The following is a 55,296-nucleotide window of genomic DNA, read 5'->3' as shown; positions in this document are numbered from 1 at the left end:
CGCCGTTACCGCGCTCAGCTCCAACCCAGATGCCCGTGCCCGGTGTTGTAAAACACACTTGGCAAACGTCCACGTCCGACTTTTGGCATCATGTTTGGCATCATCGGCCGCAGGCCAGCCCAGGGTACTACGCTGCTGGTACTGACATCTGGGAAACATTGATTGACCCAGTCAACCAGCGGTTTGATACGGTCTGCGCGGATATCCTTGTTGTAGCCATTAAACTCCGCAGTACCAGCCACTCGCAGACGATCTTCTCCAAGCCGACTGGTCACCAGTTTGGTTTCATCATCCAGCAGACTGATCTGGGGTGCAGCGTCCTGACTGACCTTATCTTTCAGATTAACGGTAATAGAGTAGCCTTTGACCGGATAGATGTTAACCCGGTCACCCAGTGCGGCCGCAATTTTACGGCTGGCCACACCCGCAGACACCACCAGCGCATCAAACTGATGGCGCTGGATCTGCCCCGCTTCATTAACCATCACAGTCACACCCTGGGCATCGGCCTTAACGTCACACACATCCTGATTGTAGCGACACACCACACCCATACGCTCACAGGCCAGGGCCAGCCCCTGAGTGTACTTATGGATATCACCGGTAAAGTCACTCGGGGTGACAAAACCACCGTAGTAATTCCCTTTCAGGGTAGGCTCTAAAGCCTGAATTTCACGGGATGACAGCGGCTCACGAACAAGACCACCCTGAGCCAGCAACTTAGATACCTTCAGTGCATGTTCATAGCCACCTTTATCACGATAAATATGCAGTATGCCTTTTTGCTGCAGATCAAAATCAATATTTTCATCCGCTGCCCAGCTGAGTAACAATTCACGCGCCGCTATAGCCAATCGAGCAGTCTCTGTGGTGTTGCGTTCGTATTCGGGAATGGCGGCCATAAATTCGGCAAACCAGGAGAATTTGTGCCAGGAGGGCTTGGGGTTGACCAGCAGGGGGGCATCTTTTTTCAGCATCCACTTCATGCCTTTGAAAATGGTTGCCCAGTAGGTCCAGACCTCGGCATTGGAGGCGGACAGCTGCCCGCCATTGGCAAAGGAGGTTTCCATAGCGGCATAGCGCTGTTTTTCGAACAGGGTAACCTGATAGCCACGTTTGGCCAGGGCATAAGCTGAGGTGACGCCGGTAATACCGCCGCCTATGACTGCAATTGATTTCATCGCGAACAACTCCGAAGCAGAATAGGGTTAGACAGGTGCACTATGCATCTGCCACCCCCTCCGTCGCTGTACCTGAGAGATTCACGCCAGAATAGCGCTTGCTCCTTCGGTGTGCCGCTGCAAGCGACAACTCTTCGGAGTTTATTGATCGATACCGGTCCATTTGCCTGAGAGTTTCCGGGGCGGTTGCTCCTTCGGCGTCGCTGCACCTATCAACAAGGCCAGCGATCTCTCCCGATATCGTTCTTAAACGTGTCGTCAGTTTAACACCACTGCGGCGGCGCATCCATGCGCCTTCGGTATAAAATCAGCCCAGCCAGATCTGCTGTGCATTGACGAACTCACGAATCCCCTGGGGACCCAGCTCACGACCCAATCCTGAAGCTTTAATCCCGCCACTGGGTAAGCGTGGATCGGTTTTGACTATGCCATTCACAGCCACTTGCCCTACTTCCAATCGCCGTGCCAGTTGTTCACCACGGCTACGCTCCGTCCAGATACCTGCCGCCAGACCATAACGACTGTCGTTGGCGATGGCAATGGCTTCGTCGGCATCAGCCGCTTTCATCACCACTGCAACCGGACCGAAAGTTTCTTCTACAGCAGCGGTCATGCCGGGCTTAACATCAGCCAAGAGGGTAACCGGATAGAAATAGCCGGCTCCTTCAGGCACTTCGCCACCCAGCAGACAACGGGCTCCAGCGGCCAGGGTTTCAGCCACCTGACGGTGCAGGTTCTGGCGCAGATCATCGCGTGCCATAGGACCTACATCGGTGCTTTCTTCAGCCGGATCACCCAGTTTCAAGCGTGCAAGACGCTCCTCCAGCATCGCCAGCAGTTGATCATGGACAGAGGCTTCGACGATGATCCGTTTGGCCGCGATACAGGATTGACCCGCATTGATGATCCGCGACAATGTAATGGTATCAGCAGCTTTTTCCAGATCGGCATCAGCCAGCACGATACAGGCATCAGAACCACCCAGCTCCAATACCACCGGCTTGATTTCTGAACCGGTGATAGCAGCAACAGCACTACCGGCTTTTTCAGACCCGGTCAGGGATACAGCCTGCACACGTGGATCACGGATCACCCGCTCTATCGCGGCATTATCCATAGGCATATTCTGCATAATTCCAGCCGGCGCACCCACCTGGTCAAACAGGTCGGCAATCGCCTGAGCACTGGCCGGTACATGCAAGTCATGCTTCATCAGGCAGGTGTTACCGGCCATCAGCGCTGGGGCACAGAAACGAAATGCCAGCCAGAAAGGTGCATTCCAGGGCAAAATACCCAGCACGGTCCCCAACGGCAGATACTGCACATAGCTGTGACTGGCATCAGATTCCAGCGTTAGGCTACTCAGATAGGCTTCAGCCTGCTCAGCATAGTGTTCAGCACACCAGGCCGCCTTGAGCACCTCTCCCCGAGCTTCCTTGATCGGCTTACCCATTTCCAGCGTCATTAGTGGTGCCAGCGTTTCCACTTCCTCGCGCATTTTTGCCGCTACGGCTTTAAGTACCTCGGCACGCTGGGCATAAGAAGTGTGTTTCCAGCTGTTATAGGCTTCTCTGGCACGTACCAGAGCCGCTTCTTGTGCCGCCGTATCCAGCACAGGTGAGTCCTGCAGTTTTTCGCCGGTTGCAGGATTAATTACGGGCACTGTCATCAAGCACTCTCCTTTTTCGAATTACTGAGTTTTTCAGCTGTTTTTATATTGGCCTGAGCCGAGGCTACCTGCATATCAGTGGGAGCAGACAAGTCTTTCTCTTCTTTCTGGGTATCTTTGTCAGGCTTGGCTTTGCTTGCGCCTTTCGCTGCATATTCAGGCTTGACAACGAAGTCTTCCGGCAGGGTAAAAAAGGATTCGCAACCATTGGCAGTGATATGCAAGGTATCGGAAATACCTACGGTTTTATCGCCATCTACACCCCACATCCAGGGGATAATATGGAAAGTCATACCCTCGCGCAGCACACTGGAATCACCCTGCTTGAGACTGATGATATAACCTTCATCCCAACTTGGTGGGAAGGCAATACCGATAGAATAGCCGGAGCGGGTAATCAAGCGGCCACCGACATCATTGCTGGTAATGATGGCACGCACCAGATTATCTGCATCAGATACGGTCAAACCGGGACGCAAAACTTCCTTCAGTTTATGCAGTGCCAGTTTCATGGTTTCCTGGGCTTTGTAAAATGAATCACTCATCTCACCCAGCACCACCGTGCGCATCATCGCGGTGTGGTAACGACGGTAGCAGCCACCCACTTCAAGAAACACATGCTCGCCTGCTTCGATCTTGCGCCCTTCCCAGGTAGCATGACCAATCATACTGCGCGGTCCGGAGGTCACATAGGGCATGACCGCCGGAAACTCACCACCAGCACAAAACATCGCATGGCTGATCGCCGCCGCCACTTCATTTTCGGTCACGCCGGTGGCACAAGCCTCATAACCCGCCTGCATCCCTGCTTCAGTAGCCAGCGCCGCCTTGCGCATCACCTTTATCTCATGCTTGGATTTGGTGATACGCCCTTCCTCAACAATACCGAAGCAGTCCAGCAGGCGCCCGTTGGTGAAGGTGGTATGAATGGCATCCTGATGGTAGGCCGGGAAGAAATAACTGTTACGTTCATAACCGATATTCTTGCCGCTCAAACCAAATTCCTTGAGTGCCTCAACCAACATCTGGATCGCATCCCCGGTATCTGGGTAGGGGCGGGTAACCTCCACCCAGGTGCGGGCGTGGATATTAGATTCCTCCAGCACCCGGGTAATCATGAAGGGGTCGCCTTCCAGCGGCACTACCAGTGCCTGAAAGAAGGAGTAACCGGTGGTCTGATAGTCTGTCAGATACATGATATTTTCGGGATCACTGATCACCACAGCATCCAACAAACGCCCCTGCATCCGCTGTCTTAGCTCGTTGATACGCCGTTCGTACTCTTCGAACGGAAAGGTCATATCATCGCGTTTTTTCATTAAGCCCCCTTGGCTGCCTCGACGGCTGCAGCAAAGATTTCCAGCCCCTGAGTCAGATCTTCATCCGGTATGGTCAGCGGTGGAATCATTTTGATCACCATGCCACCCGTACCACAACCACCGAGCAGCAGCCCACGGTTAAAGCACTCGCTGACGATCGCTTTAGACAGCGCACTGTCGCCTATATCGATAGCTTGCATCATGCCTTTACCACGCACCTGCCAGGCACCCTGACTGGTTGCGGCAATAGCATTCAGAGCGGCGGCCATCTGCTCACCCTTGCGCTTAACCTCAGTCATGAGCTTGTCGTCATGGAAATAGGACATGGCCACTTTACCTGCCACGAAAGAGAAACCCTGACCACGGAAGGTGCCGGTGTGCTCACCTGGAGACCAGTGTTTGTCATGCTCAGGCTTGACCAGATTCATCGCCAGCGGCGTACCAAAACCACCGATGCCTTTTGCCAGGGTAACGATATCCGGGTCCAGCCCCATGCCATCAAAGCTGAAGTAACTACCGGTACGGCCACAGCCCGCCTGAATATCATCCAACACAAACAGTGCACCCAGATCGTGAGCCAGCTTCTGTACCGCCAGCAACCACTCTTTACTGGCCACATGCACACCACCCTCAGCCTGAATCGGCTCAATCACGAAGGCCGCGGGCGGCTCTAAACCACTGGAACTGTCGGCATACTGCGCACGAAGGCGATCCACAGAAGCCGTACCACAGCCCATTTCACAGCCACGACAAGGGGTTTCACAACCAAACGGCATACGTACTACATGTTCTAAAGGCACGCCAGCCGCATTACGGAAGTAACTGTTCGCCGTCAGCGCCAGCGACCCCAGAGTCATACCGTGGAAACCATGCGTACAGGCAACAACGGTTTTACGCCCGGTAACCCGGCGAGCCAGTTTCAGCGCCGCTTCAACCGCGTTGGTACCGGTAGGTCCCATAAACTGCATTTTGTGGTTCATCCCGCGCGGGATCAGTACGGTTTCAGCAAAGGCGGTGAGAAAATCACGCTTGACCGTCGTGCTGGTATCCAGACTGTGCGCGACCCCATCAGCCTCAATAAACTCAATCAGCGCTTTTTTCATCAAGGGGTTGTTATGCCCGAAATTAAGCACCCCGGCACCGGCGAAAAAATCAATATAGGATTTACCTGCTTCGTCGACCTGTCGGGCGTTTGAAGCAGATTTGAACACAGTTGGATAAATACGGCTGTAGCCGCGGATCTCTGATTCCCATTTCTCGAATACCTGCATGGAAATCCTCCTTCATCATGACAAGGGTTTGAACCCGTTATAGATTCTGCCTGGTATTAATTATTGCTCTAACCAGACAGCATTTTGGTTAGGCCACTGACAATTCAGCAGCCCGGACTAGCAGCAACCGGGACGAATCCTGGGGTTGCTATCAGGATCAGGTCTGCTCCGGAACCGGAGCGCCTGCAAGTCTTGCAAATACCCTTGTAACTCTGGATATCAACGCATCATTGAAGTCATATTGCGCATTATGGCAAGGTCGCCCATGCTGCAACTGACCATCATCACTACCAATGAGTGCAAAAGCACCGGGTATTTCCTTAAGGTAATAACTAAAATCTTCTGACGCCATAATCGGCAACGGAGTCGTCTGGCTCAACACCTGCTCACCAAACTCTGACTGTAATTGCTGGCGAAAGTTTTCAGCCGGTTCCGAATGATTGATAGTGGCATCGTAGCGCGGAAAAATTTCCACCTGACATTGAGTGCCGTAAGCTCTGGCTGTGGCCGTGGCTATTTCTTCAATTAATGTCGACAGTACCTTGCGGGTGGCCGGTTGTGCAATACGAAAACCGCCTTCAATCACGGCCGTATCTGGTATTACCGTGGGTGAGCTGCGTGCGTCCAGTGACGTAACACTCAACACGGTCGCATCCTGCGGTGGCAAGCGGCGACTGACAATCTGCTGCAGCGCCACCACTATGGCAGAAGCCGCCAATACGGGGTCATGACAAGCCTCTGGCTGACTGGCGTGGCCGCCTTGCCCGGTCACGGTAAGACGAAAAGTACCATTACCCGCCATCACCGGACCATCCGGACAAACCGCCTGTCCGAAGGAAATAGCTGGCCAATTATGCCATCCATAGATCACATCTATACCCTTCAGAGCGCCTTCCTCGATCATCCGTAGCGCACCATGACCGCCCTCTTCGGCTGGCTGAAACAATAGCGTCACCGGACCAGGCAACTGGTCCTCATGAGCCTTGAGCCAGTAAGCGGCGGCCATCAGGGTAGCGGTATGACCATCATGGCCACAGGCATGCATACAGCCAGGGCTTTGAGAACTCCAGGGCATACCACTTTTTTCATCTATGGGTAAGGCATCCATATCGCCGCGCAAAGCAATGTGAGGGCCGGCTTTACTGCTGGCCAACCGACCCAACGTACCGTGTTTGGCACAGGCTTCCCAAGGGATACCCAGCGTGGTCAATTCCTGACGTATACGCTTGGCCGTCGCCACTTCCTGCCAGGTCAATTCGGGCTGTTTATGCAGCTCACGCCGTAGTGAAATGGCTTGTTGAATGTGCTGATCCCAAAGTGCGGTCAAATCTGTAACTCCTAACGGTTTCCCACCAACTACACCAGGCCGAATAAAAACAGCAGCCTGTGAAAATTTATTTCTTAGCACTAAAGATAGCAGAGGATGATGCAGATGCCACTGATTTTCCTAAAAAGTTGTATTCAATTGCCCCCTATAACAATAGCCATAATTTTCATGCCGATTTAAATAACCTTATGATAGTATTTAGCTAATATTAATGATAATAAGCCCAGCTGGTTCACTCTACCGGCACCTAGCAGGTTTTAGCCTTTAGTTTATGGATTTACTCATCAGCTTTGCCAGACAAGCCAGGGACAGTTTCAGAGATCTGATTCCGGTAATCCTGGTTATGGCTTTTTTCCAGCTTGTGGTGATACGTCAACCCCTACCGCAAGGCATCAGTTATGCAGACCTGATCATAGGGCTGCTTTGTGTACTGGCAGGTCTGACGCTGTTTATTAAAGGACTGCAGCTTGGACTCTTCCCTATCGGCGAAAGCCTGGCCCATGCATTTGCAAAAAAATCCTCGGTCTTTTGGCTGCTGCTGTTCGCCTTTGCACTGGGTTTCGGAACGACCATTGCCGAGCCCGCACTGATTGCTGTCGCGGGTAAAGCGGCAGAAATTATTGCCATTAGCGGGCTGATTGACGCAAGTCAGCAGGCACAAAACAGCTTTGCCATGCAGCTGCGTCTGGTCGTAGCCATTTCCGTCGGCAGTGCCGTCATGCTGGGGGTATTACGTATTCTTAAGGGTTGGCCGCTACACTACATCATCATTGCAGGCTATGTGCTGGTCATGCTGCTCACCTTGATCACGCCGGACGCCATCGTTGGTATTGCCTATGATTCAGGTGGGGTCACCACCTCAACCATTACCGTGCCTCTGGTAACAGCCCTGGGTGTCGGACTGGCCTCTTCAATCAAGGGGCGCAACCCCATGCTGGATGGCTTTGGACTGATTGCTCTGGCTTCAGTCATGCCGATCATTTTTGTGCTGGCCTATGGACGACTGATTTTATGAGACGGGCAAACTGATGGAATTTTTAACTATTTTTTTCAACACTGCCCTCGATATTGCCCCTATCGCAGTCATCATCTTCGGATTCCAGTATCTGGTCATACGCAAAAAAGTACATCGACTGGCATCCGTATTGACCGGTTTTGCTCTGGTACTGGTAGGGCTAAGCCTGTTTCTGCTGGGGCTGGAAAAAGCCCTCTTTCCCATGGGCAGCATGATGGCTGAACAGCTGACATCTCAATCCTTTTTACCCGCACTGGCTGACGGCGCTCAGCGTCACTGGAGTGACTATTATTGGGTGTATATTTTTGCTTTCACCATTGGTGCCAGCACAACAATTGCAGAACCTTCCCTGATTGCCGTGTCCATCAAGGCAGGAGAGATTTCCGGCGGCACCATAAACCCGCTGATGCTACGCATCGCTGTGGCAATCGGTATGGCGACAGGCATTACCTTAGGAAGCTGGCGAATCGTGACGGGAATGTCTCTGCAGTGGTTTATTCTGGCAGCCTATATACTGGTGATCATTCAAACCCTGCGCTCACCTCGCAGCATTATTCCGTTGGCATTTGATTCCGGCGGGGTGACCACCTCCACCATCACAGTACCCATTATTGCCGCGCTGGGCCTGGGGCTGGCAAGTTCCATACCTGGGCGCGATCCGCTGCTGGATGGCTTTGGCATGATCGCACTGGCCTGCCTGTTTCCAATTATTAGCGTCATGGGCTATGCACAGCTTGCGGCATGGCTGGAAAAACGTAATCGTAACCCTAGAGAGCGGGACGCCCAATCCAAGGAGACCACTGATGCGCTTTAAACTCATTCTGGTATTTGTCGACGATGACAAAACCGATGCTCTACTGGATGCAGCCCGAGATGCGGGTGCCACTGGAGCGACGATTATCAATAATGCACGCGGCGAAGGGTTAAATAAAACCCGCGGAATATTTGGACTTGAGCTTACCAGCAGTCGGGACGTGTTGTTATTCCTGGTAGAAGAACACCGTTGTCGAAAAATTCTGGAAAAAATTGCTGAAGTCGGTGAGTTTGATGACTCATCAGGGACTGGAATCGCCCTGCAGATCGATGTTGAAGATGCGTTGGGTGTTAAACACCAGATTAAAAAGCTGGCCATGCAGTTTGATGCTAAAGAGGATTAAGCTATGTCTAAAGGCACAATCAAAACCGTAAAGGATGTGATGAATCAAAATTTCTGCAGGGTTGACGGCTTACTTACGGTTGAAGATGCCGTCACGCTGATGCAGCGTAGTAACGCACGCGTATTAATTGTAAATAAACGTGACGAGCAGGATGAGTACGGCATTTTACTACTCTCTGATATAGCCAAAAAAGTACTGGCAAAAAATCTGTCGCCAGAGCGGGTCAATATCTATGAAATCATGTCAAAGCCCGCGTTGTGTATACGCAGCCAGATGCAGATACGCTTCTGCGCGCGTTTATTCAACAAGTTTGGACTGGCGGTCGCTCCAGTGGTCGATAAAGAAGATGATATTATCGGAGTGATTAACTATGATGACCTGGTTCTGAGCGGGCTACCCAACCTGTGAAATGACTCAACCAGAAACAAGCCAGATACCCACTACCCTGTTTGAGAGGCTGACTTGCTGTACCTAAATAGTTTTGCGCATGCATTCTTACACGCCTTAAAGAACCTGTTACCGATCCTCGTGGTCGTACTGTTCTTTCAACTGGCTATTTTGCAACAAGTACCAGAAAACAGCCTGAGCATGGCCTTCGGCCTATTAATCGTGGCGGTTGGCGTCGCGCTCTTTCTACAGGGCCTGGAACTGAGCATTTTCCCCGTCGGCAAAAGCCTCTCCAACCAGTTCGCCAAAAAGGGGTCAGTACCCATTTTGCTGTGTTTTGGTTTTGCTTTGGGATTTTCAGCCGTAGTGGCCGAACCGGCCTTAATTGCCGTAGCGGAACAGGCTCAGGAGATTAGCAAGGGTCGTATCGATGCCTTAACCCTGCGCCTGCTGGTTGCCCTGTCTGTCGGCATGGTAATTGCGTTGGGGGTATTCAGGATTATTTTTGGCCATCCGATTCACTGGTACATGATTATTGGCTATATCACCGTAGTCACTGTCACTTTTTTCGCGCCGGAAGAGATCGTTGGACTGGCTTACGATTCCGGTGGTGTGACTACCAACATAGTAACTGTCCCACTGATAGCCGCTTTAGGTATAGGACTGGCATCCTCAATCCGAGGACGCAACCCGTTGATAGATGGCTTTGGCCTGGTCGCACTGGCGGTTATGGTGCCGATGATCAGCGTACAGGTTTATGGCATTATCGTTTACACCGCAGACGACATAGATACAAATGCTGAACTGATACTGCAAAGTACTGAAACCCTTAAAGGCAACTCAATAATACAGGGCTTGCTGGACCTGTTGACCATGTTCAGGGATGTACTACCCATCCTGATCACCATTCTGTTTTTTCAATACATTATCTTAAAACGGCCCTTATCCAACCCACCTAAAATTGCCTTTGGTTTCTTGTTGGTCATCATCGGTCTGTATGCCTTTGTTGTTGGACTGAAGATAGGACTTTTTCCGATCGGCAGCAGCATGGCGGAGCAGCTCATCACCCTCAACAGCTATGGCTATATCTATCTGTTTGCCTTCATGATCGGCTTTGCAACCACCATGGCTGAACCCGCTTTAATTGCGGTAGGTCAACAGGCCGAAGAAGCCGCTGCAGGTAAAATTAAAGGCAATATCATACGTCTCATGGTTGCAGTCGGGGTAGCGGTTGGGATTACAATTGGAGTATTCCGACTAATCAGTGGCGGGTCGATTCACTACTTTATTATTGGCGGCTACACACTGGTTATCCTGCTGACCATGCTGTGTCCAAAATACATCGTGGCACTGGCATTTGATCTGGGGGGTGTAACCACCTCAGAGGTCACCGTTCCACTGGTAACCGCTCTGGGTATCGGACTAGCAACTCATATTGAAGGGCGAAGTGTATTGATCGATGGCTTTGGTTTGATCGCATTTGCGTCTATTTTTCCAATCGTTACAGTCATGTGCTACGCCATTGCCGTTGACTGGCTGAATAAATTCAACAGGGCTGAATCATGAAATTTTCTGTATTGGCAGCAATCGTCTCTGAAGACTACGAACAAAAAGTGATTGATGGCGCCCGCGAGCTGGGTGCCGGTGGCATTACATTGTTATCGGGCAGGGGCATCGGCAGCGATGCGAAAAAAACCTTCTTTGGCATGACTTATGAAGGCAGTCAATCGATCATTATTATGGTATTGGAAAAGGGCTTGTCGCTGGAGATTCTGAAATCTATCCAGACACTCATTGTTGATAAGAAAAACAATGACTCCCACGGCGTGGTGTTTACCCTGCCATTGGAGCACCTTGGCGGAATCGATCTGTCACAACTGGCTAAATTTGAACAACACCTGAAAGAAAACCTCTAAAAAGGAAGGCATTTCATGCTGGTAAAAGATGTCATGGTGAACGATGTCATATGCGTTTCACCCTTTGCAACACTGCGTGACGCACTGAGCCTGATGAAGCGGCATAAACTGAAATCACTGGTGGTGGAAAAAACCAATGACAATGATGCCTATGGTTTAATCACTTATACCAATATTGTCAAAACGGTGGTGGCGGAAAGCGGCGATATCGATTTGATCAATGTTTATGATGTATGTGCCAAGCCGGTTATTTCAGTAGGGCAGAGCCTATCGGTAAAACACGCCGCTTCACTGATGATCACAAGTCGGGTTAAGCGTATTCTGGTATTGAAGGATAACGACATGGTCGGACTGTTATGCATGAACGATATAGTGCAGACATTACTGAACGATCTTGAGTAATCGCGACCGGTATCTGATTTAGCTAACGCAGATACCGGTCGTTTTTATGGTGGTTTTAGCCGACCTTCTCACCCTTGGCCTGCAGATCAGCATGGTAAGACGAGCGCACCAGCGGGCCACTGGCGACATGACTGAAACCCAGGGATTTGGCAATACGACCAAACTCATCGAACTCATCCGGGGTAACGAAACGATCAACCGGCAGGTGATTGCGACTCGGTTGCAGATACTGGCCGATAGTGATCATATTGACATCATGTGCGCGCAGATCCCGCATCACCTCAATGATCTCTTCATTGGTTTCACCCACACCGACCATCAAACCGGACTTGGTTCTGATCTCAGGACGCAAGGCCTTATAGCGCTTTAACAGCTCCAGTGACCAGGCGTAATCAGCCCCAGGACGTACCTTTTTGTACAGGCGCGGCACAGTCTCGAGGTTGTGATTAAACACATCCGGCGGGGTTTGCTGCAAAATATCCAGGGCGATATCCATACGTCCACGGAAATCCGGCACCAGGGTTTCTATCTGAATATTCGTCGCCAGGCGCCGGGTTTCACGAATGCAATCGGCAAAGTGCTGGGCGCCACCATCACGTAGATCATCACGGTCTACTGAGGTGATCACCACATAACGCAAGCCCATATCGGCAATAGCTTCAGCCAGTTCCAGCGGCTCATTTTCCGCCAGTGCATTGGGGCGACCATGGGCGACATCACAAAAAGGACAACGCCGGGTACAGATATCGCCCATAATCATGAAAGTGGCAGTACCATGACTAAAGCACTCACCCAGATTAGGGCAGCTGGCCTCTTCACACACGGATGCCAGCTTGTGCTTGCGCAGCTTGGCCTTGATCCGCTTTACTTCTGCATTGGAACCCATTCTGACACGCAGCCAGTCAGGCTTACGTGGCATTTCATCCTTTTCAGTGGGAATGACCTTAATCGGAATACGGGCCATCTTTTCAGCGCCACGGAGCTTAACACCTTGCTCGACGCGGACGGGTTTTGCAGGAGTATCAGACATAATAGTATTCAGCTTTCCAGATGATTAGCCAACTCAACCTGCGAATAGTCGAGTCGTTTAACCAAGTAATTTAGTAGGTTTTTGGTCGCGCTGTCAATATCAGCGTCAGGACAAAGGTTTCGCAACTGGGTCATCTGCAAGCCAGCATAGCCACAGGGATTGATCCTGGTAAAGGGCTGCAGATCCATATCTACATTCAGCGCCAGACCATGAAAAGAACAACCACGCCTTACCCGCAAGCCCAACGAGGCGATTTTACAGCCATCCACATAGACACCGGGCGCATCAGCCCGTGCCACCGCTACCTGCCCATGATCGGCCAGTAACGCAATCACCGCCTCTTCCATCAGCGAAACCACATCCCTGACACCCAGCTTTTTGCGGCGCAGATCCAGCAACAAGTAGGCCATTAACTGCCCAGGACCGTGATAAGTAACTTGACCGCCACGATCAGATTTAACCACCGGAATATCACCAGGATTGAGCAGATGTTCCGGCTTACCGGCCTGACCCTGGGTAAAGACAGGGTGGTGCTGTAATAGCCAGATTTCATCCGGCGTTTCGGCCTGTCGCTGGTCGGTAAAAGCTTGCATCTGCTGCCACACTGGCTCATAAGGCTGCAGCCAAGTGATCGCACTATCAGGTCAGGCACAGCTTAAAGCACCATATGCACGCGGCCAGAGGCTTTCAAAGCGGAAAACAGCGCTTGCAACTGCTCTTCCCCCGTCGCCTTGATCTTCAGGCGCACGGAGCGAAACCGGCCATTACGGCTATCCTGCACACTGACTTTTTCCAGGTCCAGACCCGGGTCAAAGCCTTTTACGGTATCGACCACAAAACCATAAAAGTCATTGTCATTGTTGCCGACCACCTTGATCGGGTAATCGGCACAAGGAAATTCGATTTTAGGTGCTTCGGGTGCATCAGTCATAAGCTCAGACACCTCAGCTCTAGTTGAACAGATTCATGAAGAACTGCAATACACTGTGCCACAGACGCTTAAAGAAACTACCCGGTTCAACAGCATGCAGAGCGACCAGCGGAACCTCTGCAACCACTTCGCCCTCCAGTGATACAATCACCGAACCTATAGCATCCCCCATAGAGACTGGTGCCTGAATATTACGCGGCAGGTCCAGCAATACTTCCAGACTCTCCTTCTGCCCACGCGGCAGGGTCAGGGAAAGACTCTCAAGCACACCCAGATTCAGGTTATCGACCGCCCCCCCCCAAATGCGCTGCTCGCTGATCGACTGGCCAGCCGTGTAGAGCTCAGTGTTTTCAAAAAAACGGTAAGTATAAGCCAGCAGTTGTTGGGTTTCCTGAGCACGGGTTTCCTCACTGGCAGAACCCATAACCACACTGATCAGGCGCATCCCATCACGAACAGCCGAGGATACCAGACAATAACCGGCTTCATCCGTATGCCCTGTTTTAATACCGTCTACCGAGTCATCACGCCACAGCAGGCGATTGCGATTAGGCTGACGTATATCATTGAAATTGAAATGTTTTTCGGCGTAGATAGGGTAATACTGCTGGGAGTCTGTGATCAGTGCACGGGCCAGCAATGCCAGGTCGTGAGCCGAAGAATACTGGTTATCAGAGGGTAGGCCGGTTGCATTTTCATAGTTAGTATTGGTCATACCCAGACGTTGCGCATGCTGATTCATCAGATCAGCAAAGGCCATTTCACTACCGGCAATATGTTCAGCCATGGCAACAGACGCATCATTACCGGAGGAGATGATAATGCCCCGTAACAGGTCCAGCAATTTCACCTGAGTGCCTTCCTGAATAAACATGCGCGAACCACCGGTACGCCAGGCTTTTTCACTGACATTAACCATTTCGTCTTCAGACAAGTTGCCATTGATCAGCTCCAGCTCAGCGATGTAGCTGGTCATGATTTTCACCAGACTCGCAGGCGGATAGCGTTCATGCTCATCTTTAGACAGGATCACCTGCCCTGTAGCAGCGTCCATAACAACATAAGAACGTGCCGCTATCTGAGGTGCTGCCGGAATCATTGATGCCTGCACCTGGACTGAAACCAGCAGACTCAACAACAGGGCAAGAAGAGTAGGACGCAAAAATCTTGTAATCATTGGTTTTAATATCCGTTTCGGTTAACTCATCGAAGGCCAGCAAATAGACTTCCAAAAAAAAGCATGGTTCAACATCTTGTCAGTATTAAGGTTCTGCAACCAGATGGGGAGAATGAAAGCCCGCACCAGCCAGACTGGCTATCAGATTGTCTAGCGACTCACCCACGTTCAGCGGCCCTATCTTAACACGATATATCGGCGAACCAGAGGGGTAGGCTGTGTAAATTCCAACGCCAAAGCCAGTCGCAAAAGGCATAACCTGCTGTTGCACATTACGAGCGGCGGCCTCACTGGCAAAAGCACCTATTTGCAGGTAACGGCGGTCATGCGAAGCTCTTAATGAGGTTGAAGCGGCGGGTGTACGGCTGTTTACCGCTGTTGCTGAAGCCAGCATCTGTCCGGATGGACTCGGCGTGATGGCCTCAACATGAACCCGCCCGGTGCCTCGCTGAAGGATATCCAGACGGTAAGCCGCCGCATAGGACAGGTCAATCAAACGGTCGTGATGGAACGGCCCTCGGTCATTGACTCTGACAACGACACTTTGTCCGTTATCCAGATTTGTGACCCGAACATAACTGGGAATTGGCAAGCTTTTGTGAGCGGCCGTCATTTCATACATATCGTAGACTTCACCATTAGAGGTCAAGTGGCCATGAAACTTCATTCCATACCAAGACGCGGTACCACTTTCCCGATAGCCATCAGCACTTGGCATCACCGTATAGGTCTGACCAAACACTTCATACGGGCTGCGGTTGCCACCACGACTTAACGGCTCATAGCGAGGCACGGCATCCGGCACTTTACTCACATCCGGGGGGCTCACCGGAGCTTTGTCATGTGTCATGCTGTAGCGTCCAGACGGACTTGTTGGCTGAGTAGAAGGGGCTTGAGGACTTGGTTTGGAAGAACAACCCACCAAGGTCATAACCAGCAACAAACTTATAAACCCTGTACGCATCGGCAACCTCAATAAGCGATTGGCACGCTGAATCAGGACCTCCTGGCTCAGCAAATACACAGCCATACCCTACATACAGCTGCGGTTATATGGACAAACTTATTCTCCAGCATTAATGCCTATGCACTTTTGAATGCGCACTGACAGACATAAGAATGCCAAAACCCGCCATGAGTGTCACGATTGATGTACCCCCGTAGCTAATCATCGGCAAAGGCACCCCCACAACAGGCAACAAACCAGTAACCATGCCGATATTTACCATGACATACACAAAAAATGTCAAGGTCACACTACCTGCCAACAACCTGGAAAAGCTGTCAGCGCCTCGTGCGGCAATGATAAGACCGCGTGCAATAATCAGCAGATAGAGCAGTATCAGAAAAATAATGCCATAAATGCCTAACTCTTCACCGATTACAGCGATAATAAAATCAGTATGCGACTCAGGTAAGAAGTTTAACTGTGACTGCGTCCCTTGTAACCAGCCCTTGCCTGAAACGCCACCCGAACCTATCGCTGTTTTAGATTGGATAATATTCCAACCCGATCCCAGTGGATCACTTTCAGGGTTTAAGAAGGTCAATACACGCTGCTGTTGATAGGGCTTCATAAAGCTCCAAAACACAGGCAGTGCAGCTCCAATCAACCCCAACGCCACGATTACATAGCGCCAATAAATACCCGAGAGCAAAATTACAAAAACACCTGAGCAGGCAATCAGCAAACTGGTACCAAGATCCGGCTGCTTCATGATCAAGGCGGCCGGTATGGCCAAAATGACCACAGCAACCATCAAGCGTTTTAAGCTAGGCGGCAGATGATCCCGCACCAAGAAGGCAGCCATCGCCATCGGAATTACCAGCTTCATTAACTCAGACGGTTGAAACCGAAATCCTGGCAAAGCGATCCAACGCTGCGCACCTTTCGCCGATACACCAAACAACATCACAGCGACCAAAAAACCCACGCCGAGCAGATAAAGCCAGGGTGCCAGCAACATAAAAGATCGCGGTCTGATTTGTGCCAAAAAAATTAACACCGCAAAACCAGCCGCCATACGAATCATCTGACGCTGCACATAGAGCATATCCTGGCTGGATGCACTGTAGAGCACATACAGGCCAAAACTGCACAAAGCCAACAACAGCAATAACAGCCAGGCATCCAAGTGGGTATAACTCCACCAGCCCGGGGATCGCCGAAAGTGAGTACTTGCTCCCGGCATAGTCCTCTGAAAATCACGACTACTCATCCTCAGCCTCCAGCTCATAGCGATCCAGCAGCCAGGCGTCCATTACTTTACGCGCAATCGGTGCCGCCACGCTGGACCCTCCTCCACCATTTTCGACCACGACAGCAAGGGCAATCTGCGGATCATCAGCCGGTGCAAAGGCAATAAATAAAGCATGATCATGATGACGCTCACTCAACTCTTCGGGTTTATAGCGTCCATCATCCGGTATAGCGACCACTTGCGCGGTACCGGTTTTACCCGCCATCTTATACTCCATCCCCTGACCAACGCGCCTGGCGGTACCGGTTGGCCCATGCATGACATCTACCATACCCTGAATAATCTGATCCCAGAACTCCGGATTCTTAACCTTGATGTCGTCCGGCACCGGGTGCTCATTAACCAAGTCCGGCAAGGTCAGTACCTCACCTGCATCAGTTTCTTCAACAGTCCCCATAAGCAAGCGCGGCTGCTGCCACTTGCCTCGGTTAGCCAGCACATTGGCGGCTACAGCCAACTGCAAGGGGGTAGCTACGACAAACCCCTGGCCTATACTCATATTCACTGAATCCCCCGGGTACCAGGGCTCTCCCAGACTGCCACGCTTCCAGTCCGCCGTAGGCAAGACCCCGCGTATTGCTTCAGGTGTATCCAGGGTAGTGATTTCACCAAATCCGAACATACGCATGTAGCGTGCCATGGGCTCATTCCCCATGCGGTGGCCCACATCATAAAACCAGGTGTCGACTGACTGAGCGATGGCCAGGTTCATGTTTACGCGTCCATGCCCGCCGCGACGCCAGTCACGATAGCGCCGCCCACCGGGTGTAATCTGATAATAGCCAGGGTCCCAGATGGTATAATCTGGACTGACGCTTCCCGAATCGATTGCTGCCAGCGCCATAATGGGTTTAATCGTTGAGCCCGGCGGATAACCACCCCGCACTGCACGGTTGAACAACGGCAGGTCAACATCATCACGCAAGGCATCGTAATCTGTATTCGATATACCCATAACAAACAGATTTGGGTCGTAGGCCGGTGTACTGACCAGGGCCAGAATGCCGCCGGTTTTTGGATCCAGAGCGACGACGGATGCCCGTCTCCCTTCGAGTAACTTTTCAGTGAACTGCTGCAGGCGCAGATCCAGGCTAAGTTTAATATCCGCCCCCGGCGCCGGATCATTTTGCTCCAGAATACGCAACACCCGACCACGGGCATTGGTTTCAACCTTCCGCGAGCCAACATTACCGTGCAAGATAGGCTCATAGAAACGCTCAACTCCCAGTTTACCCAGGTAATTAGTGCCGGCGTATTTCACCGGATCGAGCGTTTGCAGATCACGCTCGTTAATCCGCCCCACATAACCAACCACATGCGCAAGTGATTCACCATAAGGATAATAACGGATCAGATCCGCCTCAACCTGCACGCCGGGTAACATATGATAATTTACTGAAATTTTTGCAATTTCTTCTTCCGTCAGCCGAAAACGCAAGGGAACCGACTCGTAAGGACGCCGGCGTTGCTGTAAGCGCACGCGGAAACGCTCGACATCACGCTCACTGATTTCAATCAGCTCAGCCAGCGCTGCCAGCGTTTCATCCATATCACGGATTTCTTCACGCAACAGCGTGACACTAAACGTTGGTTGGTTGTCAGCCAGCAAAACACCCTGCCGGTCATAAATCAGCCCGCGCCGTGGAGCCACAGGCTGCAGCTGTATGCGGTTACGGTCTGAGATCGCAGCGTAGCGCTCATACTCAATCACTTGTAGAAAGTAGACGCGGCCAATCAGTAGCATAAACGCCAGGACTACTATGACGAAGGCCAACAAAGCACGACGCTTGAATGTTTGCGCCTCTCGACTGTAATCCTTGAGTGTTTCCGCCTGCTGCATAATAACCCGTTATTTGTGGTAGGGATGACCCTGAAGCAGAGTCCAAGCACGGTAGAGCTGTTCAGCAAGCAACACCCGCACCAACGGATGCGGCAGCGTCAAGGCTGACAACGACCATTTCTGATCAGCCACTTGCAGGCAACGTGGATCCAGACCATCAGGTCCACCCACCAACAAACTGACATTGCGCCCCGACATGCGCCAGTTTTCTGCCTGGCTGGCAAGGCTCTCTGTCGACCAGTGCTTGCCTTGGACATCTAACGCAATGACATGTTCATTTTTGCCCAGAGCCGCCAGCATGGCATCGCCTTCGGCACGCATTGCGCGCGCCGGATCAGCTCCCTTCCCTCTGTATCCAAGAGGTAGTTCTACCAGCTCCAGCTGAAAATCGGCTGGTAAGCGCTTACTGTATTCCTGATAACCCGCACCAACCCAGCTGGGCATTTTCTGACCCACTGCCAGCAAACGTATGTGCATAATCAGGAAAGCGCTTCAGCATCTTCCGGGGAGTGCCGCCACAGGCGCTCCAGGTCATAAAAGCTGCGTGCATCCGGCATCATCAGGTGCACCACCAGATCACCTAAATCCACCAGAATCCAGTCACCACTTTCCTGGCCTTCGCTACCGATAGGCTGTACGCCTTCAGCTTTCACCTTTTCCAGGACCTCACCCGCCATGGAAACCACATGACGGCGAGATGTTCCACTGGCGATCAACATGAAGTCTGTGACGCTGGATTTTCCAGTGACATCCAGGATAACCAGATCCTTCGCCTTCATATCGTCCAATATGCTCTGCACTTTTTTGATCAGTTGCTCAGTTTGCATCACTAATCTATTTACCTCGTTTATAGCTGTAAAGCTGATGTTGTTTAATATATTCCCACACCTGATCAGGCAACAGATAGCGCGGCGAATGGCCTTGCCCAATCAGTTCACGTATCTGTGTTGCCGAGATTCCCAGCGGGGTCAATTCATGAATTAGCACACTGCCACAGGGTTTTTCTGTCAGCACAAGTGGCGATTCAGCGGCATGTAGCCGGGTAAATTCATCCATCTGTGCGACCGGCTGATACTGATAGCCAGGACGTGCGACCGCAATGATATGACAGAGTGATAAAAAAGTATGCCAGTCTTTCCATTGCGGCAGGGTTAAATAGGCATCCATACCCATGACCATACAAATCGGACGCTGTGGCCCTAATTCATTGCGCAGCGAAGTCAGCGTAAGTGCAGAGAATGAAGGCTCCGAAGAGCTCACCTCCCGTTCATCCACATGCAGGCTGGCAGCATCGGCTACTGCCAGTGTCACCATGGCCAAACGGTGCTCAGCTGAACACCCAGGCTGCTCACGATGCACAGGTTCACCAGATGGAATCAGGGATACCTGACTAACCTGTAACCACTGCTGGATTTCCAACGCCGTTCTCAAATGACCATGATGAACAGGATCAAAGGTGCCGCCCATAAACACATAGGGTTCGTTTATCTGCATTGACTACTGCCGCACATGACCATCACCCAGAACTACATATTTTTCTGAGGTCAGCCCTTCCAGCCCAACCGGACCACGTGCATGAATCTTGTCAGTGGAAATACCAATCTCCGCACCCAGACCATATTCGAAACCATCAGCAAAACGCGTGGATGCATTCACCATCACCGAACTGGAGTCTACCGCACGCAAAAACATCCGCGCATCGGTATAGTTTTCCGTAACGATTGCATCGGTATGGTGTGAGCCGTAACGGTTGATATGCTGGATCGCTTCATCAAGATCGCTGACAACCTTAATGGCCAATACCGGTGCCAAATACTCCGTAGACCAGTCACTCTCTTCAGCAGCTTTAATCAGCGGCAGCAGCTTCAGTGTTTCAGCACAGCCGCGCAACTCTACTCCAGAGGCTTGATAACGCTCGGCCAGATCCGGTAATACAGCCGCTGCCTGTTTGCTATGCACCAACAACGTTTCCATAGTATTGCAGGTGCCATAGCGGTGGGTTTTCGCATTCAGAGCAATATTGATGGCTTTGACCTTATCAGCATCCTTATCGATGTATACATGGCAGACACCATCCAGATGCTTAATCACCGGCACACGCGCATCCCGGGCAATACGTTCAATTAATCCCTTACCACCGCGCGGTACAATCACATCAACATAGTCAGGCATGGTAATTAACTGACCCACGGCATCACGGTCCGTGGTAGCAACAACCTGCACAGCCGTTTCCGGCAAACCGGCTTCGCGCAACCCACTGATAATGCAGGTAGCGATGGCCTGATTGGATTTCAGCGCTTCAGAGCCACCACGCAGGATAGTCGCATTACCGGATTTGATACACAGACTGGCGGCTTCGGCGGTAACGTTTGGACGTGATTCATAAATAATGCCGATAACGCCCAAAGGCACGCGCATTTTACCCACCTGAATACCGGAGGGTCGGTAATTCATCGCAGTGATGCCGCCAACCGGATCAGCCAGAGCTGCCACCTGATGCAAGCCTTCAATCATGCTATCGATACGCGCTGGCGTCAGTTCCAGTCGATCCAGCATGGCTGCATCCAGACCTTTGGCCCGCCCGGCCTGCATATCCTCAGCATTGGCTTGCACCAGCTGCGCTCGTGCCGCATCCAAAGCACGCGCCATTGCCAGCAACGCCCGGTTTTTTTGCCCTGTGTCAGCACTGGCCATCTGACGAGCGGCCTGACGAGCCTGCTGGCCCAACTCACGCATATACTCTTGTGTATTCATCAAGCTGTTCCGTAACGCATAAAAGATACATTATAGCCTGCCAGGAAGCGGGGGTCATTCGCATTTCAGTCAATCATCAAAGTATCCATTCCTCAGTGTGACTACTGGCCACGAACTGGTATGATTCACAGCTCATTATGAGGTCTTTCCGGAAGCCATTCTGCTATGCAAACAGTGCCACTCAATACCGACAAGACTCCACGCCGATTGCGTCCCATGCTGGCCGTTCTTCTGGCATTTTTGCTTGGGCTAATTACCACCCTGCTGTTAATTCAGATGGATAACCAGCGCATCTCTGAAGAGGAAGCTCTACTAAGTAGTGGCGCTTTAGCTGAAAGTGCTGCACTACTGCTCAAGCCATTGGTCATGAGCGAAGACAGAATCAGTCTGAATTACCTGCTGAGTGAGTTGGCCAACCAGCCTATGATCCGTGGCATGCGCCTGACTGACAATCAGGTACAGTCCTTGGCATCAGCGGCCAACACCAAGGCCGCTCACTGACAGTTCCGCTGCTACGTAATGAGGAGCCATTGGGTGAACTGACGGTATGGGCTGACCCCACGCCCTTGCTGGCATTACTGCAACGACAGCAGTTAATTATCCTGATGACAGCCACGGCTACCCTGGTACTGATGCTGTTCGGTGTCTGGCTAGCCTTACGCCCACCCAATACAACAACAGCCGACGATACAGCGCAGGCACCCGCCCCTGACGAGCAGCGCTTTGACGATGTGATGCAGACAATCCAGGAAGCAGACGAGGCTCAGACAGTCTGCCTGTTCTTGACCCGGATGAAATCGATGATCTGGAGCTGCCTGCAGTCGTAAAATCCGAGACGCCTCAAGCTCAACCCGCTCAAGCCAAACCCGTTACGCAAGATACCTTTATAGCCGAGCGCGACAAACCCAGCACGGCAGACAATATTTTTCTCAGCCTCAGCGCGCGTGAGGAAGAGCTTAATGATCAGGAACTGGTGTCACTACTCAAGCCCGAACGCGAGCGTGGCTCTATGCCCCGCTTCACACCAGCAGCAGCTGGGCAGATGCGCGACGTTGATGATCGGGATGACACAGACTATGTTGAGCTGGAGGAGCAAGAACCTGCGCCGGCTGCTGAAGAACCCCGTCTGCGTAATAACCCGCTACTGAGTGCACTGGATGATGAGGAGGAACAACTAAACCTGTATGCGTTTGAACAGGATTTGGAACTCATGTTACCCGCTGAAGACGCGGGCTATCTGTTACTGATCGATGCCACCAGTGCCCACTCTGAACTGGTAGAGGAAGAGGAACATCAAGCTCTGCTGAAAACTTACCGCACGCTGGCTAACTCGGTTGCTGTGATTTATAACGGCCGCGTGACCAAAGCGAGTAACGCGGACCTGCAGATGATTTTTGATCAGCCCCAGGCAGACGACACCCACGGTGTGAATGCCATGTGCGCAGCCATGCTGTTCACCCACCTATATAAACAGTATAACCAGTCACGCATCCGCCAATTCCGTCCAGTGATGAACCTGCACATGGCTCTGGTACGCGGTAAGGCTGATAAGCTGGAGCGACTGCTGGAAGAGGCGCGTTTCCTGACACGCTCCACCCAGAGTAACGAGCTGATCAGCCACACTGCTCTGACCGAAGCACCGGACCTGAAACGCACGCTACTCGAGGGCGCCAGCATCCGCCGCGAAGATGAGGACAAAGTGCTGGTACTGCAGATCAGTAAATCCTATCAGGATCTGTTGGAAAAACAGTCACGCCACCTGATGATCAAACTCAGCCAGCGTGAATCCTCTTGAGCATTTATGATCAAAGGGCTAGCTGGCGCTGGCATCATCTCCAGTGGCTTTAATCACCTGCAAACCATCCACACGCTGATAACCACGCGGTAGCTTGTTACCCCGACGTCCGCGCTCACCCCGGTAGTGCTCCAGATCAGCGGCTTTAAGTTTCAGGTGCTGACGTCCCGAGTTAATCTGCAACAGATCACCCGGTGACAGGATGGCTACCGCAACCAACAACTCTTCATGAGCCGCGGCACGTACGGAGGGAATATTCAGGATTTTATTGCCCTTGCCTTTGCCAAGTTCAGGTAGCTCACTGACAGGGAACACCAGCATCCGCCCGTCACTGGTCACTGCCGCAAGTATATCCTGCTGCAGGTCACTGACTTTCACCGGACTGAGAACCCGCGCATTTTTCGGCAGACTCAACGCGGCTTTACCGTTTTTAGTTTTACTGCTCAAATCGGCGATAGAGGTAATAAAACCATAACCCGCATCAGACGCCAGCAATACACGCTCACGCTCAGCCGCACAGATCATGCCATCAATACTGGCCCCTTTTTGGCAGCGACAGCTTACCGGTCACCGGCTCACCCTGTCCCCGGGCAGAAGGCAGGGTATGGGTATCCAGGGTATAACTGCGTCCGGTGGAATCCAGCAAAATGGTCGGTTGATTCATACGCCCGGGACACGCCAGCTTAAACGCATCTCCCGACTTGTAGCTCAGACCAGTTGCATCGATATCATGCCCTCTGGCCGCTCTGATCCAGCCCTGCTTGGACAGCACCACCGTGACCGGATCGGCCGACAGCAGGTCTTTTTCACTGAATGCCTGAGCCTCTTCACGCTGCACCAGCGGTGAGCGGCGCGCATCACCAAACTCTTCCGCGGTTTCTTCAATCTCCTGGCGAATCAATTTGCGCATCAGATCGGCTGATCCCAGTGTTTCTTCCAGATACTTACGCTCCTCATCCAGTTCATTCTGCTCGGTGCGTATTTTGAACTCTTCAAGTTTGGCCAGATGGCGCAGCTTCAGATCCAGAATCGCATCGGCCTGAATCGCCGTGATGCCAAAGCGCGCGATCATCTCTTGCTTGGGATTATCTTCTTCGCGAATAATCCGGATCACCTCATCAATATTGAGGTAAGCGATCATCAAGCCTTCAAGAATATGCAGACGATCCATGACCTTCTGCAACCGGTGCGTCAGTCGGCGACGTACCACTTCGGTGCGCCAGCTGAGCCATTCGGTGAGTATCTGGCGCAGATCCTTCACTTGAGGACGCCCATCAATACCGATCATATTCATATTGACGCGGTAGCTGCGCTCCAGGTCCGTTGAGGCAAACAGGTGCGCCATAAGCTGTTCGGCGTCGATACGGTTGGAGCGCGGCACGATAACCAGACGCGTTGGGTTTTCGTGATCCGACTCATCCCGCAGATCACTGACCATCGGCAGTTTTTTCTGCTGCATCTGTGCGGCTATCTGCTCCAGCACTTTGTTACCCGACACCTGATAGGGCAGTGCCGTAATGACAATATCACCGTCTTCACGGGTGTAAACAGCACGCATTTTCAGCGAACCACGCCCGCTGCAGTATAGCTTTTCCAGATCAGCTTTCGGGGTAACAATTTCGGCCTCAGTAGGCATATCCGGGCCCGGAATAATATCGCAGAGCTGATCAACGCTCGCTTGCGGGTGATCCAGCAGGTACACACACGCCGCCGCCACTTCACGCAGATTATGCGGCGGAATATCGGTTGCCATGCCCACAGCGATACCTGTACCGCCATTTAACAATACATTCGGCAGTCGAGCCGGGAGGAATTCAGGCTCATCCAGCGTACCGTCAAAGTTAGGCTGCCAGGTTACCGTACCCTGCCCCAGCTCTTTCAGCAGCACTTCAGCATAGGGAGACAGGCGTGACTCAGTGTAACGCATTGCGGCAAACGACTTGGGATCATCCGGCGACCCCCAGTTACCCTGCCCATCCACCAGCGGGTAACGGTAGCTGAAGGGCTGTGCCATCAACACCATCGCTTCATAACAGGCCGAGTCACCATGCGGATGGAACTTACCCAATACGTCACCGACGGTACGCGCCGACTTTTTGTGTTTGGCAGTTGCTTTCAACCCCAGCTCTGACATCGCATAGATGATGCGTCGCTGCACCGGTTTCATACCATCGCCTATATGCGGCAGGGCACGATCCAGAATGACATACATGGAATAATCCAGATAAGCTTTCTCACTGAAAGTGCGCAGGGGTAAACTTTCGGTTTCACCGTTAAATGTGGTTTCTATTGGCATTAGATTTCCGCTAAGAGTCGGTTTTTTCCGTAAATATCAACAAACAGGCTTCACAATTGCAACCCTGTTACCATAATAAGGCTATCACTACCCTGGAGGAAAGTCCGATGACTGTCACAAATAACCGCCTGATGCTGGAACTGGAAAAATTTCGCCGTGAAATCAATCGCGAAATCATCAACCCGATGATTCCGGAACTCAGTCTGGAAGACTTGAAACCACTCTTGTCCATGGTGGCGCACACTCGGGGAACCTACATCGCTGAGCTACTGGAAATTGCTAAACTCTCCCCTGATTCGGTCCCTTCCACGGATCAGATCAAACAACTCAAGCAGTGCAGAGAAACCTTCGATGAGTTGGTAATGGCCGTGAATGCACTGGAAACCGTTATTCTGCGCGATTATCTGGATGTTAAGCCCAAAGGAAAACTTTAATGCACAGACCAGGGCAAAGACTGTTATTCGGGTTGGCTCTGCTATTTTCCACCGCAGCGCTGGCTGACATTCGTTGGCTGGCACCTGATCAGGTTAGTCACCCGTTGGCGGGGAAACTCTGGCATAGCGAACCACAGGTGTTTATTGATCTGGATAACTTCCTGAGCAGTCTGCCAGAGGGCAGTTGGCTACTACTGGGAGAACAGCATGACCATCCTGATCATCATCAACTACAGCTGCAAATTTTAACCCACCTGGCTGAGCATAACCGCCTTGGTAGCGTGGCCTTTGAAATGGCCAACGCAGATCAGCAACCCTTGATTGATGAATGGAGCGGCCGCGGAGACAGCGTGACAGCCGAAGCACTCAACTGGTCTGCTGGCTGGCCCTGGGAGCGCTATGCGGCACAACTGCGGTTTGCACTGGATCAGGCTGACCGAGTAGTTGCCGCTGATCTGCCGCGAACAGCACAGATGCAGGCTTACCAGCAAGGTGCCAGTGAGGGTTACCTGGACACAGCGCACACCCGCTATATGATGGAGCTGATCTATACCAGCCATTGTGAGCAATTACCGCGCACCAACCTGATACAGATGCTGCAAGTACAACTGGCACGGGATCAGCAAATGGCCCACCGCATGCGGGTCAACACACAGGCAGACAAAATCAATGTATTGATTGCAGGGGCTCAGCATACCCGCAAAGACACCGGCGTTGTGCGCTGGTTGCCGGAGACACTCCAATCAACCAGCTTGATTATGGTTCCGCTGGAGGCGCAAGCTGAACCTTACCACTACCTGCCTGACATCTATCCAGGCTACACAACTGGGGAATTCAGCGCAGATTTGCTACTCTTTACTCCTGCAATGCCTGATCAAGATCACTGTGCAGCATTTCGGTAACTCGTCAGGATGAACCCACTATGGCAAAGGTGATACTCAACATCCGCAATAACCCTATGGCACTCTTCTGGCGCTTGATTCTGGCTGGCGGGTTCTGGTGGGCACTGACGGAGGGAGACCCAAGTAGCTGGATGATCGGACTTCCGGCCGTTGTCCTGGGTGTCTCTGTTAGCTTTTGTCTGAGTACGCCTGGAAATCATCGGTTCTGGCTACCGGCCTTACCCAGATTTCTGCTGTACTTTCTCACTACCTCGTTGATTGCGGGAATCGACATCGCCAGACGCACCCTGTCACCTCGCCTGCCACTGGTTTCTATTATGCTGCCATTTGAAACCTCACTGGAGGGTTTGCCGCGTTGGCTCTTGATGAGTAGCCTGAGCCTGATGCCCGGCACACTGAGTGTACGCTCCGGATCTGACGGACTACTGATTCACTCTCTGGATGCAGCCGACATCACACACAAGAGCTTACGCCAACTGGAAAGTCATATAGCCCGCCTGTTACCTGCAAGGGAGTCAGAATGACCAGTATTTATCTGATTACTCTCATTCTGCTTATGATCTCGCTGCTGATCGGTTCAATACGCATCCTCAAGGGACCACGACTGGCTGACCGACTGCTAGCCGCCCAGTTGTTCGGCACCACAGGTGTGGCCATACTGCTGGTACTGGCCGAACTTCAACAACTGAATGCCGCACGAGATACCGCACTGATTCTGGCCTTACTGGCCATGCTGGCGGCGGTAGCCTTTGTCAGCCGAGTCTGGAAAGCGTCATCCTCTCAGGAAAAGTCAGAATGAGCATCACTACACTGCTACAGGCTCTATTACTGATCAGTGGCGCCCTGATGTTTATTGTTGGCTCCATCGGGCTGGTACGTTTTCCTGACACCTACACGCGCATCCACGCATTGACCAAAGCAGATAACCTTGGCCTGGGGTTAATCATACTGGGACTGATACCAAGCACGTTTTCCTTGGCCCTGACACTTAAGCTTCTTTTTATATGGCTATTGATCATGCTGGCAGGTGCTCTCAGTGGCCACTTGGTGGCTTGGGAAGCACAGGCTCAAGGAGTTGCCACCCGGCAGCCGGGAGAAGCTGATAAACAGACCAGTCAGGGCTGTACCGATGAATGAGTTGATCGACTGGACACTGGTGCTGAGTTTTTGGTCGGTAGCACTGATCAGTCTTATGAGCCGAAGTCTATTTCGGGCAGTGGTATTTTTTATTTTATTGGGCCTATTACTGTCACTAGCCTGGATCAGGCTCAATGCCCCGGATATTGCTCTGGCCGAAGCCGCGATTGGTGCTGGTATCACCGGCGTACTGTTGCTCGATACGCTGGGACACCTGAAAAAAACCGGCAACCTTCACCCTGGCCACATCCACTTGAATCATCCTCGATTCTGGCTAGCCATGAGTGCAGCGCTGGCATTGGTGGGTGTACTTGTCTGGGCTGTCTGGCAACAACCCGGCATGCAGGTAGCACTGCATACACAAGTCGCCCAGGCCATGCCTGATAGTGGTGTAGACCACCCTATCACAGCCATACTACTCAATTTCCGCAGTTACGATACGCTATTGGAAATCGGCGTGCTGGTGTTGGCAATACTGGTCGGACTGACATTAAAGTCACGCCACTCGGAACCCGATAGTCTGCCCGGCTTACCCAACCCACTATTGCATGCCAGCTTAGCCCTGCTCATTCCCGCCATGCTGATGACCTCGGCTTATTTGCTTTGGGCCGGTGCTGACCGTCCTGGCGGTGCATTTCAAGCGGGCGCTATACTGGCCGCTGCCTTTATTCTGCTGCACCTCGCTGGCATTCGTTTGTCCGCACACCTTAGCCACCAGCTGATGAGACTTGGGCTGGTACTGGGATTCAGTGTATTTCTTGCAGTTGCCACCAGTTCCATGATCGGTGGCCGCCCCTTCTTGACCTACCCGGAATCAGCGGCCGGATTGCTGATTCTGATTATCGAGTTAACCCTCACCCTGTCTATCGGACTGATCCTGTTAAGCCTGTTTACTCTGGCCAATGCGCCAGCCAATCCAAGTGATCGGGAGAAGACCCATGAGCAGTGACCTGATCTTTACCTTGGGGGGAATCGGCCTGTGTGGTTTGGGCTTATTCGGTTTTATCTATCACCGCCACCTGTTACGACGACTGATCGCATTCAATCAGTTAGGCAGTGGCACCTTTCTCGTACTGGTAGGCTTTGCTCAACAGGGTCGGGGCGAAGCTGACCCGGTGCCGCAGGCGCTGGTCCTGACCGGCATCGTTGTTGCGGTAGCGGCAACGGCACTGGCGCTGGTCCTGATCCGGCGCTGGTTTCAACTAAAAAACACCACGCAGTTACCCGAGGATGACAGGCTATGAGTCTGATGCATTCCCCGATTCCCTGGTTACTGATTATACCGCTGGCCGGTGCGGTCCTGACGATGCTGTTACCTGAACGACTGCGTTCAGCCGCGTCACTGCTGGGTATCTTGTCGCAACTGACGGCGGCAGTATCATTGTTACTACTGGTTCAAAATGCCGGCCCAGTGACTTATGCCATGGGAGACTGGCAAGCCCCGCTGGGTATTGCCTTACGTGCCGATGGCCTTGCCACCCTGTTTGTACTCATGAGCACGCTGGTCGGCATGCTGTGCGCCCTGTATGCCCAGCAATACCTGACGCTTGAGAAACTGGCTAACTTCTGGCCACTTTTCTGGTTTCTCTGGGCGTCACTCAATGGTATCTGGCTGGCAGCGGATAGTTTCAACTTGTATGTTGGCCTGGAATTGCTGACCTTATCTGCTGTCGGGTTAGTAGCCTTTGCCGCCGATGATAAATCCCTGGAAGCCGCCATCCGCTATCTTTATGCCGCACTGCTTGGCTCTATGGGCTATCTATTGGGTGTCGCCCTGCTCTATGGCTCACATGGCACGCTGGCACTGGATGGATTAGCGGCTCACTGGCAGGCAGGTGCAACGTCTCAGGTGGCCATAGCGTTAATCCTGGCGGGATTGATGCTCAAGACGGCCGTCTTTCCCTTGCACACCTGGTTACCTCCGGCACATGGCGGTGCGCTGACACCGGTGAGTGCGCTTTTATCTGCTCTGGTTATCAAAGCATCCTTGTATATCCTGTTGCGCTTATGGATAGAGCTGGATATCTATCGCCAGATGCCTGCTCTATCACAACTACTGGGTGTATTTGGCAGTGGTGCGATTCTATGGGGTGGCTGGATGGCTTTGCGCCAACAGCAACTGAAGCTGGTTATTGCCTACTCTACACTGGCACAGATAGGTTATATGCTGCTGATGTTTCCACTGCTAACGGCCAACTACCCGCAAGCTACGTTGATGGCTTATCAAGGGGCATACTCATGCTGCTGGCGCATGCACTGGCCAAGGCGGGTATGTTTCTGGCGGCTGGCAATCTGATTTTTTGTACCGGCAAACCGGAACTGAGCGCGCTGGCGGGTATGAGTCGCTATCGCCCGTTGAATATTTTTGCTTTCGGTCTGGCTGGCGTCAGCATCATGGGGCTGCCGCCCAGCGGTGGGTTCAGTGCCAAATGGCTGCTGTTGCAAAGCAGTCTGATGTCACAGCAATGGTGGTGGGTTGCAGTGATGCTACTCGGCAGCTTACTCTCTGCAGCGTATATTTTTCGTGTGTTCGCCTACACTTACCGGGAAACAGGTGAAGGTGATACCTTTGCCAGACCCGCTTTATCACTTGAGCTGATTGCATTAGCTTTATCCGTCAGCAGTATTCTGCTGGGCTTTGTGGCAGTACTCCCTCTGGAATTGATCAGTCTGCCCGGCCCCCTCCGGGAGGCACTGCCATGAACTGGATCAATATCCTGCCACTGGCGGTGCTGATGACATCATTTATAGCGGCTATGGCCATCTTCATTCTGCCGGAGCAGCAACATCGAACACGTAGCATTCTTAACCTGGCTGCCGCCATTCTAAAGCTGGGGTTAATCTCGCTGCTGATTTACTTTGTCTTACAACAGCACACCCCAGAGATCAGCCTGGAGGTGTTGCCTGGGCTATCCATGGTATTGCGTGCGGATGCACTGGCGATGCTGTTTGCTGGCTTGTCTTCAGTGCTGTGGTTATTTACCACCATCTACGCCATAGGCTATCTGGAAAACTCACCGAATCGCAGCCGCTTTTTCGGCTACTTCAGTCTCTGCGTTGCCAGTACCATGGGTATATCACTGGCAGGCAACCTGTTCACCTTTCTGATATTTTATGAACTTCTGACACTGTCCACCTACCCGCTGGTGGTTCACCGGGGTACCACAGCCGCCTTAGCCGCCGGGCGCACCTATCTGATTTACACTCTCAGTGGTGGTGTTGTGTTACTGATCGGTGTGGCTGCTCTTTATGCGCTCGGTGGCGATATTCCTTTCGGTGAGACCGAAAAAACCGCCGCCTTAATGGCTACCTGGCCAGGCTGGACGACACTGATTTTTGCTCTGTTGATTGCCGGGCTGAGCGTCAAGGCAGCCCTGTTTCCTTTCCATGGCTGGCTCCCTACGGCCATGGTCGCACCCGCACCGGTTAGTGCGCTGCTGCATGCGGTCGCTGTGGTAAAAGCCGGTGCGTTTGGCATTATCCGGGTGGTCTATGATATTTACGGGATAGAGTTGTCCTGGCAACAAGGCTTGCTCTGGCCACTGACGCTGCTGGCCGCCTTTACCATTCTTTACGGCTCCTGGCGGGCCCTGCAGCAGATCGATATCAAAAAACGTCTGGCCTTTTCCACTGTCAGCCAGGTGGCTTATATCATCCTGGGTATTAGCCTGTTCGGCCCACTGGGCACTATCGGAGGGCTGGTGCATCTACTGCATCAGGGGCTAATGAAAGTCACGCTGTTTTTCTGTGCCGGCAACTATGCCGAGACGCTGGGGATTCATAAAATCCATGAGTTGGATGGCGTCGGTAAACGCATGCCAATGACCAGTGCAGCCTTTACCATCGGTGCGCTGGGTATGATCGGCATCCCGCCGGTAGCCGGCTTTGTCAGCAAGTGGTATCTGGGTACCGGGGCGTTAAATGCGGGCATGCCGTGGATTATTTTTGTCCTGGTCGGGAGCAGCTTACTCAATGCTGCCTATTTCCTGCCGGTACTTAAACGTATCTGGTTCAGCCCACAGCAGGGCGACTGGCCCGATGAAATGATCGTCGGCTGGCGTGACACCACCCCCTGGTTGCTGATTCCCACACTGGTGACAGCCGGGCTAAGTCTGTCGGCGGGGTTATTTGCAGGGTCTTCTCTCAGCCCTCTCAGTTGGGCCGAGTTGATCACGCTACGGGAGTATTTACCATGACCCTGCCTCAGTGGCTCGTTGTGTTAACGCCCCTGTTTCCGCTGCTGCTGGCACTGAGCTGGTGCCTGCCGAAGTGGCGGCCGCTGGCTGGCTATGCGGCCTGCATAGCCCCCTTACCAGCGCTGTTGCTCAGTTTTATGCCTGTAACCCAACTGGATATATCAGCCTGTTACTTGGCAGTGTCTGGCATACTTTACCTATCAGTAATACTTTTTTAACCTTTACCAGCCTGCTATGGCTGTTGAGTGCAGTGTATGGATTGGGCTATCTGCGCAAAGACCCAGCCGCCGGACGTTTTTGGTTACTCTGGCTGTTAACGTTAACGGGCAATCTGGGTCTGCTGATCAGTGCAGATATCATTAGCTTCTATACCTTTTTCGCGCTGATGACCTTTGCCGCTTACGGGCTGGTGATTCATCAACAGGACCGCAGCGCCCTGCGCGCAGGCAGAATCTACCTGATTATGGCGCTAATGGGAGAAATGCTGATTCTTACTGGTTTATTCCTGGGCAGTGCCGCAACGGGACACACCTCACTGTTATCGGCTGATATAGCCGCAGCGATTGCCGAATCAGCCAATGCCGGGCTGATTGTTTTCTGCCTGTTCTGTGGATTCGGGGTTAAAGCTGGCATTCCCTTGCTGCATTTCTGGCTGCCGCTGGCTCACCCGGTTGCCCCCACCCCCGCCAGTGCCGTACTCAGTGGCGCCATGATTAAAGCCGGACTGTTTGCCTGGCTCAGTTTGTTGCCGCTAGGTTATATGCAGGAACCCACCTGGGGGTTGATAATCATTTTTGTCGGTTTGCTTGCAGCGTTTGGCGGTGGACTGATGGGTGTGATGCAAGCGGCACCCAAAGCCGTTCTGGCCTACTCCAGTATCAGTCAGATGGGCATCATGATCCTGTCGCTGGGTTGCCTGTTTATTCTCCCCGACCTGACAACCATGCTGCTGCCGGTACTGGCGTTCTATGCCCTGCACCATGCCTTGACCAAAGGTGCGTTGTTTTTATCGGTCAGCTTTAAGGATGCATACCAAGGCATCCCGGTGTTCTTGCTGGGCCTGGGAATGCTACTGCCAGCCCTGTCACTGATCGGGGTCTTTAGTAGCGGTGCGCAAGTCAAGTTACTGCTGAAAGCGCAACTTTATCAAGACGGGCTACCTGGCTGGTTGATCACTAGCCTGACCCTCAGCGCTTTGGCTACCACGGCGCTGATGCTGCGTTTTCTGTGGCTACTCTGGCAACAACGCAGCCATCAGCCTGAGCAGGCTGATAAACGCATGCAACTGGGGTTTGCAGCTACTGTGTTAGCCAGCGCCCTGACACCGCAAATTCTGGCGGGTACCCTGCAGATGACACCACTCTACCAACAACCTCTGGCTTATACTGCGCTGCTTTGGGTACCGGCAATCACACTGGCTATTGGCTGGCTGATCAGTCACAAGGGACCCGCCTGGCGATTGCCACAGGGTGATTTAGTGGTGCTTCTGGAGCGTGGAATAACGCTGCTGTGGCAAAGATTTAAGCAACTGAGTCCAGTACCGGTGTTACCCACCTGGCTAGCTGGTTTGGACGCATTGAAAACCCTCTACAATCAGCCTCTGCCCGAACAACTGGCAAAAAGTCAGATCACCTGGTTATTCGCTGCTGTAGTCATACTGGCAACACTGATCATGGTAGTGACAGCTTAGCGGCAGACTGGAAACCAGCCTGCCGCTCTGGCTTCAACTGGCCTGAATCGCTACCTTCAACACCCCATCACGCTGGTGTGAAAACAGATCATAGGCTTCAGTGATGTTTTCCAGCTTATAGCGGTGTGTCACCATCGGTCCAAGATCCACACGCCCGGAGGCAATCACATCCATCAGACGGCGCATACGCTCCTTGCCCCCCGGACAGAGAGAGGTAATGATCTTGTGATCACCCAGCCCGGCACAGAAAGCATCCAGAGGAATCGACAGATCACTGGAATACACCCCCAGGCTGGACAACGTACCGCCTGGTTTGAGCACCCGCAAAGCAGCTTCGAAGGTTGACTGCAAACCCAGCGCTTCAATGGAGGCATCCACGCCTCGACCGTTAGTTAGCTTGAGAATTTCAGACACCACATCGACTTTACGAAAATCCAGTGTGATGTCAGCGCCCATCTGCTTCGCTATTGTCAGACGCTCATCGATACCATCCACGACAATAATACGGCTGGCCCCACGCAGTTTCGCACCCGCTGTAGCACACAGCCCTATCGGCCCCTGAGCAAATATAGCCACGGTGTCACCAATACGAATATTGGCCGCTTCAGCGCCAGCAAAACCGGTTGACATGATATCCGGACACATCAGCACCTGTTCATCGGTCAGTCCATCCGGCACAGGTGACAGATTGGCCTGCGCATCCGGCACCAACAGGTATTCAGCTTGTGCACCATCAATGGTGTTACCGAAACGCCAGCCACCCATGGGTTTGTATCCATGCGAGTGACTGCCGCCATCCTGTGACGAACAACCATCCTGACAAGCATAGGAGGTAAAGCTCGGGCAGATAGCACCGGCTATGACACGCTGCCCTTCCTGGTAACCCTGTACATTCATACCCAGTTTTTCAATCACACCCACCGGTTCATGCCCGATAGTTAACCCCTTGGCAACCGGATATTCCCCTTTAAGAATATGCACATCTGTGCCACAAATGGTTGTAGTAGTCACCCGGATCAGCGCATCATTCGGGCCAATTTCCGGTACCGGTTTATCGTCTATTTCGATTCGGCCGGGTTCAACGAACACTGCCGCTTTCATCATCATCGCCATCTCTGTATCTCCTTAAATTTAGCAATCCTTTTTATAAGGTTTTTATTAATCATCTTAACTGTAGATCATGGCCCTCAACTCTGCCATTCAGCCCCAGTGAACAGTGTTTGAGCCACAGGCAGACACGCAGTACACTGACTGTTCGAGTTGATGGATCTGAATGGAAGAGACACTGATGCAATTCAAAGGTACCGAACGCTACGTCGCGACAAACGAACTGCAAATGGCGGTGAATGCCGCGCTTACCTTGCAGCGCCCCCTGCTGATCAAGGGTGAGCCGGGCACAGGCAAAACCCTGCTGGCCGAAGAAGTGGCGGCAGCGCTGGATATGCCGCTATACACCTGGCATGTTAAATCCACCACCAAAGCACAACAGGGGCTGTACGAATACGATGCGGTGTCACGCCTGCGCGATTCACAGCTGGGCCATGATAAGGTGCATGACATCAGCAACTACATAGTCCCTGGCAAACTCTGGCAAGCCTTTACCAGTGACCAGCCTGCCGTGCTGCTGATCGATGAAGTGGACAAGGCCGATATTGAATTTCCCAATGACCTGTTACTGGAACTCGACCGCATGGAGTTCTATGTTTATGAAACCCAACAACAGATCAAAGCCACGCACCGTCCACTGGTGATTATCACCTCCAATAATGAAAAAGAGCTGCCGGATGCATTTCTGCGGCGCTGCTTTTTTCACTATATTCGCTTTCCCGACCAGGACACCATGCGCCAGATTATTGAGGTGCACTTTCCTGCCATTCAGAAACAACTGGTTGAGAAAGCCCTGGAGGTATTTTATGACCTGCGGGATATTTCCGGATTAAAGAAAAAGCCCAGCACCTCGGAGCTGGTTGACTGGCTCAAATTGCTGATGGCCGACAACCTGGCTCGCGAAGTACTGCTGGAAAAAGACAGTGCATCAGCGGTTCCACCCCTTTGTGGCGCGTTGATCAAGAATGAACAGGACGCCAGTCTGCTAGAGCGCCTGGCGTTTATGATCCGGCGCCAGCAGCGCTGATCAGCCTAAGGAAATACGATGCTGATCGATTTTTTTCAAGCCGTACGTGCGGCCAAAATTCCCGTCACACCCAGAGAGCTGCTGGATCTTATCCGCGCACTGGAGGCTGATCTGGCCTTTGCCGATCTGGATGGTTTTTACTTGCTGGCACGTACCTGTCTGGTCAAGGATGAAAAATACTATGATCGCTTTGATCTGGCCTTCTCCCGTTACTTCAAGGGAATAGGCCAGTTAGACACCAGTGTGGAACAGCTGATTCCGGATGACTGGCTGCGCCAGACCTTCGAGCGATACCTGAGCGAAGCCGATAAGGCTGAACTGCAGAGCCTCGGCAGCCTGGACAAGCTGCTGGACACACTGAAGCAGCGTCTGGAAGAACAGCAGGGCCGTCATGCCGGTGGTAATAAATGGGTTGGTACCGGCGGTACCTCACCCTTTGGCCATGGCGGTTACAACCCTGAAGGGATTCGTATTGGTGGCAAATCCACACACCGCCGCGGGGTTAAGGTCTGGGAAAAACGCGAGTTCCGCAATCTGGATGATCAGCAAAATCTGGAAAACCGCAATATTCAGGTGGCGCTGAAACGCCTGCGCAAATTTGCCCGCACCGGGGCTGAAGAAGAGCTGGACCTTGAAGGCACTATTCGTGCTACCGCCAGAAATGCCGGGCATCTGGATCTGAAAATGGTGCGGCAAAAACACAATGCCGTCAAAGTCCTGCTGTTCCTCGACATCGGCGGCTCCATGGATGATCATATCAGCCTGATCGAAGCGCTGTTCAGCGCCTGTCGTACTGAGTTTAAGCATCTGGAACACTTCTATTTTCATAACTGCCTGTACGAATCTGTGTGGAAAGATAACCGGCGACGTTTCAATGAACGCACCGCCACACTGGACCTGTTGCATAAATACGCTCAGGACTACAAGGTCATTTTTGTTGGTGATGCCTCCATGTCACCCTATGAAATCGCCGTACCAGGCGGCAGTGTTGAGCATATGAACACAGAGGCAGGAAAAACCTGGATGCAACGCGTGACCGATACCTGGCCAGGTTTGGTCTGGCTCAATCCCGTGCCCCAGCAATACTGGCCCTACACCCAATCGATTGGCATGATGCAGCAACTGGTGCAACAGCGTATGTTTCCAATGACGCTGGAAGGCCTGGATGCCGCTATGCGCCATCTGAGTAAAACCTGAGCCAGAGCAAACAGTTGTTTACTCAGTCTTGCAGTTAAGCGACAAGCCTTCTAGAGTTAGGCCTTTGATAAACCTTAGGGAAGCGGTTGAGCTATGTTTGATGCATGGTTGTTCGTGGCAGTAGTGTTTTTTTTTATTAATCCTCTCCAGTATCGTATTGAGTTGGACCAACTTCTTCACCCTGAGAAAGATTCAGCGCACCTTAGCCGAGCTGGAAAACCAGCGTCCAACTGAGAATGCCACTCGGGGGCAGCCGCCAGCCAAACCACAGAACAGTCAGGCTGACACGCAAGCGGATCCAAGCCGTAATCTTAGCGCCAGGGTCATGGCAAGGCAGACAGCCACAGCTCCCCCCCCTGAAACAGCTACCGACCAGGACGCTGACTTCGATACGCTAGCTCCTGAGTCCGCAGCACAACCCACTGACCCTTGGGGGGCCGGCCTGCGAAGCCTAAACCACAGACACAGACACAGGTTAAACAAGCAGAAGACACGGTGACGGCCGTACAATCGTCGCTCAAAGCCAACTGGATGGTCTGGCTGGGAGGCTTGTGTGTGGGCTTATCTGGTATTTTCCTCGCGCGTTATTCGATTGAACAAGGCTTGCTGGGGCCGCAGGCCAGGATTCTGCTCGGTATTCTGTTAGGTCTGGGATTACTGGTCGCCGCCGAATGGCTCAGACGTAAAACGCAGACCGTCTATACCGCTGTTGCGGCACTGGCAGGGGGTGCCAGCGTGGTGCTCTACAGTGTCATCCTGTCAGCACTGCATCTGTATCAACTCTGGCCGCCGATGCTGGTATTTGCCCTGCTGGCTTTGGTCTCTCTGGGCAGCATGCTGCTGGCCGTCTGGCATGGTCCGGTTCTGGCGTTAATCGGTATTACCGGTGCCTACCTGGTACCCCTGATGCTGGGCAGCAGCGGCAGTGATCTGCTACCCGTGCTGATCTATGTGTTGATCATTACCGGATCGTCACTGGTTCTGCAGCGCTATGTTCAGAAAAGCTGGCTATTTGCACTCACACTGGCGGGAGCCTTAGCTGGTGGTGGTTAGTGCAGCTCAGTGGTCGTTCACTGGAGTGGACCGGACTCTATCTGACCTTGAGTGCCTATCTGTTTCTCAGTATTCCTGCTCTTAACGTCCGCCTGATGCACGCCATTGCAGATCAACCCAAACGCCGTTCAGTCAGAGCCTTTCTGCGCTTTGATAGCGATGCTCAGCAACGCCTGTTCATCGGCCTGGTATTGATCACCCTGGCACAGGCAATCAGTATTGCCCTGCACCCCGATTGGCAATCGGCGCTGTGGTACTGGTCACCGCTGTTGTTGCTGTTGCTGTTTGCCAGCCGTTTCAATGAAAGCCTGAAACTCCTGCCCTGGTGCACAGCCGTGTTACTCTTCTCCAGTCTGATTGCCGCGCACCTGCATTCAGGCTGGCAGATGCAATTGAGGTTCAGCTCCCTGCCGCCAGAGCAGCAACCGCTACTATTGCAGTTACTGTTATTCTGGACCCTGGCCTTTTGTGCACACGCCTTCTGGCAACTACGCAGCCACTGCCGCTACCCGGCACTGGTACTGTCCTTGGGCATACTCGCCCCGCTGATCGCACTGGCACTGGCCTGGCAACTGGCCGGTGATCTGTTACAAGACTGGTTCTGGAGCGCCGCATCTCTGTTATGTGGCCTGGCCTATATTGGCCGTGCACAACTGCGGGCGAAGCAGGATCGCAGCCGTAGCTGGCTGATCTTTGCCGGTCACCTGGCTACTCCCTTGCCGCCGTGATACTGCTGGAACCGGCCACCCTGACACTGGCACTGGCGGCTCAGGTGGTTTCACTGGCCTGGCTACACCAACAACATCCCGATCCGCTGCTAAGCGGGGTAATGAAAGCCCTGATCATGCTGATTCTGGCTCGCCTGACCCTGCAACCCTGGGTGTTGCAGCAGTATGATACATCCCTGCTCAGTTATGGCGGTTGCCTGCTACTGGTGCTGATTGCCAGCCGAATCAATCACCAGGACAAGTTAGCACGCTGGCTGGAAGGAGCCAGCCTGCATCTGCTGGTACTTTTCCTGGCGATGCTGCTGCGCTACTGGCTGCATGATGGCGCACTCTTTGTACACCACTACAGCTTCACCGAAGCGGCCTTCAACACCCTGATTTGGGGAGCGCTCGGACTGGTGTATTACTACCGCAGCGGCATGGCTGAGAATACCCGCAGGCTCTGCCTGTTCGCCTCGCGTCTGTTGTTGCTGGCCGCCGTACTTAACTATCTGCTACTACTCAGTTGGCTCAACCCGCTGTTCAATCCACAGATCAGCCTCAGCAGCACGCCCGTATTTAACGGCCTGCTGCTGGCCTATGCGGCTCCGGTACTGGTGTTTGTGCTGGCTGCTCGCTGGTATCTACAGGAATACCGCACAGTTTTCTGGGGACTGGCCGGCGTCGGCAGCTGGATTTTTGTTACCCTGGAGGTTCGTCACCTGTGGCAGGGCAGTCTGTCGACTGTTCTGCCGATGCAAAGTGGTGAGTTATACAGCTATTCCCTGGTCTGGCTACTCATGGCGGCGAGTGCCATGCTGTTGGGGTCACTACGCCAATGGATACGTCTGTATCAGACGGGCATGCTGCTGCTATTGATCACCATTGCCAAAATCTTCCTGATCGACATGTCCGACCTGACCGGCCTGCTGCGAGTGGCCTCGTTTATGGGATTGGGCCTGTGCTTACTGGGTCTGGCGTTTATGCATCAGTGGCTGGGCGTCCGCAGGGCGACTGTCAGCCAGCCTGCGGACGCATCCACACCGACAGATCCGTAAAAATAAAATCAACGCAGATTGCGCAAATTCTGACAAGAATACAGCAAGATCTGACAGCTATTTTCCAGCTGAGTGATGTAGATTATTGGAGACAATATAGAGGAATAAAACCGGTTACTGAACAATGAAGCTTCCTAGTTTCAAGAGTCTTTGGATTAGCCAGTAGGAGATAGATCATGACCCGCTTGGAGTCTTCACACGAGGCTAATCATCATTTCATTATTCAGACCCTTGTTCTATTACTGGGCGTAAGCGTCGTTGGCTCTAATGCTTTTCTAATGAGCCCAGTGATGCACGACATCAGCGCCAGTCTAAGCTCAAGCGTTGGTGAAACGGCACGCGCTGTAGCGGCTTATGGAGGGACACTGGCCTTAACCGGACTATTCCTTACCGGGTATGTGCAAAGGTTTGGGTATAAAACAGCCCTTATGCTATCTGGAGCGGTGCTCACAGGCGGCATTGCCTCTACAGGCCTGGCGTGGAACTGGCAAATGCTAGTAGTGAGTCAGGCCATTGCTGGATTGGGTGCAGGCATAATGCTACCGACGCTCTACTCTATGACCGCCGTAATCTCACCTAAAGGAAAAGAGTCTGCCACCTTAGGAAAGGTCATAACGGGTTGGTCTTTAGCCATGGTCGCTGGCGTGCCGTTGAGTGCATTTATCGCTGACTTGCTGTCATGGCGCTATGCTTATTTCTTAGTCAGTGGTTTGAGTCTGGCCGCAACCTTGGGTTTTTTGTGGCTACCCAAGCATGAGACTGGCAACAGAACAGAACCAACGTCATTACGCTCTGCATTCACGCTACCCGCTTCCCTGCCAACCTTTCTGATCTGCTTTCTTTACATGGTCAGCTTCTATGGCGTTTTTACCTTTTTGGGAAGTCATGTTCAATTGACGTTGCACTATTCCACCTTTTTTTCTGGCCTAACGGTGCTGGCTTATGGAGTAGGCTTCGGAGTGGCTGGACTGACCGGGAAGCGACTGGATGAACACACGCCGCAAAAACTCATTAAACCAACCCTGTTCAGCCTGACACTGATTTACCTGTCTTTTGTTCTTCTGGCAACGAGTTACTGGTTGTTGCTTGCCGGGTGCTTTATCTGGGGTTTTGCCAACCAGCTCGGACTTAACTGCCTGGTATCAATTCTAACCCAGCTTGATCAGAACCAGAGAGTAAGGTTGTTGGGGATATACAGCGCCGTAGCCTATAGCGGCACTATGGTAGCCGGTATAACCTTCGGGCTGATGTATGATATCGGGTCTTTTAACACCTTATTAGTGGCTGCATCAGCTTTGTGTTTCGCATCCTTTTTAATTAGCACAACGGCCTATAAACGTTGATTTTTATCATTAGTTTTTGTTGATTGGATTAACTGGCCAGTTTGTGTTTGTTCTACTTCCTGTTTATGCTCATTTGTTATTCAGTCAGCAATTAAGGCACAGCAATGGCTTCAAGCAGCACTGAGTTAGTACAGGGATGCGACTACATTCGCTCTATTCCGGGGAAGCTTCTTCTAAGCTCCAGCGGCTTCAGCCTGGATGGTTGCTTTGTTGGCTGGCATACCCAGCCTAACGCATTTATTGAAAGTAACCGACCTGCTACCACAGATCATCAATTTGTATTATATGAATCCGCACAAGAGCAGGGTGAATATCAGTATAACCAGGGTTTATGGAGAAAATACACCAAGCGAACCCATGACTGGTACATTGCTCCTGCCAATGAAAACAGTATCAGCTGGCGCTCAGTTACAAGCCACTCAACCCAGACCCCATCGATTTTCCGAATCCATATAACACCAGGAAAACTTCAATCTAAAGCCCTGGAAATGTTTTCTACCCATGCTTCTTCTCTGCAATTAGATCATAGAATGAACATTCAGGACTCATTGATGCTTGGGTTAGCCGGTGAACTTAAGCAGGAATTAAAAAGCCCCTGTAATTCATCGCTCCTGTACATTGAGCAACTAATCGACACCTTCTCTACCTACATTTTAAAACGTTATTGCCAATTAAACGCTGAGACTAGCAGTCGATTGCCGACGCTGAGCTTAACCCGCCAGCATAACCTGATTGACTATATCAATGATAATATTGGCAACGAACTTTCACTGGAGGCGCTTGCTGGCCGGGCCAGCTTGAGCAAGTATCATTTTGCCAGGGCGTTCAAGGAATCCTTCCGGACCACCCCGCATCAATATGTATTGAGATGCAGAATAGAGCACGCCATTGATCTACTGAGAAACACTGACTTTCCTATTTCCATCATTGCTGAGCAATGTGGATTTAGTAGTGCTTCTCGATTTTCAAAAGTGTTTTCTATTCTGCAGGGAATCAGCCCAAATCAATACCGTTATCGGCTAATAAATTAACGCTGACTGCGGTAAATTTTTTCAGCATTCATGCGGCTGCCCCAGGGCAGGCCGCTGTTCTGCCAGCCATTGACCACACGCATACCTGACTGTGGACCTTCTTTGGCTGAGCCGCCTGAAAGCCATTGATGACATAGTCGGTATTACTAAAGCCTTGCTCTTGCAAATAAAGTGCGCTGGGCTCACCGCGCTCACTGCCGGAACGGCACATGGTGATCACCTGCGCACTTTTATCCAGCCCACGTGCTTCCAGCAGAGCTTCAACTTCGGCCGCAAAATTCGGGTTCACCGACATGCGAAAGCGATTATTTTCTGCATCCCAGTCATAGCGATCAACCTGCATAAACGGAATATTGGCATCCACGACATCGGTTGAGCCAATAAACATGACCTCTACCGGATCGCGAACATCAATAAACAGTATTTGATCACCTTGCTCCTGCTTCAGAGCATAGGTTTCTTCAGGCGTCAGGCCCATGGCCAGCACTGGAGTGGAAAGCAACACAGACAAAGCCGCTGTAGCAAGAAGGGTTCGCATCGATATATTCCCTGGTTATAAATTAGAATATATTAATATTAGTAGATTACAGGCCTTCGGGCAATGCATGCTTTAGCCTATATGCCCGCAAGCAACCAGATAGCATCAACTCGGTGAAGTGCTGAGCAACATCTCCGCATAGCCTTCGCGAAAACTGGGGTAATGCCAGGTAAACCCGGTATCCTTTAAACGCTGATGACTAACCCGCTTACTCGGGCGTTGCATTGGCTGCTCTACTACATCATCTATTCCCATCTGCCCATGCAACCAATGCAACAGGTCATGGAGAGCGACCGGACAGGTATCTGTCAGGTTATAAGCTGCGGCTGTATCCAGGCCCTGACGGCGCCGCTGAATCAGGTGGGTTACCGCCCTGGCGGCATCATCAATATGAATGCGATTGGTGTACACCGGTTGATCAGAATCCGGCAAGATGCCGGTTCGAGCCTGTCGCAGCATGAATTCCCGTCCAGGCCCATAGAGACCCGATGGACGCAGCAAGGTCACAGGCTGCGACTGTTTAAGCCAAAAGTTTTCAGCGTCAACCAGTACTCGCGCCGTTTCCCGCTGGGGATCTATGAGCGCATCTTCATCGACCCACTCACCCTGCTGCTGCCCGTAAACACCAGTAGAGGAGATCAACCAGACATGCGCTTGCGGAGCCTCTCGGCGCAACCAGTCTGCGGCCTGCTGCGCTACTGCCAGATAAGCCCGGCGATAGGCCTCAGCACCTGATCCGGATGGCGATATGCACAACACCACATCATCCGGTATCAGGCTAGAGCCAGCCCAGGGTAATGCCGCATCCTGTTGCCAGAGTTCAATATCGGCGGGTGCCTGGTTACCACGACGCATGCCTACCACGCGGTTTCCAGCCTTGACGCCCAGTCGGGCAATACGACTGCCCAAGTCGCCCAACCCTACCATCAATAGTGTTTCAGCCATGCGTCATGCTCCTTTTGCAGACAGCCACAGAGGGTAAATTTCACTATCACCCCTTGGTGCAAGCCATGTTATTATTAAGCCAAATCATCAGATTAACATTGAATCGGAAGCCAGAACCATGACCAGAAAATACGCCCTGATGACGCTCACTTTAAGCGTGTTGCTATTCAGCAGCCTGACCCTGACTGGCTGTAATACCGTTGAAGGGCTGGGCAAAGATATCAAGCGTGGCGGTGAAAAAATTGAACGCGTCGGACGCAACTGATCAAAAAACCAATCAAGGCGTCAGTTTTAGCTGTCCAGTTTCTTCAATATTGATCATCGGCAACAGGCGTCCGGCATCCAGCCGGGCGTTAAAACTGTAATTAAGACTTTGGCGTTGAGTGTTGCTGAACAGGTCACCCAATAGCCGCGCACTGCCAAACAGATCCGGACTGGCCTGTATCACGAAATCTGCCTGGCCATAGGCCGGTACCGTCGGAATATCCGGCGTAGCGCCACTGAGAATACGATACCCTTCTATTTCAACCGCGTAGGTCATGCCACGAAAGGGCAACGCGGAACGGTTGGGGTTAATGATCTGTATGCCAATGTCGAAACGCGGTGCAACGCCTACTGTATTGGGCGCCAGCGTAAATGAGGTGATATTGACCTGGGGTTTTTCATAATTACCAGACAGTGCTGCGCAGGCATTCAGCCCCAGCAGCACAACCAACAAACCAACGAGCTGATATATTTTTCTCATCCTGCATTCCTTTGTTTACAGACAAACCTGTATTTATAAGAACATCTGACGGATGAGCCTTAGCTGAACAGAGCTACCGACTAAACCACCACCTCAGCCAGATTCCCTTTACTTTCCAACCAGGTCTTGCGATCTCCAGAGCGTTTTTTTGCCAACAGCATATCCATCAACTCCATGGTGCCGTCGGTCGAATCCAGTGTTAGCTGCACAAGTCGGCGGGTATCTGGTGACATGGTGGTTTCACGCAGTTGCAACGGGTTCATTTCACCCAAGCCTTTGAAACGCTGTACGCCGATTTTGGCATTACGGCGTTCAGCCCGAATACGGTCAATGATGGCATCACGCTCCTCTTCGTCCAGGGCGTAAAACACCTCTTTAGCAACATCGATACGGTAGAGAGGCGGCATAGCGACATAGATATGTCCGGCTTCGACCAGCGGACGGAAATGCTGTACAAACAACGCACACAGGAGTGTGGCGATGTGCAGACCGTCGGAGTCGGCATCGGCGAGAATACAGATTTTGTTATAGCGCAAGCCCTCCAGTTTGTCTGAGCCAGGATCTACGCCGATGGCGACAGAGATATCATGAATCTCTTGCGAGGCGAGCACTTCGGACGAGTCCACCTCCCAGGTATTCAGGATTTTACCGCGCAGGGGCATAATTGCCTGAAACTCACGGTTACGTGCTTGCTTGGCTGAGCCGCCAGCGGAGTCCCCTTCCACCAGAAACAGTTCGGAACGATCCGTATCCGCACCGGAGCAGTCGGCCAGCTTACCCGGCAACGCTGGCCCTTGGGTGATCTTTTTACGCACCACTTTTTTGTTGCTGCGCATGCGCTTCTGGGCATTATTGATCACCAGCTCAGCGATCTTTTCACCCTCTTCCACATGCTTGTTCAGCCACAGGGAGAAGGCATCTTTTACCGCACCGGAGATAAACGCCGCAATACCACGGGATGAAAGACGCTCTTTGGTTTGCCCGGAAAACTGCGCATCACGCATTTTCGCCGACAGTATGTAACAACACCTGTCCCAGATATCGTCAGGGGCCAGCTTGACGCCACGGGGTAACAGATTACGTATCTCACAGAACTCACGCATGGCTTCCAGCAGACCGGTACGCAAACCATTGACGTGGGTGCCGCCCTGAGCCGTCGGGATCAGGTTGACATAGCTTTCGGCGGTAATTTCCCCGCCATCCACCAGCCACTGCAACGCCCAGTCTACAGCATCTTCCTGACCGGTCAGGCTGCCGGTAAACGGCTCTTCCGGCAGAGTTTCCCATACCTGAGTGGTGCCTGTAAGATAGGATTCCAGCCCGGCTTCATAGAGCCAGACTTCCTGCTCTTTTTTGCCGCTGCTCATATCAGTGAAGCTGACTTTCAGGCCAGGACACAATACCGCTTTGGCACGCAGATTATGCTTCAGGCGCGTCAGGCTGAATTTTGGGCTGTCGAAGTATTTAGGGTCCGGGGTGAAGCGAACCGTTGTACCGGTATTGCGCTTGCCACAGCTGCCGATCACTTCCAGATCAGAGACTTTTTCACCATCAGCAAAGCCGATCCGGTGCACCTGTCCGTCACGGCGTATCTCTACATGCAGGAGTTTTGACAGGGCGTTAACCACAGACACACCCACACCATGAAGACCACCGGAAAAGCTGTAGTTGTCGTTATTGAACTTACCCCCGGCATGCAGCCGGGTGAGAATCAATTCCACCCCGCTCACGCCCTCTTCAGGGTGAATATCCACCGGCATGCCGCGACCATCATCGCTGACCGACAGTGAGCCATCTTCGTGCAGCACCACATCAATTTCTTTGGCATGGCCAGCCAAGGCCTCATCTACGGAGTATCGATAACTTCCTGAGCCAGATGGTTAGGTCTATCGGTTTCGGTGTACATCCCCGGTCGACGTTTGACCGGATCAAGACCACTGAGAACTTCAATCGCATCGGCATTATATTGTTTGGTCATGCGTTTTCCTGTTTAACCTTCGACTACTTCAGGTAAAGAGATAAGGGGCGGTAACTCGACACGCCCTTGGGCAAAAGCCACTACAGCCGGAATCAGTCTATCAAACGCCTCAAAGCCGTGACTGCCCCCTGGTTGCACATAGTGCACCGCCTGTTGGTATTTTTCTACCGCCTCACGGTAATCCAGGGTTTCATCCGCCGTTTGCACCAGCAACAGATAACGTGAAGGATCTTGCAGTTGCTCGACACGCAGCGCCTGCAATTGCTTCAGGTGCTCACGGGTCAGATGGTAGCGCTCATGGGTATAGATATTTTCATTTTCGCCCAGCCAGTCCGCCAGCAGACGATCCGGATTAACAGCTGGATTCACCAACACACTGCGTAATCGCGGGTTCTGTTCGGTCAACCAGGTGCTGTAAAAACCACCTAGCGAACTACCAATCAGGGTAATGTCACGATCCCAGGCGGCATCGATCAGCAAGCCTAACTGACGAACCGCTTCGGCTGGCCAGTGAGACAAGCTGGGTACCAGCAGATCTGCAGGCGAATCGGCGGCTGACAGCAGACTCTTGAGTTGTTGCGCTTTCCATGAGTCCGGTGAGCTGTTAAAGCCGTGCACATAGATCAGCAGCGGTTTGTGCCTGGTGTTTGTCATCAGAGAGCGTCCTTGTCTTGATTGTCCAATGTGACACTTTCACACCCTGCCTCTATTCTCCCATCTGGCCAGAGTTGATACCAGCGGTAGGCGGGTAAAGTCACCGCGGTATCCGGTTGAAACTGGGCAGCGGTTGAGGGTGATGACCACACACACACGCCCTGGCGCTGCCAGCTCAGTGCCTGATGCAGGTGACCACAGATCACTGCTTTGCACTGGGGTGCCCGTTCAATTACGGCCCAAAACGCATCCGCATTGCTGAGCATAATCTGGTCCTGCCAATCGGTGCCACTGGGTAAGGGATTGTGGTGCAGGGCAATCAGGGTAGGTGTATCCATGGTTGCTTGCAGCTGCAGCGCTAAACCTTCCAGACTTGCAGGCGATACCGCACCACTGCCACGGCCATCGGGTTCATGATTAGAATCCAGGCAGATCAACTGCCAGTCCTGCAAAGGAGTAACCTCAGCAAACAGCTGCGGTGCCGCCTGCTGCATCGCCGGGACATTGTCATGATTGCCGGCAAACCAGATGATGGGAAGCTCTAAAGGAGCCAGCAACGCGAGTAATTCCCGGTAAACCGCAGCATCAGCATGATGTACCAGATCTCCGCTGAGCAGCAACAAATCAAAATGGCGCTGTGAATGACGAAGGTGTCTGACTACAGCCTGCAGTGTGTGGCGAGGATCGACCCCGCGAAACAGTTCACCAGCCTGAGGGGTCAGGTGACAATCACTCAGTTGTAATAAAGATACCGGCTTCATGAAAGCAGCACCGGCTCCTGTTCCTGGCCATAACGCAGGCACTGATTGAGCCATTCACTCAGATAGAGGTTCAACTGATGCTTTTCATCCGGCTGGTGCATATCCGGATTGGGGTAACCATACACACCACTGAGCTGACGACGTCGGCGGGCACAGATCACCTCGGCCATACCGGCATCATGGTAAAGGCGGATCACCAGTTCTGGCGCTTCAAGCCAGCGCGACCCACCTGGCTGTGACTGGCGCATAATCACCGTGCTGGTATAACGAAACACTTCATCAACTTGCAGGGTCACACGTACCTGCTGTGCATTGTGACACAGGTCGAATTCTCGGCACATCGCCTGCTGCTGCGGTAGCAGTTTTAGCAGGCGGGCATAGTTTCCCTGACAAATCGCCATCTGGCGGGTCAGGTCGGGTACGTATTTACGCTTCATTGTCTCTCTGGATTAACCCAACACCGCGTTCACGGATACTCGGGTAGTTAAGCTTAAGCCACTGAACCGCGATGATAATCGCACCATTGTTCAACTGGCCAGCATCAAGTAGTTCAAAAACGTCGTTAACGGCGAGTCGCAGCACACGAATATCTTCACCTTCATCAGCCAGCCCATGCAAACCTTCAGCGGCACTGGCATCAACAAAACCATACAGCAGATGAATCCATTCATCCATACCACCGGGGCTGGGTAAATACCCCATGATTGGGGTCAGATACTGTACGGCAAGGCCAGCTTCTTCCAGAGTTTCCCGCTCAGCAACAGCCACGGCGCTCTCATCACTTTCAATCATGCCCGCGACCAGTTCCAGCAACCAGGGACCACCCGGAGCCGCTAAAGCACCGGGACGAAACTGCTCTATCAACACCAGCTCTTCATGCTGTGGGTCCAGCAATAGCACAGCAACAGCATTACCACGGCGAAAAATTTCCCGTGTTACAGTTTCCTGTTCACCATCAAAACGCGCATGCTGCAGCTGCAGCTGATGCATTTTAAAAAAACCGTTATATACACAGCGATCATCTTTAACCCTTACATCCTGTTGCGTAAAGGCTGGCTGCCAATTTTTCATGTTTCCCCCTGCTGTTCCAGTACATAGAGCAGAAAACTTTCAGCCGATACCGGGCGGCTATACCAGTAGCCTTGAAAACCACTACAATTCACATCAAGTAAAAAGTCGCGTTGTGCCTGGGTTTCTACGCCTTCTGCTACAACCCAGAGATTTAACTCACTGGCAAGACTGATAATAATACGTGTTATCGCTGCATCATTGGCATCAGACGGTAAGCCATCAATAAAGCAACGATCAATCTTCAACTGATCCAGAGGCAACTGCTTGATATAGGCCAGCGACGAGTAGCCGGTACCAAAATCATCCAGCGCAAAACCTATTCCCTGCTGTTTCAGAAAGCGCATACGCTCAATAGCGAAATCTATATCATCAATCAGCAGACTTTCAGTCAATTCCAGTTTAAGTCTTTCTGGCTTAATTGCATATTGCGCCACCAACGCCAGTAGTGCATCTACAAAGTCGGCTTGTTTAAACTGATGAGTGCTGATATTCACTGACAGCGTAAGATCACGTGTCTGCTCTCGCTTTGTCCAATCCGACAATTGCTGGCAGGCTGCTTCCAGTACCCAATGACCCAGAGGCAAAATCAAACCAGATGCTTCAGCCACAGGAATAAATTCAACCGGACCAACTAACCCTCGCTGTGGATGTTCCCAGCGAACCAATGCTTCGGCACCAGTTACTATGCCAGCCGCATTGACCTGGGGCTGATAGTAAAGCAACAGCTGCTCCTGCTCTATGGCAACACGCAATTCAGACTCCATCTGTGCACGCAATGAAATAGCTTCCTGCATGGCTGGGTCATAGAAATACAGGCGATTACGACCCGCCTCTTTGGCTTTATACATCGCCAGATCAGCTTGTTTGAGTAAGTCATCGGCTGCGACACTGCCATTAATCAGCGTAATGCCAATGCTCGGCGTACTGTAATGAGATTGACCTTCAAAACGATATTCCTGGCGCAGGGTTTCGAGTATTTTATCGGCCACTTTGCGGGCAACACTTCCGGCATCAGGCTCACTGCTACTCAGACTCCCCAGCATCACCACAAACTCATCGCCACCAAAACGCGCTACGGTATCTTCCTCACGGACACAAAAGCTCACTCGGTGGGCGACCTGCTGCAGCAACTGGTCACCTGTATCGTGACCTAGCGTATCGTTGAGCGTTTTAAAGTTATCCAGATCAATAAACAATAACGCGCCATATTCCTGGTTACGTTGATTACGTCGTTGCTGCAACTCCAACCGATCAATCAGCAGGCGTCGGTTAGCCAATCCGGTCAGGGCATCATAAAAGGCTAAATGACGGATCTTATCCTCCATCGCCTTGCGCTCGGTAATATCGGTAGAAATACCACAAAGACCGTATACTTTGCCGTTCTCACTACGCAGAGGCAGTTTCACCGTCATAAAGACATGGTTATTGCCATTAGAACACAGGGTACGCACCTCTTCGGTAGCCACCCGCTGCTCCTGAAGTATCACTCTGGCATCATCTTCCGCTGTTTGTGTGGCAGAATCGGCATCAAAAAAAGCGCTGTCTTGCTGCCCCAATATCTGCTCAACTGACATGCCCAGCAACTTTTCCATATTGCGGTTAACATAAGAGTATCGATAGTGGGTATCCTTGATGAAAATATACGCTTCGACACTATTCAATATGGTCGTGAGGTTATTTTCACTGCGGCTCAGCTCAATGGCTTTCTCGCTTAGTGCCTTCTGCTGAGCATCCAGTTCAGCGTGGTAAGCCTTGAATAAGCCGGATGACCAGCGCGAAAAGAACAAAGAACCCACTAACGCGACAAACAACGAAAAAACTATCGCAATCAGGTAGGTTTGCCAGGAGTGCGTTGATATGGACTTAAAGGCCTGCACCTCATCCTGAAGTATACCCTTGACTTCATCTTCAAAAATGGTCGATATAAGAATCCAGTCCCAGTGATCAGCGGGTTCCACCAAGGCCATTTTCCATGACGGCTTGCCGGTATTGGGATCCGGCCAAAGGTAGCGCATAAAACCACCACCCTGTTCAGCAACTTCAAGCATCTGACTGATCGCTTGCTGCTCCAGATTGTCGTGTTTCTCAAATTCCTGCTGTTCAAGGTGCGCACTGTCAATCGATAATAACACCTGACCGGTTGTATTGATGATGCCTGTGTAACCCGTTTCACCTATACGACGGTTACGTATCTGTTTGATCATTTGTTGTTGCTGCAGCAACTCCCATTCATAGGTGTAATCACCGGCACCAATCAACCAGTCATAGGGTTCAAAATAACGCACATACGCCAATTTATCCGCCATCGCATCCGGGTTATCCGGTCGATACCAACGATAGGAAGAAAACCCTTCACCGACGGGCTGGCGAGCCGCATCAATCAGCCCCTGCATAATAAAATGACCGGTATCATCCTGATTATCGGGTAGCAACTGACCTTCAAAATGCGGGGCTGTAGGCAAGAGTACAAACCGGCCACTCATTTCATCAATAAAGTAATAGCCACGCTGATCAAAGAAACGTAATGGCCGCAGGGTTTCAATAATTAGCCTTTGTATGTCAGCGTCAGTTTGCAAGCCCTGCTGTTGTTGATAAAGTGCATTAGCCATATCCCAGGCCATATCCACCATTTCAACCAGACCTTGGCGCAGCAGAGTTTCAGTCTGAGAATGAGTAAAGACAATAGAGGATTTGACCGCTTGCATCTCGCGCCATAAACGCTCTTGCAACTGCAGTAAGGAAGACGCTTCGATACGCTGAATGGATGCATTATGCTCGGCAATTTTCTGCCAGGTGAAAAAACCTGACAGAATTAATGTAAGCAGTGTCACAATCAGCAGGGTGCCTACCAAATGCAGGCGCGGTAAGGTTCGGGACTTTTTTTGACAGCTGCATACTTCACTAACCGGCAATGACGTAAACTGTAAATCATAAGCTTTTATAACAAAGCTGACCAGATGAAAGATTTTTGGCTCAGCCAGCTGAAAAATGCCGCAACTGCTGAATTTCTTCTGGCCAGATCGCCGGTTCAATGGTTTCCAGTATCAATGGCATACGTTGAAAGCGAGGGTCCTGCATCAGGTACTTAAATACCGACCACCCAATTTCGCCCTGCCCCAGCGAATGGTGTCGATCAATGCGGCTATTCAAGCTCCCCTTGGAATCATTCAGATGCATTGCTTTCAGATATGCAAACCCCACCAATTTTTCAAACTCGGCAAAGGTTTGCTCACAGGCTTCGGGGGTACGCAAATCATAGCCGCCTGCAAAGATGTGACAGGTATCGATACAAACACCGATACGGGTCTTATCATCAACCTGGTCTATGATCTCCGCCAGATGTTCGAAGCGATAGCCTAAATTACTGCCCTGCCCAGCGGTAGCTCTATGACAGCCGTCACCCCATCAGTCTGATCCAGCGCCAGATTGATCGACTCCGCAACACGAGCGAGGCATTCCGACTCACTGATCTCACGCAGATGGCTACCGGGATGGAAGTTCAACCAAACCAGCCCCAACTGCTCACAGCGTTGCATTTCGTCAACGAAAGCAGCCCGTGATTTAGCCAAAGCATCCGCACCAGGATGCCCCAAATTAATCAGGTAGCTATCATGTGGAAGAATCTGCTCCGGGCGAAAGCATACTGATCACAGCGCTGCCTGAAAGCAGCGATACTGGTTTCAGTTAAGGGTTTGGCATCCCAGCGACGCTGATTTTAGGTGAACAGAGCAAAGGCATTAGCTCCTATCGCCTGTGCATTTTCAGGCGCATTTTCAACACCGCCAGAGGCACTGACATGTGCACCAACCCAATACTCACTCAAAGGCATCTCCTGTCAATTAATCACGAATCGGCTCAGTTAGCTGAAACGCTCTTCAAGGTAGGTATTGATCGCAGCAGATTCATATAACCAGGTAACCCGATCGGCTTCTTCAATCCGCAGGCAAGGCACCTGAATCTTCCCACCCTGCTGCTGCAGTTCCTCACGTGCCTGTGGATCATTTTTGGCATCACGTACGGCCACATTCAGATTCAGTCGGTGCAGTGTGCGACGGGTTTTCACACAAAACGGACAGGCACGAAACTGATACAGCGCCAGTTTCTGTGTAGCCTGGTCAACTTCAGCCTGCAGCTCAGCAGGACGCGGCATCTTGCGTGGGCGGGTAATAAAGTCGATAAAGATAATCAAATTTCCCAAGCCATTACGTAACGCTTTTACTAACATAACCTTCCCACCTAGCTGTAAATCAAAGGCGCTGAGTTTAACAGAATCTGGTGGAGTTAGCAGGCAAACCAGCTTTTCTGGGCTAATGGGCTAATGGGATCGGCTCTGTCTGACACGCCGTAAACCCATCCCTGGGGGCTCCCGTGCGCCTTCCATGGCGCACAGGGTCAGCCAGAGCCGATCCCATCAGCCCTCACAAGCTTGGGTGCCCGCTGAAAGTTTGAAAAGCACTATTTCAGAGTTTGGTATATACGTTGCCCCTGCAGTCTTCTCCAAATCCGTGTGCGATATAATCTGGCACAGGGCTGTCGGCGGGGTGGTGGTATCGCTTTGGGGTGACCGTCTGGCGCCAAGGCCGAAAAATGCTCCTGCATTTTCGGCATTTCCGCCGTCCATGGCGGTCAGAGCGGCAGCCGAGCGGTCATGGATGACGAAAAGCGCGTCACACCAAAGCGATACCACCATCCAGCATGGCACTGATCTAAACCATGAGTCACACCGAACCGATGCCCCCAACATGGCACTAAAGGGTACTGACCCCTTTTAAAAGAAAAACCCGGTGCACTAGGCGACCGGGCTATAAAGGGGGGAACGCTGTTACAATCAGGCAGCGGCTTCGTCTTCCACTGAGGAGCGGATCAGATAATCAAACGCACCTAACGCCGCTGCAGAGCCATTGCCCATGGCAATAATAATCTGTTTATAAGGCACATTGGTTACATCACCGGCGGCAAACACACCGGGAAGATGCGTTTCTCCGTGTGAATTGACTTCGATTTCACCAAAACGTGTCAATTGCAGATCATCTTTCAACCAGTCGGTATTCGGTACCAGACCGATCTGTACAAAGATACCCGCCACATCCACATCGTACATCTGTCCATCGTTACGGTCTTTATAGGTTAAACCGATCACTTTCTTGCCATCACCACGCACTTGCGTCGTTTGTGCCATCTTAATGATGGTGATATTGGCCATGGAGCTGCTTTTTTCTGCAACACCGCGTCAGCACGCAGGGTGTCGCCAAATTCCAGCACGGTGACATGTTCAACAATACCGGCCAGGTCGATAGCTGCTTCAATACCGGAGTTACCGCCACCAATAACCGCGACACGTTTGCCTTTAAACAACGGACCGTCACAGTGTGGGCAATAGGCTACGCCTTTACCACGGTATTCCTGCTCACCCGGTACGTTCATTTCACGCCAGCGCGCACCCGTAGCCAGAATGACCGACTTGCTTTTCAGCGTGGCACCATTTTCAAGGTCGATTTCAACCAGCTTTTCCCGGCGCAGTTTGCGCGCACGCTGATTGTCCATAATGTCGACTTCATACTCTTTAACATGCTGCTCAAGACTGGCAACCAGTTTCGGGCCCTCGGTGTAGTTAACCGAGATAAAGTTTTCAATGCCTACGGTGTCCATCACCTGTCCACCGAAACGCTCGGCAACCAGACCTGTACGTATGCCTTTGCGTGCCGCATAGATCGCTGCCGCTGCGCCGGCGGGTCCACCACCGACAATCAGTACATCGTAAGGCTCTTTTTCGTTCAGGCTGGCGGCTTCACGTTTGTCTGCACCTGAATCGACTTTGTTCAAAATCTCTTTCAGTGTCATACGCCCCTGACCAAACGGCTTGCCATTTAGCAGCACGGTTGGAACGGCCATGATTTCCCGCTCAGCCACTTCATCCTGAAACAAGGCACCATCAATCATCACACTGGTGACGTTCGGATTCAGCACCGCCATCAGGTTCAGTGCCTGCACCAC

At 52.0% G+C, this 55,296-nt stretch carries 56 protein-coding genes, 4 pseudogenes and 1 riboswitch; of the genes and pseudogenes, 30 read left to right on the top strand and 30 right to left on the bottom strand.

Features of this window, described 5'->3' with window-relative positions:
• Nucleotides 1-14: 14 nt before the first annotated feature.
• From LH51_RS14605 to doeB2, 5 genes are all read right to left on the bottom strand, one after another.
• Complete coding sequence (locus tag LH51_RS14605) at nucleotides 15-1,181, bottom strand: D-amino acid dehydrogenase (protein ID WP_235263760.1); 1,167 nt, start codon at nucleotides 1,179-1,181, stop codon at nucleotides 15-17.
• Between the two features lie 145 nt (nucleotides 1,182-1,326).
• Nucleotides 1,327-1,428, bottom strand: a riboswitch (glycine riboswitch).
• 60 nt (nucleotides 1,429-1,488) lie between these two features.
• The gene (locus LH51_RS14600) at nucleotides 1,489-2,850 is read right to left on the bottom strand and encodes an NAD-dependent succinate-semialdehyde dehydrogenase (protein ID WP_036523415.1); all 1,362 of its coding nucleotides are present in this window, start codon (nucleotides 2,848-2,850) and stop codon (nucleotides 1,489-1,491) included.
• The gene (gene doeA, locus LH51_RS14595) at nucleotides 2,850-4,169 is read right to left on the bottom strand and encodes an ectoine hydrolase (protein ID WP_036523412.1); all 1,320 of its coding nucleotides are present in this window, start codon (nucleotides 4,167-4,169) and stop codon (nucleotides 2,850-2,852) included. Before doeA ends, LH51_RS14600 begins: the two co-directional genes overlap by 1 nt.
• The gene (locus LH51_RS14590; RefSeq protein ID WP_036523410.1) at nucleotides 4,169-5,440 is read right to left on the bottom strand and encodes a diaminobutyrate--2-oxoglutarate transaminase; all 1,272 of its coding nucleotides are present in this window, start codon (nucleotides 5,438-5,440) and stop codon (nucleotides 4,169-4,171) included. The genes doeA and LH51_RS14590 overlap by 1 nt, the downstream gene beginning before the upstream one ends.
• Nucleotides 5,441-5,597: 157 nt before the next feature.
• Nucleotides 5,598-6,767, bottom strand: a complete 1,170-nt coding sequence (gene doeB2 / locus LH51_RS14585) for a N(2)-acetyl-L-2,4-diaminobutanoate deacetylase DoeB2 (protein WP_036523408.1) — start codon at nucleotides 6,765-6,767, stop codon at nucleotides 5,598-5,600.
• Between the two features lie 271 nt (nucleotides 6,768-7,038).
• On the opposite strand from doeB2, the gene LH51_RS14580 reads away from it, so the two are divergent.
• Genes LH51_RS14580 through LH51_RS14550 form a run of 7 tightly spaced genes read left to right on the top strand, consistent with a single transcriptional unit; the run spans nucleotide 7,039 to nucleotide 11,644 of the window.
• Entirely contained in the window at nucleotides 7,039-7,782 is a 744-nt protein-coding gene (locus LH51_RS14580; RefSeq protein WP_036523407.1) for a DUF1538 domain-containing protein, read from the top strand.
• Nucleotides 7,783-7,795: 13 nt separating this feature from the next.
• Nucleotides 7,796-8,596 carry a DUF1538 domain-containing protein gene (locus tag LH51_RS14575; protein WP_036523405.1) on the top strand — a complete coding sequence of 267 codons (801 nt, stop codon included), beginning with the start codon at nucleotides 7,796-7,798 and terminating at the stop codon, nucleotides 8,594-8,596.
• On the top strand, nucleotides 8,586-8,939 hold the full coding sequence (locus LH51_RS14570) for a P-II family nitrogen regulator (protein ID WP_036523403.1): 354 nt from the start codon (nucleotides 8,586-8,588) through the stop codon (nucleotides 8,937-8,939). Before LH51_RS14575 ends, LH51_RS14570 begins: the two co-directional genes overlap by 11 nt.
• A gap of 3 nt (nucleotides 8,940-8,942) precedes the next feature.
• Nucleotides 8,943-9,347, top strand: coding sequence for a CBS domain-containing protein (locus tag LH51_RS14565; RefSeq protein ID WP_036523401.1), 405 nt, complete (start codon nucleotides 8,943-8,945; stop codon nucleotides 9,345-9,347).
• A 54-nt stretch (nucleotides 9,348-9,401) separates the two neighbouring features.
• Entirely contained in the window at nucleotides 9,402-10,892 is a 1,491-nt protein-coding gene (locus LH51_RS24420; RefSeq protein WP_036523399.1) for a DUF1538 domain-containing protein, read from the top strand.
• Nucleotides 10,889-11,242, top strand: coding sequence for a P-II family nitrogen regulator (locus LH51_RS14555; protein WP_036523397.1), 354 nt, complete (start codon nucleotides 10,889-10,891; stop codon nucleotides 11,240-11,242). Before LH51_RS24420 ends, LH51_RS14555 begins: the two co-directional genes overlap by 4 nt.
• Before the next feature lie 15 nt (nucleotides 11,243-11,257).
• Nucleotides 11,258-11,644 (top strand): CBS domain-containing protein, encoded by a 387-nt coding sequence (locus LH51_RS14550; protein ID WP_036523395.1) that lies wholly within the window; start codon nucleotides 11,258-11,260, stop codon nucleotides 11,642-11,644.
• A 55-nt stretch (nucleotides 11,645-11,699) separates the two neighbouring features.
• Here the strand turns inward: LH51_RS14550 and lipA are convergent, their stop codons facing one another.
• The 11 genes from lipA to LH51_RS14495 form a co-directional block, all read right to left on the bottom strand.
• On the bottom strand, nucleotides 11,700-12,674 hold the full coding sequence (gene lipA, locus LH51_RS14545; protein WP_036523393.1) for a lipoyl synthase: 975 nt from the start codon (nucleotides 12,672-12,674) through the stop codon (nucleotides 11,700-11,702).
• Nucleotides 12,675-12,682: 8 nt separating this feature from the next.
• Nucleotides 12,683-13,267 carry a lipoyl(octanoyl) transferase LipB gene (gene lipB / locus LH51_RS14540; protein WP_081960839.1) on the bottom strand — a complete coding sequence of 195 codons (585 nt, stop codon included), beginning with the start codon at nucleotides 13,265-13,267 and terminating at the stop codon, nucleotides 12,683-12,685.
• A gap of 62 nt (nucleotides 13,268-13,329) precedes the next feature.
• The gene (locus LH51_RS14535; protein WP_036523389.1) at nucleotides 13,330-13,605 is read right to left on the bottom strand and encodes a YbeD family protein; all 276 of its coding nucleotides are present in this window, start codon (nucleotides 13,603-13,605) and stop codon (nucleotides 13,330-13,332) included.
• 19 nt (nucleotides 13,606-13,624) lie between these two features.
• A complete protein-coding gene (locus LH51_RS14530) occupies nucleotides 13,625-14,782 on the bottom strand; it encodes a D-alanyl-D-alanine carboxypeptidase family protein (RefSeq protein ID WP_036523387.1) in 1,158 nt (385 codons plus the stop codon).
• A gap of 85 nt (nucleotides 14,783-14,867) precedes the next feature.
• On the bottom strand, nucleotides 14,868-15,632 hold the full coding sequence (locus LH51_RS24415; RefSeq protein WP_327125247.1) for a septal ring lytic transglycosylase RlpA family protein: 765 nt from the start codon (nucleotides 15,630-15,632) through the stop codon (nucleotides 14,868-14,870).
• Between the two features lie 226 nt (nucleotides 15,633-15,858).
• A complete protein-coding gene (rodA, locus tag LH51_RS14520; protein ID WP_036523385.1) occupies nucleotides 15,859-17,001 on the bottom strand; it encodes a rod shape-determining protein RodA in 1,143 nt (380 codons plus the stop codon).
• A complete protein-coding gene (mrdA, locus tag LH51_RS14515; RefSeq protein ID WP_036523383.1) occupies nucleotides 16,994-18,883 on the bottom strand; it encodes a penicillin-binding protein 2 in 1,890 nt (629 codons plus the stop codon). Before mrdA ends, rodA begins: the two co-directional genes overlap by 8 nt.
• Nucleotides 18,884-18,892: 9 nt before the next feature.
• On the bottom strand, nucleotides 18,893-19,360 hold the full coding sequence (rlmH, locus tag LH51_RS14510) for a 23S rRNA (pseudouridine(1915)-N(3))-methyltransferase RlmH (protein WP_036523380.1): 468 nt from the start codon (nucleotides 19,358-19,360) through the stop codon (nucleotides 18,893-18,895).
• Between the two features lie 2 nt (nucleotides 19,361-19,362).
• Nucleotides 19,363-19,710 (bottom strand): ribosome silencing factor, encoded by a 348-nt coding sequence (gene rsfS, locus LH51_RS14505; protein WP_036523377.1) that lies wholly within the window; start codon nucleotides 19,708-19,710, stop codon nucleotides 19,363-19,365.
• A gap of 7 nt (nucleotides 19,711-19,717) precedes the next feature.
• Nucleotides 19,718-20,377, bottom strand: a complete 660-nt coding sequence (gene nadD / locus LH51_RS14500; RefSeq protein WP_036523374.1) for a nicotinate-nucleotide adenylyltransferase — start codon at nucleotides 20,375-20,377, stop codon at nucleotides 19,718-19,720.
• Nucleotides 20,378-20,380: 3 nt separating this feature from the next.
• Complete coding sequence (locus LH51_RS14495) at nucleotides 20,381-21,637, bottom strand: glutamate-5-semialdehyde dehydrogenase (protein WP_036523371.1); 1,257 nt, start codon at nucleotides 21,635-21,637, stop codon at nucleotides 20,381-20,383.
• A gap of 165 nt (nucleotides 21,638-21,802) precedes the next feature.
• Between LH51_RS14495 and LH51_RS14490 the strand changes: the two genes are divergently transcribed.
• The 3 genes from LH51_RS14490 (at nucleotide 21,803) to LH51_RS14480 (ending at nucleotide 23,432) form a co-directional block, all read left to right on the top strand.
• Nucleotides 21,803-22,138 carry a hypothetical protein gene (locus tag LH51_RS14490; protein ID WP_036523369.1) on the top strand — a complete coding sequence of 112 codons (336 nt, stop codon included), beginning with the start codon at nucleotides 21,803-21,805 and terminating at the stop codon, nucleotides 22,136-22,138.
• Nucleotides 22,139-22,167: 29 nt separating this feature from the next.
• Nucleotides 22,168-22,464, top strand: a complete 297-nt coding sequence (locus LH51_RS14485) for a hypothetical protein (RefSeq protein ID WP_036523366.1) — start codon at nucleotides 22,168-22,170, stop codon at nucleotides 22,462-22,464.
• A 146-nt stretch (nucleotides 22,465-22,610) separates the two neighbouring features.
• On the top strand, nucleotides 22,611-23,432 hold the full coding sequence (locus tag LH51_RS14480) for a hypothetical protein (protein ID WP_052063818.1): 822 nt from the start codon (nucleotides 22,611-22,613) through the stop codon (nucleotides 23,430-23,432).
• 18 nt (nucleotides 23,433-23,450) lie between these two features.
• On the opposite strand, the pseudogene parC reads toward LH51_RS14480, so the two are convergent.
• Nucleotides 23,451-25,728, bottom strand: a pseudogene (gene parC, locus LH51_RS14475) (DNA topoisomerase IV subunit A).
• Nucleotides 25,729-25,835: 107 nt separating this feature from the next.
• On the opposite strand from parC, the gene LH51_RS14470 reads away from it, so the two are divergent.
• Genes LH51_RS14470 through LH51_RS14425 form a run of 11 tightly spaced genes read left to right on the top strand, consistent with a single transcriptional unit; the run spans nucleotide 25,836 to nucleotide 34,087 of the window.
• On the top strand, nucleotides 25,836-26,162 hold the full coding sequence (locus LH51_RS14470; protein ID WP_036523363.1) for a hypothetical protein: 327 nt from the start codon (nucleotides 25,836-25,838) through the stop codon (nucleotides 26,160-26,162).
• Nucleotides 26,162-27,064, top strand: coding sequence for a ChaN family lipoprotein (locus LH51_RS19455; RefSeq protein ID WP_052063817.1), 903 nt, complete (start codon nucleotides 26,162-26,164; stop codon nucleotides 27,062-27,064). The genes LH51_RS14470 and LH51_RS19455 overlap by 1 nt, the downstream gene beginning before the upstream one ends.
• A gap of 20 nt (nucleotides 27,065-27,084) precedes the next feature.
• The gene (locus tag LH51_RS14460; RefSeq protein WP_052063816.1) at nucleotides 27,085-27,588 is read left to right on the top strand and encodes a Na+/H+ antiporter subunit E; all 504 of its coding nucleotides are present in this window, start codon (nucleotides 27,085-27,087) and stop codon (nucleotides 27,586-27,588) included.
• Nucleotides 27,585-27,863 carry a monovalent cation/H+ antiporter complex subunit F gene (locus LH51_RS14455; RefSeq protein WP_036523360.1) on the top strand — a complete coding sequence of 93 codons (279 nt, stop codon included), beginning with the start codon at nucleotides 27,585-27,587 and terminating at the stop codon, nucleotides 27,861-27,863. The genes LH51_RS14460 and LH51_RS14455 overlap by 4 nt, the downstream gene beginning before the upstream one ends.
• The gene (gene mnhG / locus LH51_RS14450) at nucleotides 27,860-28,201 is read left to right on the top strand and encodes a monovalent cation/H(+) antiporter subunit G (protein WP_036523357.1); all 342 of its coding nucleotides are present in this window, start codon (nucleotides 27,860-27,862) and stop codon (nucleotides 28,199-28,201) included. Before LH51_RS14455 ends, mnhG begins: the two co-directional genes overlap by 4 nt.
• Entirely contained in the window at nucleotides 28,194-29,150 is a 957-nt protein-coding gene (locus LH51_RS14445) for a hydrogenase subunit MbhD domain-containing protein (RefSeq protein WP_036523354.1), read from the top strand. The genes mnhG and LH51_RS14445 overlap by 8 nt, the downstream gene beginning before the upstream one ends.
• Nucleotides 29,140-29,445: an NADH-quinone oxidoreductase subunit K gene (locus tag LH51_RS14440; RefSeq protein WP_036523351.1), complete on the top strand. Its 306-nt coding sequence runs from the start codon at nucleotides 29,140-29,142 to the stop codon at nucleotides 29,443-29,445. Before LH51_RS14445 ends, LH51_RS14440 begins: the two co-directional genes overlap by 11 nt.
• On the top strand, nucleotides 29,442-30,497 hold the full coding sequence (locus LH51_RS14435) for a complex I subunit 5 family protein (RefSeq protein WP_200882014.1): 1,056 nt from the start codon (nucleotides 29,442-29,444) through the stop codon (nucleotides 30,495-30,497). The genes LH51_RS14440 and LH51_RS14435 overlap by 4 nt, the downstream gene beginning before the upstream one ends.
• Nucleotides 30,440-30,904, top strand: a complete 465-nt coding sequence (locus LH51_RS21565) for a proton-conducting transporter transmembrane domain-containing protein (protein WP_200882013.1) — start codon at nucleotides 30,440-30,442, stop codon at nucleotides 30,902-30,904. The genes LH51_RS14435 and LH51_RS21565 overlap by 58 nt, the downstream gene beginning before the upstream one ends.
• Complete coding sequence (locus LH51_RS14430; RefSeq protein ID WP_036523348.1) at nucleotides 30,901-32,397, top strand: proton-conducting transporter transmembrane domain-containing protein; 1,497 nt, start codon at nucleotides 30,901-30,903, stop codon at nucleotides 32,395-32,397. The genes LH51_RS21565 and LH51_RS14430 overlap by 4 nt, the downstream gene beginning before the upstream one ends.
• Nucleotides 32,398-32,407: 10 nt before the next feature.
• On the top strand, nucleotides 32,408-34,087 hold the full coding sequence (locus LH51_RS14425; protein WP_052063815.1) for a complex I subunit 5 family protein: 1,680 nt from the start codon (nucleotides 32,408-32,410) through the stop codon (nucleotides 34,085-34,087).
• Nucleotides 34,088-34,120: 33 nt separating this feature from the next.
• On the opposite strand, the gene LH51_RS14420 is transcribed toward LH51_RS14425, so the two are convergent.
• Nucleotides 34,121-35,200 carry an NAD(P)-dependent alcohol dehydrogenase gene (locus LH51_RS14420; RefSeq protein WP_036523345.1) on the bottom strand — a complete coding sequence of 360 codons (1,080 nt, stop codon included), beginning with the start codon at nucleotides 35,198-35,200 and terminating at the stop codon, nucleotides 34,121-34,123.
• 175 nt (nucleotides 35,201-35,375) lie between these two features.
• Between LH51_RS14420 and LH51_RS14415 the strand changes: the two genes are divergently transcribed.
• From LH51_RS14415 to LH51_RS19445, 7 genes are all read left to right on the top strand, one after another.
• Nucleotides 35,376-36,221, top strand: a complete 846-nt coding sequence (locus LH51_RS14415; RefSeq protein WP_036523424.1) for an AAA family ATPase — start codon at nucleotides 35,376-35,378, stop codon at nucleotides 36,219-36,221.
• Nucleotides 36,222-36,239: 18 nt separating this feature from the next.
• Nucleotides 36,240-37,418 carry a vWA domain-containing protein gene (locus LH51_RS14410; protein WP_036523343.1) on the top strand — a complete coding sequence of 393 codons (1,179 nt, stop codon included), beginning with the start codon at nucleotides 36,240-36,242 and terminating at the stop codon, nucleotides 37,416-37,418.
• 495 nt (nucleotides 37,419-37,913) lie between these two features.
• Nucleotides 37,914-38,471 carry a DUF2339 domain-containing protein gene (locus tag LH51_RS14400; RefSeq protein ID WP_036523337.1) on the top strand — a complete coding sequence of 186 codons (558 nt, stop codon included), beginning with the start codon at nucleotides 37,914-37,916 and terminating at the stop codon, nucleotides 38,469-38,471.
• Nucleotides 38,471-39,199 carry a hypothetical protein gene (locus tag LH51_RS19450; RefSeq protein WP_052063814.1) on the top strand — a complete coding sequence of 243 codons (729 nt, stop codon included), beginning with the start codon at nucleotides 38,471-38,473 and terminating at the stop codon, nucleotides 39,197-39,199. The genes LH51_RS14400 and LH51_RS19450 overlap by 1 nt, the downstream gene beginning before the upstream one ends.
• A complete protein-coding gene (locus LH51_RS14395; protein ID WP_052063813.1) occupies nucleotides 39,196-40,236 on the top strand; it encodes a DUF2339 domain-containing protein in 1,041 nt (346 codons plus the stop codon). Before LH51_RS19450 ends, LH51_RS14395 begins: the two co-directional genes overlap by 4 nt.
• A gap of 176 nt (nucleotides 40,237-40,412) precedes the next feature.
• Entirely contained in the window at nucleotides 40,413-41,579 is a 1,167-nt protein-coding gene (locus tag LH51_RS14390; protein WP_036523334.1) for an MFS transporter, read from the top strand.
• A gap of 104 nt (nucleotides 41,580-41,683) precedes the next feature.
• Nucleotides 41,684-42,610: a helix-turn-helix domain-containing protein gene (locus LH51_RS19445; RefSeq protein ID WP_052063812.1), complete on the top strand. Its 927-nt coding sequence runs from the start codon at nucleotides 41,684-41,686 to the stop codon at nucleotides 42,608-42,610.
• A gap of 28 nt (nucleotides 42,611-42,638) precedes the next feature.
• Here the strand turns inward: LH51_RS19445 and LH51_RS14380 are convergent, their stop codons facing one another.
• Together LH51_RS14380 and LH51_RS14375 are read right to left on the bottom strand one after the other, a co-directional pair.
• Nucleotides 42,639-43,148, bottom strand: coding sequence for a sulfurtransferase (locus tag LH51_RS14380; RefSeq protein WP_200882012.1), 510 nt, complete (start codon nucleotides 43,146-43,148; stop codon nucleotides 42,639-42,641).
• A 105-nt stretch (nucleotides 43,149-43,253) separates the two neighbouring features.
• Nucleotides 43,254-44,093 carry an NAD-dependent epimerase/dehydratase family protein gene (locus LH51_RS14375; protein ID WP_036523331.1) on the bottom strand — a complete coding sequence of 280 codons (840 nt, stop codon included), beginning with the start codon at nucleotides 44,091-44,093 and terminating at the stop codon, nucleotides 43,254-43,256.
• Nucleotides 44,094-44,211: 118 nt separating this feature from the next.
• On the opposite strand from LH51_RS14375, the gene LH51_RS20140 reads away from it, so the two are divergent.
• The gene (locus LH51_RS20140; RefSeq protein ID WP_081960836.1) at nucleotides 44,212-44,358 is read left to right on the top strand and encodes an entericidin A/B family lipoprotein; all 147 of its coding nucleotides are present in this window, start codon (nucleotides 44,212-44,214) and stop codon (nucleotides 44,356-44,358) included.
• Between the two features lie 12 nt (nucleotides 44,359-44,370).
• Here LH51_RS20140 and LH51_RS14370 read toward each other — a convergent pair whose 3' ends face one another.
• From LH51_RS14370 to LH51_RS14330, 9 genes and pseudogenes are all read right to left on the bottom strand, one after another.
• Nucleotides 44,371-44,838: an LEA type 2 family protein gene (locus LH51_RS14370; protein WP_036523328.1), complete on the bottom strand. Its 468-nt coding sequence runs from the start codon at nucleotides 44,836-44,838 to the stop codon at nucleotides 44,371-44,373.
• Between the two features lie 80 nt (nucleotides 44,839-44,918).
• A pseudogene (gene parE / locus LH51_RS14365) lies at nucleotides 44,919-46,816 on the bottom strand (DNA topoisomerase IV subunit B).
• A gap of 12 nt (nucleotides 46,817-46,828) precedes the next feature.
• On the bottom strand, nucleotides 46,829-47,470 hold the full coding sequence (locus LH51_RS14360) for a YqiA/YcfP family alpha/beta fold hydrolase (protein WP_036523325.1): 642 nt from the start codon (nucleotides 47,468-47,470) through the stop codon (nucleotides 46,829-46,831).
• Complete coding sequence (locus LH51_RS14355; protein ID WP_036523322.1) at nucleotides 47,470-48,231, bottom strand: metallophosphoesterase; 762 nt, start codon at nucleotides 48,229-48,231, stop codon at nucleotides 47,470-47,472. Before LH51_RS14355 ends, LH51_RS14360 begins: the two co-directional genes overlap by 1 nt.
• The gene (locus LH51_RS14350) at nucleotides 48,228-48,668 is read right to left on the bottom strand and encodes a DUF1249 domain-containing protein (protein ID WP_036523319.1); all 441 of its coding nucleotides are present in this window, start codon (nucleotides 48,666-48,668) and stop codon (nucleotides 48,228-48,230) included. The genes LH51_RS14355 and LH51_RS14350 overlap by 4 nt, the downstream gene beginning before the upstream one ends.
• Nucleotides 48,658-49,302, bottom strand: a complete 645-nt coding sequence (locus LH51_RS14345) for an NUDIX domain-containing protein (protein ID WP_036523316.1) — start codon at nucleotides 49,300-49,302, stop codon at nucleotides 48,658-48,660. The genes LH51_RS14350 and LH51_RS14345 overlap by 11 nt, the downstream gene beginning before the upstream one ends.
• A complete protein-coding gene (locus LH51_RS20135; RefSeq protein WP_200882011.1) occupies nucleotides 49,299-52,133 on the bottom strand; it encodes a bifunctional diguanylate cyclase/phosphodiesterase in 2,835 nt (944 codons plus the stop codon). Before LH51_RS20135 ends, LH51_RS14345 begins: the two co-directional genes overlap by 4 nt.
• Before the next feature lie 142 nt (nucleotides 52,134-52,275).
• Nucleotides 52,276-53,131: pseudogene (nfo, locus tag LH51_RS14335) on the bottom strand (deoxyribonuclease IV).
• A gap of 30 nt (nucleotides 53,132-53,161) precedes the next feature.
• Complete coding sequence (locus tag LH51_RS14330; RefSeq protein WP_036523312.1) at nucleotides 53,162-53,527, bottom strand: glutaredoxin family protein; 366 nt, start codon at nucleotides 53,525-53,527, stop codon at nucleotides 53,162-53,164.
• A gap of 220 nt (nucleotides 53,528-53,747) precedes the next feature.
• On the opposite strand from LH51_RS14330, the gene LH51_RS20625 reads away from it, so the two are divergent.
• A complete protein-coding gene (locus LH51_RS20625; protein WP_144244284.1) occupies nucleotides 53,748-54,074 on the top strand; it encodes a hypothetical protein in 327 nt (108 codons plus the stop codon).
• A 56-nt stretch (nucleotides 54,075-54,130) separates the two neighbouring features.
• Here the strand turns inward: LH51_RS20625 and ahpF are convergent.
• Nucleotides 54,131-55,296: pseudogene (gene ahpF, locus LH51_RS14320) on the bottom strand (alkyl hydroperoxide reductase subunit F); the annotation flags it as partial.

The organism is Nitrincola sp. A-D6, assembly GCF_000764495.1.
In the GTDB taxonomy this organism is placed as follows: Bacteria; Pseudomonadota; Gammaproteobacteria; order Pseudomonadales; family Balneatricaceae; genus Nitrincola.
The sequence above is the reverse complement of the archived record's forward strand: the minus strand, read 5'-3'. Positions and strand labels throughout refer to the sequence as shown.

Coding starts and splice junctions, on each gene's coding strand:
- LH51_RS14605 (WP_235263760.1), bottom strand. CDS start 1,181: ATGAAATCAATTGCAGTCATAGGCGGCGGTATTACCGGCGTCACCTCA.
- LH51_RS14600 (WP_036523415.1), bottom strand. CDS start 2,850: ATGACAGTGCCCGTAATTAATCCTGCAACCGGCGAAAAACTGCAGGAC.
- doeA (WP_036523412.1), bottom strand. CDS start 4,169: ATGAAAAAACGCGATGATATGACCTTTCCGTTCGAAGAGTACGAACGG.
- LH51_RS14590 (WP_036523410.1), bottom strand. CDS start 5,440: ATGCAGGTATTCGAGAAATGGGAATCAGAGATCCGCGGCTACAGCCGT.
- LH51_RS14580 (WP_036523407.1), top strand. CDS start 7,039: ATGGATTTACTCATCAGCTTTGCCAGACAAGCCAGGGACAGTTTCAGA.
- LH51_RS14575 (WP_036523405.1), top strand. CDS start 7,796: ATGGAATTTTTAACTATTTTTTTCAACACTGCCCTCGATATTGCCCCT.
- LH51_RS14570 (WP_036523403.1), top strand. CDS start 8,586: ATGCGCTTTAAACTCATTCTGGTATTTGTCGACGATGACAAAACCGAT.
- LH51_RS14565 (WP_036523401.1), top strand. CDS start 8,943: ATGTCTAAAGGCACAATCAAAACCGTAAAGGATGTGATGAATCAAAAT.
- LH51_RS14555 (WP_036523397.1), top strand. CDS start 10,889: ATGAAATTTTCTGTATTGGCAGCAATCGTCTCTGAAGACTACGAACAA.
- LH51_RS14550 (WP_036523395.1), top strand. CDS start 11,258: ATGCTGGTAAAAGATGTCATGGTGAACGATGTCATATGCGTTTCACCC.
- lipA (WP_036523393.1), bottom strand. CDS start 12,674: ATGTCTGATACTCCTGCAAAACCCGTCCGCGTCGAGCAAGGTGTTAAG.
- lipB (WP_081960839.1), bottom strand. CDS start 13,267: ATGCAAGCTTTTACCGACCAGCGACAGGCCGAAACGCCGGATGAAATC.
- LH51_RS14535 (WP_036523389.1), bottom strand. CDS start 13,605: ATGACTGATGCACCCGAAGCACCTAAAATCGAATTTCCTTGTGCCGAT.
- LH51_RS14530 (WP_036523387.1), bottom strand. CDS start 14,782: ATGATTACAAGATTTTTGCGTCCTACTCTTCTTGCCCTGTTGTTGAGT.
- LH51_RS24415 (WP_327125247.1), bottom strand. CDS start 15,632: ATGACACATGACAAAGCTCCGGTGAGCCCCCCGGATGTGAGTAAAGTG.
- rodA (WP_036523385.1), bottom strand. CDS start 17,001: ATGAGTAGTCGTGATTTTCAGAGGACTATGCCGGGAGCAAGTACTCAC.
- mrdA (WP_036523383.1), bottom strand. CDS start 18,883: ATGCAGCAGGCGGAAACACTCAAGGATTACAGTCGAGAGGCGCAAACA.
- rlmH (WP_036523380.1), bottom strand. CDS start 19,360: ATGCACATACGTTTGCTGGCAGTGGGTCAGAAAATGCCCAGCTGGGTT.
- rsfS (WP_036523377.1), bottom strand. CDS start 19,710: ATGCAAACTGAGCAACTGATCAAAAAAGTGCAGAGCATATTGGACGAT.
- nadD (WP_036523374.1), bottom strand. CDS start 20,377: ATGCAGATAAACGAACCCTATGTGTTTATGGGCGGCACCTTTGATCCT.
- LH51_RS14495 (WP_036523371.1), bottom strand. CDS start 21,637: ATGAATACACAAGAGTATATGCGTGAGTTGGGCCAGCAGGCTCGTCAG.
- LH51_RS14490 (WP_036523369.1), top strand. CDS start 21,803: ATGCAAACAGTGCCACTCAATACCGACAAGACTCCACGCCGATTGCGT.
- LH51_RS14470 (WP_036523363.1), top strand. CDS start 25,836: ATGACTGTCACAAATAACCGCCTGATGCTGGAACTGGAAAAATTTCGC.
- LH51_RS19455 (WP_052063817.1), top strand. CDS start 26,162: ATGCACAGACCAGGGCAAAGACTGTTATTCGGGTTGGCTCTGCTATTT.
- LH51_RS14460 (WP_052063816.1), top strand. CDS start 27,085: ATGGCAAAGGTGATACTCAACATCCGCAATAACCCTATGGCACTCTTC.
- LH51_RS14455 (WP_036523360.1), top strand. CDS start 27,585: ATGACCAGTATTTATCTGATTACTCTCATTCTGCTTATGATCTCGCTG.
- mnhG (WP_036523357.1), top strand. CDS start 27,860: ATGAGCATCACTACACTGCTACAGGCTCTATTACTGATCAGTGGCGCC.
- LH51_RS14445 (WP_036523354.1), top strand. CDS start 28,194: ATGAATGAGTTGATCGACTGGACACTGGTGCTGAGTTTTTGGTCGGTA.
- LH51_RS14440 (WP_036523351.1), top strand. CDS start 29,140: ATGAGCAGTGACCTGATCTTTACCTTGGGGGGAATCGGCCTGTGTGGT.
- LH51_RS14435 (WP_200882014.1), top strand. CDS start 29,442: ATGAGTCTGATGCATTCCCCGATTCCCTGGTTACTGATTATACCGCTG.
- LH51_RS21565 (WP_200882013.1), top strand. CDS start 30,440: ATGCTGCTGGCGCATGCACTGGCCAAGGCGGGTATGTTTCTGGCGGCT.
- LH51_RS14430 (WP_036523348.1), top strand. CDS start 30,901: ATGAACTGGATCAATATCCTGCCACTGGCGGTGCTGATGACATCATTT.
- LH51_RS14420 (WP_036523345.1), bottom strand. CDS start 35,200: ATGGCGATGATGATGAAAGCGGCAGTGTTCGTTGAACCCGGCCGAATC.
- LH51_RS14415 (WP_036523424.1), top strand. CDS start 35,376: ATGCAATTCAAAGGTACCGAACGCTACGTCGCGACAAACGAACTGCAA.
- LH51_RS14410 (WP_036523343.1), top strand. CDS start 36,240: ATGCTGATCGATTTTTTTCAAGCCGTACGTGCGGCCAAAATTCCCGTC.
- LH51_RS14390 (WP_036523334.1), top strand. CDS start 40,413: ATGACCCGCTTGGAGTCTTCACACGAGGCTAATCATCATTTCATTATT.
- LH51_RS19445 (WP_052063812.1), top strand. CDS start 41,684: ATGGCTTCAAGCAGCACTGAGTTAGTACAGGGATGCGACTACATTCGC.
- LH51_RS14380 (WP_200882012.1), bottom strand. CDS start 43,148: ATGCGAACCCTTCTTGCTACAGCGGCTTTGTCTGTGTTGCTTTCCACT.
- LH51_RS14375 (WP_036523331.1), bottom strand. CDS start 44,093: ATGGCTGAAACACTATTGATGGTAGGGTTGGGCGACTTGGGCAGTCGT.
- LH51_RS20140 (WP_081960836.1), top strand. CDS start 44,212: ATGACCAGAAAATACGCCCTGATGACGCTCACTTTAAGCGTGTTGCTA.
- LH51_RS14370 (WP_036523328.1), bottom strand. CDS start 44,838: ATGAGAAAAATATATCAGCTCGTTGGTTTGTTGGTTGTGCTGCTGGGG.
- LH51_RS14360 (WP_036523325.1), bottom strand. CDS start 47,470: ATGACAAACACCAGGCACAAACCGCTGCTGATCTATGTGCACGGCTTT.
- LH51_RS14355 (WP_036523322.1), bottom strand. CDS start 48,231: ATGAAGCCGGTATCTTTATTACAACTGAGTGATTGTCACCTGACCCCT.
- LH51_RS14350 (WP_036523319.1), bottom strand. CDS start 48,668: ATGAAGCGTAAATACGTACCCGACCTGACCCGCCAGATGGCGATTTGT.
- LH51_RS14345 (WP_036523316.1), bottom strand. CDS start 49,302: ATGAAAAATTGGCAGCCAGCCTTTACGCAACAGGATGTAAGGGTTAAA.
- LH51_RS14330 (WP_036523312.1), bottom strand. CDS start 53,527: ATGTTAGTAAAAGCGTTACGTAATGGCTTGGGAAATTTGATTATCTTT.